Raw genomic sequence first — 43,230 nt, 5'->3', positions numbered from 1 at the left:
TTGTTTTTTCTGGCTGTTTTCAGTTGTGAACGCGATAAGCCTGATCCGGAATGTCGGGATGCTTCTTGCTGCAATCCTTATTTGTTCGACTATGTCGAGTATGTAGTCGACGAACCCGTCGCATTAACGGGACCTCCTTATGACGTGTTCTATTTCGTCCGGTTTACTCGAAAATTCCCCAGTAAGACCCGCGAGGGATATCGGGTTAATATCGCTCGCATCTGCGAGAAATCCATACACAAACTCGCGGGTTTTCCGCATACCTATGATGGAGGCAAAGAGGAACCCAAATCTTTTCCATACAGGGTTTCCGGAAAACTGTTGGATTGGAACAGGGAGAAATATCTCGACATGGCTATCCTAGCTCTTTACATAGACAAAATCGAAAAAATCAACTAAAACACATACTTAGTATGAAAACACTTTTTAAAACCGCCCTCTTCGTATTATTCGCAGTATTAGTTAACTCTGCCTTAGCTCAGCCTCAATACGAAGCCTATTACCGGAGTCACCGGGATGCCAAATTTGATTCCCTTTTTAGCAGAATGACAGACCATGGTTGGCTGTTTTTGAAAGATGATCCGGCTTTACACGTATCACCAGATACCTTCATTGTGCGCTATGCGACGAACCTGGGCCTGTCAGCAGGCTACAAGCTGAAAGCGATTAAGGAAGAAACGGATACGCCGGAAGGAACGATGGTAGTAATGCGTCATCAGCTTTTTCAACTGCATTATAAGAACATACCGGTAGAGGGCAATGAGTTCAGTCTACATTCCACTGAAAATACATTGAAAACTGCTCACGGAAGAATCGTGGCTGGGCTGGATATGGACGTGGCCGGAGGAATCGATGTAGCCGTCGCCCTGCAAACCGCGCTGGACGAGCAAAGACTTACGCAGGATAATTTTGACGGCGATGCCCTTCCTACCGGCTCATTGATTCTAGCCCGAAAGGACGAGCATTTCCTCAAAGAAAGTTATCGGCTAGCGTGGGTGTTCGACCTAAAATCAGAGAGAATCCAGGAGCCTTATCGAATATATGTGGATGTACGAACTGGCAGCATTCTGAAAAAGGTTCCTTTATTCATGAACTGTTTCTTTGCATCGCACGATCAAACACAGCAAACTCAATATCCCAAAGCAGGATTAACTCCCTACAAACCGTGGATGGTATCCACCATGCTACCTAACTATAATCGTTACCTAAATGGCCAACCCCATATCACTTTTGAAACCGAACAGACGGGTGCTCAATATCGCTTAAGTGCGTATAACAACACATTGAATACGCGGATTGCTACATTTACTGTGCTGGTCAATGGCCAGGCAACATTTCCGTGGTCGTGGTACCCGGACGTGTTCAACCCCACAAACAATTGGAGTAATGCCGATCGGAATGCTACGACCGCACATTGGCTTGCGCAGAAAATGCACGACATGTGCTGGCTTCTATTTTTGCGCAATGGGTATGACGGTAATGGCAAACATCCTAGAGTTGTAGTGATTGAAGGTAATGTACCAAATGCAGGATGGATAGGGGATCAGGTCCAATTTGGACATTTTTCAAATGGAAGCAGTATGGTCACCATGGATGTTTTCGGGCACGAATACACCCATGGCGTGACCGCAACATCGGCCAAGTTGGTTTATCAGGGAGAATCCGGTGCATTAAATGAATCGATTTCGGACATCATGGGTACCACCTTGGAGTATCATCTGCTAGGCGTAAATGCCAATTACAGCCACGGTGAGGATGGCCAGACGACAAGAGATATGTCTAATCCTGGTTTATATGGCGATCCCGATACCTATCTGGGGCCCAATTGGGTCCCCACAAACGACCCTGTCGACAACGGCGGCGTCCACCACAACAGCGGCGTCATGAACAAATGGTACTGGTACATGCGCACGGGCGGTCCCACAGGTACGCCGCTGGATTACGCGAAACCGGCGAAGGTGGTTTACCGGGCGTTGAAGTTCTATTTGCAATCCAACTCCACGTATTATGACGCAGCGGAGGCAACCATACAAGGAGCGATCGATGCGTACGGCGCCTGCTCCGATATCGCCCGCCAGGCCGCCTACGCGTGGACGCAGGTAGGGATTTCACAAGTTACGCCTTGTACCGACTGCAACTTTACGATCACTACCAGCGCCTCACCGGCTGCGCCTGCGTGCGGGGCTCCGGTAACGCTTGCCGCCAGCTGTTCGGGCTCAGGGTGCTCACACATCAACAGCTTTCAATGGACTGGCAATGGGCTGGTGCAGAGCGGAAAGTCGGTTACCATCAATGCGCCTGTCGCACCGGGGTCGTACACCTACAATGTGAGTACAATCAAAACCGGCTGCCTGTTGAATGTCGTCCCGCTCAATCTCACCACACAAAACCCCTGCAACTTCAATGTGTCGGCATCAAACAGCAATGGTAACCCCGCTCCCGGTCAGGGTTTGCAATTACTTTACAGCTGCACGGGCGGCGATTGTGGCGGCGTTTCCTACGCGTGGAGTGGGAATGGGGTCAATGGCAGTACCTCCCCGCTTAGTATCAATGCGCCCGGTGCGATCGGCAGCTACACCTACACCGTTACCGCAACAAGAAACGGATGTGGTTCCAAAACTGCCACAACCAGCATCAATGTCAGTAGCGGAGGTGCCCTGAATGCCTGCATCGAGTCAGAAAATGCCAATGGCAATGGCCCCATCAGTAGTGATCCCAACGCTTCTAACGGACAGACACGCGGCGCAGAAAACAACAACAATCATTACGTCGACTATACGGTCACCGGGGTTCCTTCCAGTGGGGTTTACATCGTCAAACTCCGTTACTATTCATCGAGTGCACCGGTGGTGAGTGTGAGTGTCAATGGGGGCGGCGGGCAAACGGTCAATCTGGCCCATTCCGGCTCCTGGAACATCGTCTGGACCGAGCAGTCCTTCAATGTCAACCTCAATGCGGGCACCAACACCATTAAAATCCAGGGCATCGGAGGCGGAAGTTGCCGGCAGGACAGGATTTGTGTAACCGGAGGAGGTGGATGCAATCCGCCGAACCCGCCTTCCGTAAATGCCACCCCTTCGACGATTGATGCTGGCGGATCAAGCACCCTTTCGGCAAGCAATTGCAATGGAACAATTACGTGGTCCAACGGCCTGGGCAACAGCGGCTCCGTGAATGTAGCACCGGGGGCCACCACCACCTATTACGCTACCTGCACCGTCGGCGGTTGCACGAGCAGTCAGGCGGCGGTGACGGTGGCTGTCAACGGTTCGCCCAATTTCAGTCAATGCAAAGAATCTGAATTATCGGCAGGCACAGGTGCAATCACCAGCGATCCGAACGCCTCTAACGGCCAAACGCGGGGTGAAGAGAACAACGGCAACCATTACGTCGACTACGTCATTACCGGAGTACCGGCTGCCGGAACCTACTATATGAAACTCCGCTATTATTCCTCGGTCGCGCCCACCGTGACCGTACAGGTGAACGGAGGAAACATACAAACCGTCAACCTGCCTCATTCAGGTTCATGGAATATCGTGTGGGCGGAACAGACGATCAACGTCAATCTGGCGGCGGGCAACAATACTATCCGCATTCAGGGAGCCGGCGGTGGAAGTTGCCGGCAAGACCGTATCTGCGTGAACAGCAATGCCAATGCCAGGGTCAGTATCGGGGAACAGGAGGCAGCTCCCGCCACTGGTCTTTTCGTATCGCCCAATCCAAACTCCGGGCAATTCGAGGTTTCTTTTTATCTGAAAAGAGGAGAAAAAACCGAGCTCTCGGTGGTGGATATGCGGGGTAATGTACATTTCCGGCAGATGCTTTCCGGCGAAGGTATTCATCGTCAAAAGGTTTCGATGTCAAATATCCCTTCCGGTACTTACCTGGTACAGTTAAAAGGAGAAACCGGCAGCACGTCAACGAGGACGGTCATCCTAAAATAACGAGGCTATCTGATTTGAACGGCTGGCGCGAGTGCCCCAGCCGTTCAAACCTGCTATCCAATCCCGATAAGTCGAAACGAAGTTATTATCTGTAATCATCCATTCTAAATCGATAAACTATGAAAACGCCACTGATAATTACCATGACCCTTTACATATCCTGCTTGTCCGGTAACCTGGCCGCGCAGTATACTTCCCCAATTGAATACGGCCTATCGGCCGATTTTGGCCGTTCTTACTACGACCGAATGTATTATGAAGATTACCGAAAATTTAAAGACGATGGTCAAGGTTACATATCCCACTTTCAGTCCAACTATGTGTGGGGTGCAGGTTTTTGGATTGAAAGGCATTTTAATCGAAGTTTTTCCGGACTCACGCAACTGACTTATCACCAAACCGACATTTTGCCTGATCTTTTCAGTCAATGGTACGATTCAGGTTTTTGGTACGCGCGGGAAACTCACCATCATGCGCAGGCAGAAGTCGGTATGCGATGGTACATAAATCCCCAGTCGAAACTTCTCTTTTTTGTAGAAGTGAAAGCAGGGGCCAATATGTTTGTGGCGGCTATCGACCGGCCGTATCATGAAAAGAAGCAAGTAAATCGGGACGCATTCGGCTATGATCGCATTTTGCCGGTTGCTTCGGCAGCGGCTGGCGTCAAGTGGCGCCGGTTTGCACTAATGGCCGACTATGGTCACGACCTGCTGCGAGCCCGCCGCGACGAACCCGAAAAACTAGGTTTCATGGTAAAAAAAACGGGGATTCTGTCACAACGCATTACGGCGAAGGCTACATTTACCATTTTCAAGTAGTCTTAAATTCATTTTCAAATGCCTTTCGTCAATTTCAAAACCAATAAAGTAGTCAAAATCTGGGATGGTATTTATGGCACGCTGGGCCATTCGGAGCAGCAGACGTTCGGGCATTTCACCATCGATGCCGGAACGGTGCTTCCCGAGCATAGCCATTTCCATGAGCAATGGTGCCATGTGCTCGAAGGAGAGCTGGAATTTACCGTTGATGGTGAAACGATGCTGCTCACGCCGGGCATGACCGCCCACATTCCGCCGCACGCGCCGCATTCCGCAGTCGCGCACACGCTATGCAGGGTAATCGATTGCTTTACGCCCGCGCGCCAGGATTTTATCGAGCTGGAAAAGATGTCATAAATTAAAGCCTTACGCCCGTTGTGCCTCCTTTTTCCATGGAGATATCGATGGGCGTATTGGTTTTCCAGGCGCCGCGGGTAAAATCAGGAACGTCGATGGAGTTGGAACGGTGCGCTACCGACCATTCACTGAGCGGGCCGATAGAACTCCACAATGCGGCATCGTACACATCCTGGTCGAGGGGCAGGCCGTTACGGAGGCAGTCGATCGTACGCCAATCCATCAGGAAATCCATGCCGCCGTGACCGCCGACTTGCTTCGCCACCTCTCCTATTTTCTTCACGATGGGCGGTGTGTGGGCGGTTTCAAGCGCCTTATATTCTTCCGGGGAGAGCCATTCGTGGCCTTTGGCAATGCGGGCTGGCTCCGGGTATTTCAGTGCCGCACCTTTGGTACCGCTCACAAGCTGAATGCGGGAGTAAGGGCGCGGCGACGCAACGTCAAACTGTACCATAATGGTTTTTCCCTTTTTCGTGCGGATCGTCGACGTGTTCATCATCCCGTTGAAAGGCTTTCCCACAAATGGCTTGAAGTCCGGATCATGGGCAGCCAGACGCCTGGCGGTATCGGCCATGACAAAATCGTTGTTCGACATCGACACCAGGTAATCCATTGCATCGCCGCGGTTGATATTCATCACCTGGCAAATCGGCCCGAGACCGTGCGTCGGATACAGGTTACCCGTCCGTTGCGAAAGCTCTTTCAGCTCCCACATCTGGTAAAACCGCTCTTTGTCAAACACATATTCCTGCAAATTGTGGATATAGGCACCTTCCGCATGGGTGATTTCGCCGAAGAAGCCGTGCCGTGCCAGGTTTAATGTCAGCAGCTCCGAAAAGTCGTAGCAACAGTTTTCGGTCATCATGCAATGCTTCCGCGTCTTCTCCGAGGTTTCGACAAGCTCCCAGCATTCATCGACTGTTTTCGCTGCCGGTACTTCCACGCAAACGTGCTTCCCGTGTTCCATCGAGCACACCGCCATCGGTGTATGCGATGCCCACGGCGTTACGATGTAGATCAGGTCGAGGTCGTCGCGTTCACACAGCTTTTTCCAGGCGTCGGGACTGCTATGGTACCCTTGTGGCTTGTGCCCGTTGCCCGCCACCAGTTGAATGGCCTCCCGGACTTTCCCTTCCCGCAAATCGCAAACCGCCCTGATTTCAACGCCCGAGATCTTGTTCATGCGTTCTACGGCCGCCATTCCACGGTTACCGAGCCCGATAAAGCCAATGCGCACCGTTTCCAGCTTCGGGGCCGCATAGTTGCACATGTTGAATGACTGCGAACCGGTTGCTTGCTTCGGTGGCCTTGCCGCCGCTGCGGAAGGCAATGCCGCCGAAGCGATCCCCAGGCCGGTCATTTTGATAAAATCCCTGCGGTGCTGATCCATCGGAGGAGTGGGTTATTCATTTAAAACAGATTCACTCAAAAACTGCGGCGTGTAGCCATTTTCTCCGGCCCATTGCACTGCGGTGCGGATCTTGTCGCGGAAATCGGGCTGGTAGTTGAAATAGAACGGATAAAAATATTGCTCGTGCACCAGCAAATCGAGATACGGCGGTTTGTGACCATTCTTTTCGTGCGAGTCGAGGTGCGGTTTAATAGCTTCGAGTTTTTGGGTATCGATCACGATGCTGGCTCGTACAAAAGTGATGTCTTGCTCCGTGTCCCGCCACACAAAGCGCTTTTTGATATGCCTCCGCTGCGGTACCGTCAGATAATAGGAAGCCGGGTACTGGTCATCATCCACGTTGAAATAGCCTACCTGCGTCCAGTAACCCGCATCGCGCATCGCACGCGAGCCTGCGGCGGTAGCCTCACCCCAGTGGATGGTGGTAACCGAATGCATGACTTCCGTACCGGCAAATCGCCGGATTTCGCTCATAATGAGATCACAATCATGCTTCACCTCCTCATAACCGGCTTTCACATACGGCATGTCCGGAAACTCCTGCAATGCATGGAAGCTCAGCCGAAGCCAGTCCGCATTGGCTTTCCATTCGTTTTTGTATTGATCTGTAAAATCAGAGAGGTTGAAACCGTCGGTCTGATAAAACAGGTTCAGGTGGATTTTAGTACCGTATTCGGCATTGACCTGTTTCAAAAATCCGAGGTAAGGATTATCGAAAAGCGATGCATAACGGTCCCTGTTTTGCTGAATATCCCGTAAAAACCAGATATTATCATCGATCGACAGCCTGTAATGCCCGGCAAAATTTGGAAGTAGAAATACACGGATAGCCGTTTTCCCGCCACTAATCCGGTCTGCGGCTTCCAGCGTGTTTTCATATCCTTCCAAAACCACCTGCGCCTCAAAGTGTCCGTCAACCCGCCTGGTCTGTACGCCATTCACAGCTATTTCAGCATCTTCCGGCGCAGCGATTTTGACCGTAATTTCGAGTTTACCCTTCACAAAAACGCCGTCGAAGGCATGTAGCACGTCTCCTTCAACGGGAGCGAGAAAGGTCAGTGGGGGGGTGGAGGGATTCATAGTGATTAGTTTTTTGACCATGGACCATCGACTGACGGCCATGTCTTCGCGTTAAATATCCATGGTCGGCCGTCGGCGGTCAAACTCATTAATACGTCGCCCTACCCCCCGAAAGATCGAATGTAAACCCGGTCGTAAAGCTGTTTTCGGGGGACACGATGAATGCAGCCATGTTGGCCGCTTCTTCGAGCGTACCGCAGCGTTTCATGGGAATCTTGTCCGTCATGTATTTCACCTGCACTTCGGGCATCACATCCACGAGCGGCGTCCGGATCACCGCCGGCGCCAATGCATTCACGGTAATGCCGGTCTCGGCATATTCTTTCCCCTGCACTTTGGCCATACCGATCACAGCCGCTTTCGAGGCCGAATAGGCCAGCATGCCTGCATTTCCTTCTTTTCCGGCAATAGATGCAATGTGCAAAATCCGCCCGTAGTTGCTTTGGAGCATATAAGGCAGCACCGCTTTGGCTGTGTAAAAACTCGCCATGAAATTGATATTGAACACCTTTTGCAGGTTGGCCGTATCCACTTCGTGGCTTTTGATATTGGTAGCACCGGTAATTCCCGCGCAATTGATCAGAATATCAATTTTACCAAAACGTTCCGCCACGCGGGCCACCGCCTGCGCAACGCGCTGCTCGTCCGTGACGTCCACGCCGATGAGCTCTTCACGCTCCGGATTACCGACGAATTCCTCGTTCAGTGCCTGCTCGTTCAAATCCAGTAACCCTATTCTGGCACCCTCATTCAGCAGTTTATGGGCGATCACAAGCCCCAAACCGGAAGCGGCACCGGTAATGACGGCAACCTGATTCTCGAAAGTGTTCATCTTACCAGCGCGTTTTTGAATGGATTTAGACTTGCCGGTTTTAAAAATACTTTTTTCTTCGTTCTTAATCACGCTTTCAAGAAGGTTGTTTCCAGTGACTTGATTTCCCACGTTTCGTCATTAATAACATCCAAAACCCTCTGATTCAACTCCTTAATATAAGCAACAGATGAAGGATCAGGAATATACGCGGCTTTGCGAGCGATGCTGTTTTTAAGGATACCCCGGGCCATCAGCAGCTCCTTTTCGGCGTAATGGAAGAGTTCCATGTTTTGCAGCGAAAAGAATATCTGCGGCATTACCTTTTCGAACAGATCGAAGGCCTTTTGATGCGCCCCCTGATTGCGGAGGGTAAATACTTTCTGCAAAATATCCGACACCGCCAGCCCCGGCATGACACCGCGAATTCCCAGCGGGATGAGTTCCAGCATATACAAGCCGCCCCATCCTTCAAAAAGTCCGATTTTTCCGGCTGTTTCCTTGATAATGCTTTCAAACTTGGGTGCGCAAAGCGGCTCTTCGAGTTTGAGGTATTTGAAATTCGGATGACGTTCCATCAGGTCACGGATGAAGCTGACGCTGATCGACGGGCCGCCCGGGTTAAAATCCTGGATCAATACCGGCGTGTCGGGGATGGATTGTAAAAATCCGGACAGATAGGCTCTGAGAGAGTCCTCCGGCAGGCTGAAAATCCGCGGCACCGCCAGCGACACCACATCCGCACCGGCTGCTACATTCGCCTGCGCAAGCCTGATAGCCTGTCTCAGCGAGGGGTGATTGGATTGCGCGACGATTTTCACGCGTCCGGCCGCCTGCGACACCGCTACCCGCACGACCTGTAACTTCTCGTCGTCGGTCAGTTTGTAAAATTCGCTGGCATAAGCGGGCAAACATACCGCCTCGATACCGCTCGCAACGGCGAAATCGATCAGGTCGCGGAGAGCGGCTTCGTCAATCTCCTCGTCTTCTGTAAATGGCGTCGGGATAATGGGTACGACGCCGGACAGTTCGTTCTCTGTATTCATACTCTTAGGGTTTTATGGATTGGCATTGACCAGTTCTTCCTGCTTTTTTTCCCGCGCGGCCTTGCTGTCTACAATGGTGAGTATCAACGTCGACGCGAGTACCAGGATGCCGCCGATAATGGCTTGTGTTTTCAATGTTTCGCCCAAAACGAAAGCCGCTATCGGCAGTCCCATGAACGTAATGAGGTAATTGGATAATGCGACCTGAGTGGCATCGAGGTATTTGAGTACCTTGAAAAACAGCAGCATCGACAGGAAGTTGTGAAAAAGCGTCAGCGCGATCATACCGGTCCAGGTCTGGGCCGTGTAATGCGGTATCACGGAAAACATTTCGGGTTCGTAATACCACACCAGCGGCGCGAGCAGGATCACCATCACCAGGTAGGTGTAAAAAACCATTTCCATTTCGCTGTATTGCTCGGCGACTTTCTTGCAGCCGACGTTGTAATAGCCGTTGCCGAGTATCGCCAGGAATATCAGCAGGTTACCGACCGCATATTGCGAGCTCATGTCCATGTTCCGGATATCGTCGGTGGAACAGAGCAGCACGCCCACAATCGCAATCCCGAAGCTGATCCAGCGGATGCGGTTCATTTTTTCTTTCAAAATAAAAAAAGCAAAAACCGCCGTTACGACCGGCAATGCGAGGATCAGGATGGCCGCATTGCTTGCAAGGGAATACTGCGTGCCCCAGGTCATGAGCACCTGCGACGGGAATGCGCCAATGGCCGCCAGTTGTACAAAAATGAGTACGTCTTTGAGCTTCTTATTTCCCTTTTTAAAGTCCCGCCAGGCATAGGGGGCCAGGAAAACCGTAGCGAGCAGCATGGGCAACCACACGGTAAAATAGGGCCCAACCTGATCCTGCGTGAGCTTAATGCACGTGAAATGGAACGACCAAATCAGGTTGCAGAAGAAGAGTATGGACCACGAAAAAAATGCCTTCTTCATGAATGCGCGGTTAGGGTTTTTCCGGTTTGATATTTTTGTAGTGCCTGCTGGTCGAGCGTAATGCCCAACCCCTCGCCCTGAGGTACTTTCGCGGCCCCGTTTTCAAATACAATCGGGTCGTTCAGCAAGTCATCCACCCGCACCAGCTCCCCGAAAATGTCCGAGGGGATGGTACAGTTAATGCTCGCCGCCGCAATATGCAGGCCCATGGTTTCGGAAACGCCCAGATCGACCTCCGATCCACGCCAGCAGTGTTTTCCTTCCAGGTGCGCGATCTCGGCCAGCAGTACACAGTTATATGCCGAGCCATTGAAATTGTAGCCGTCCGCCGCATCCGCACGAACGAACGTGATCATATCGCGGATGTCCTGCGTATACGGGAGCGAAATGTGCCGGTACAGCGGAATACCCAGGTGTTTTTTCAGGTATTTGAAACCTTCCACGTCCGCATGAAGGATCGGGTCTTCGAGCCCCAGCATGATGTCCATTTCCACGCCTTCCATCAGTTTCATCGTCGTTTCGACATCGTTCCAACGCTGGTTAGGGTCCAGCAGGACCTTAATGCCGTCGCCGCATCGCTTTTTAATCTCTTCCGTCCAAAGCCGCACCGGGTCTTCGTCGGAACATTTGAATTTGAAAACCTGATGCCCCTTGTGCATCGCTTCGAAAGCTTTTTGCGCCGCATCTTCCGGTGTTCTCCGGCCGGTCCAGCCCATGCAATCGACCGTTTCGCGATAGCTTCCGCCGAGTAACTGGTACACCGGCACATGTAGCAGCTTCCCCACCAGGTCGAGTACGCAGCTTTCGAAAGCTTCATAAATACGCTGGTCGGTAACGGGTAACCGCCGCCAGTTCAGTTTTAGCACATCCTTACCCACGAACTCCTGCAAAGTTTCGCGGATCAGCTCGCCCGACGCACTGCGGTAGGTCTCGCCTATGCCCGTGTGCCCGCTCGCGAGGGTCATTTCGATGATCCATTTGGGCTGGTTCGCGAACTCTGTCCAGCTTTCGCCGGTCAGGAATTTTTGCGCAAATGCAATGTCCTTATCCAGTACTGTTTCAGAATTGAGGCTTCCGGGTTTGGCCGGCACGATCACTTCCGTGGCACGGACCGATACAATTGTTGTCATTTCTGCGGGTATTTTTCAGCCAGCTTCCGGATGTCGTAGCTGAAATCGATAAATGCTTTTTCCCAGGCTTCTGCGCTCTCGCGGGTATAGGGGTAAAACCCCTGCGCATTGCTCACGCCTTTTGCCCCCGATGCTACGAGTTGTTCCATCATTTCGGGCGGCGTCTGCCGGTTGTCGAGATCGGGGAACAAATCCTTCATGACCGTCAGGTAGGCCGGAATGCCCGTTAAATCCATAAAGCGGAACGGGCCCGCGAATGTGATCCAGTACCCCAGGTCGTTGCGCAATGAGCGGTCGACATCCTCCACTGTGGCATAGCCGTTCTCCACCAGATTGAATGCCTCCCGCAACATGGCATACATAATGCGGTTGGTGATAAACCCGCGAATATCCTTCCTCAGTAACGAGGGCTCCTTGCCCCAGCTTTCGGCCAATTTCACGATGCGCTCCGCACATTGAAGGTCCGAGTCTTTCCCGCAAATCACCTCCATAAACCGGGTAATATGAGCTGGCTCGGCCCAATGTATGCCCAGGAGCCTTTCTGGGTGCCACAAACCGGACTGCAAAACCGACACGGGTATCGCCGACGTGTTGCTGCCGATAATGGCCGTATTGGAAAGAACAGTTTCCAATGCATTATAAACAGCCTTCTTGGCTTCCACATCCTCGGTAATCGACTCGATCACCACCTCATGATCCGCCAGTTCCGCAATATTGGTCGTAATGCTTATGCGGCCGGCCACCGTTTGGGGGGATTCTTTCAGCATGCCTTCGTAGTGAAGTTCCGTCAGGTAGGCCAAAATGCGTTTGCGGGCCGGCTCGGCTTCACTTTCGTCTTTGACCAGCGACGTCACCTCGTGCCCTGCCGCAAGAATGCAGGTAGCGATGCTGCTCCCCATCAGGCCAAGGCCAACGGTACCGATGCGTTCTTTTAAACTCATTGTTTTAATGCAAAAAACTGGGTGCTTAAACTAGCCGATCAGCGCAATGGCGTCGATCTCAATCTTGATCCCGTCCGACAATACCGATTGCACGGTGGTACGGGCAGGTAGAATACCTGTAAAAAACGAGGCATAAGCCACATTGTATCGGTCAAAATCATGGATATCCGCCAAATGCACCGTGCATTTCATAATATCGTCGACTGTTCCTCCCGCGGCTTCCACGACCTTCTTCACGTGTTCGAGCGTGAGCAATGTCTCCTCCTCGATCGTACCGTGCTTCACCTCGCCCGTTGCCAAATCCAATGGCCCCTGCCCGCTCACGAACAATAAGCCGTTCTTCAAAACACCGGCTGAATACGCGCCGGTGCTGACACTTTTATCGGGGTGCTTGATTTCCTGTTTGGGCATATAAAAGGGCTTTAGGCCGTAGGCTTTAGGCTTTAAGCTTAAAGCAATTGGTTATAAAAAATTAAACAACTCCATTTTTGATCTCGGAAAAGCTTATAGCTTAAAGCCTACGGCCTAAAGCCCACTCCGCAAATGCTTCCAGAAATACTACCAACGCTTCCGTGGCCTTACTGATTAAATGCGCCCCTTTTTCAGCGGTAGCTTTTTGCGGCTCACCGCTGCTGCCGTTGCTGGAAATGAAGGCGGTTTGTTTAAAAAGCGTTACGCCGCGGCTGGGCTCATCGTCCTCCCAGGGGATGTAGCCGTTGCTAACAGGTCGTTTGGCGCGTTCAGCTTTTTCCATCCAGACCTTTTCAGGAAAAAGATGTAGCATCATACTCGTCTCGTACTCGCACGCATGGCTGAGCGCGGGGCTTTCCATAGGCGCTTCGCCGGCAAAAGGCTCTCCTCCGAGTTCCCAATAGGTCACTAATGCGATGTTGGCCGCGTTGGCCTGCTCGAAATTGCTGCTGAGCACCGCAAGCGCCTGCTTTACCGGCGTGATATTACCACCGTGGCCATTCAGCAGGACGATCCGCCGGAAACCGTTTTGCAGCAACGACTCTACCATATCTACAATGACCTGTGTGTATAATGCCGGCTTAATGCTGATCGTCCCTCCGAACGACAAGTGATGATGGCTTGAACCGAATGGCAACGTCGGACACAAAAGCACTCGCCCGGGCAGAAGCGCTTCCGCGGCACCCGCGAGGTGCGTCACTATATCCGTATCCGTCGACACCGCCATATGCGGCCCGTGTTGTTCCGTCGCACCGAGCGGGAGTACCACTACGGCGTCTTCGACGGATGTCCGGATCGATGGATAGTTCAAATGGGCGAATAACATAGCAGCGGCTTAGACAGGCGGTTGATCAAATGTATTGATTAATTTTTTGTTTACAAAATTTATATAAAATAGTTTACAAAATAACTTCTCCATTCTTTTCACACCAATTATTCCCGTAAAATTCACAAAACCACTTTCGGTCAGCGAATAGCCAAATTGGTATCCGAAAACCTAGAAGTCGGGCTTAAATAGCACCTCGAACGACTGGTCCGCCACGTGGTCGGGCTTGTTCTCGACACGGTAACTAATCACCTTCAGAGATAGCTTCTGCCACAAACCATACTCGACATCGAACCTGCCGAGCATGGTATTGAGCCGATAAGGCAGGTATTCCGACCGCCACGCTTCCGAATAGGCGGTTTTCAGTTCACCCGCCTCATCCATCACATCCACCAGCAGGCCATGACACGGATACACCAGGTCATAAGCCACAAAATCATTCTTTTTCCGCTCCAACATCGACTCATTCCAGCGGTCGCAAATGGTTTTCGCCCATAAAAAACGCGTAGCCGAATAGGTCATCAACCTCGCTGTCACGATCATGGATTGGATAAATGCGGTATCTTTTGGACTGCATCTGGCCAGCGCCGTAATCAGCTCCGCCTGCGCCGCCTCGCTCAATTGGCGTGCTTTGCGGAAATCTGACGCATGCTCGCGAGTATTTTTGAGGTAGTAGGCCAAAAACGGGTTCGACCAGCTTTCGACGATCGTTCCACGGGGCATACCATTGGTGTTTCGACCCAGGCATTTATCAAGTGCCTTGTTCGAATCCGCGAGACGATCGAACGCCATTTGCATTTCCCCGGCCACCTGCGGATACATCACATGACTGTACATTTCTGTAAAGCGTGCTTTGTCAGGCACGTAACCTTGCCACGCCCCGATGCAGCCATAAGCCATGAAAAGCCAGGATGCACGCACAAATGGCTCCACCGGATCTGTCCATACCGAATGAATAAATCCCAAGGCATGGTGCTTAACTCCGGCCTGAAGGCATAAGTCGATATTGTTGTAGGTATAATCGGCATCAGGATAAATATGCCCCCAACCGGACACGGCAGGCTGTATAAAAAAAGGTTTTTGCTCCTTCAAAATCGGATTCAAATACCGGTTAATCTCGACAGTATCAGGTTTATATTCCCACAAAACCGGGATTACCTCTGCCGGGATCTTCTTAATAATATCCGGATAATAGTTGTTCATATCCGTCCACGCAAGCACAGTTTTACCATACTTTTTAAGCTCCGCCTGAACGAATGTCAACTGCTGCACCCAAAGATCCTCGGAGTTAATGCGCGCATCCTTGTCATCGGCAATGCGCTTGGTTTCCCAGGTTTCGTCAAATCCGACGTGGATAAATGGCCCCGGAAAAAGCCCGGCGTATTGGCTGATCCAGTCTTTCAGCAAGGCATTCGTCTCGGGCTTGCGCGGATCGAGCTCGTGCCCGTACTGCCCGATTGCGAGACCGGCATACTGCTCATTCCGCAGCAATTCATGCAAATGACCGTACAAATTCAGGAACGGAACCACATCCATGTGCCTCTGCCTGCCATATGCAATAATCTCCCGCACCTGCGCCTGCGTGTAACCCGAGCGGTACGCGATGTTTGGAAAGCCCTTCAGCTCGATACTAACCTCATTGTAAAAATAGTACTGATTCGTTTTCCAACGCGCCAGGAAGTCGATCTGGCGTTTGATTTCGGCGACAGTTGGCAGGCCACCGTGCGCAAAATCCATCATCACCCCGCGGTACGTCAGGGCCGGCTTGTCTTCGATAACGACACCCGGAATAAATGCATTTTTCCCCTGCCCTGTTATCAGTTGCCGCAATGTTTGCACGGCATAGTACAACCCCGCGGTAGTCTCGGCCTCCACGCGCACGCCTCTGCCGGACACCGTGAGTTTGTAATGCTCGCGATTACTTTTACCATCTTTTTCAGAGACTTCAGGCAATGCACCTCCTTCCTTTCGAACGACCCATTGAAATGTCGCCGAAGCGAAAGAAGGTGCACTTTTAATACCCTGTCCAAGATGCTCTCCTGCTATAATTTTCAATTCCTGTAACGCGAACCGCACCTCGTCGCTGGCCGACGGTGGCACCGATACAGTCAGCAACGAGATCGGAAATTTCTCTTCGGAATAGCGCGCCGTTTGCGGTTGCGGAAATAATACCGGCCCATTTTGTGCAAAAACAGGCATTACAAACAAGCAAGCAACAAGCAGGCGGAGAAGCATCGTTTGAGTTAAGAGTTTAAGAGTTTATGAGTTTAAAGTCATGAGCACTTTTACCTCATGAACTTTGAACTCATAAACTCCATTTTAGTTTTTATCCCACCAAAGCGGCGTAGCGGCATTATCAGGCCCGCCGAGCATTTTAACGGCCTTTTCGACCTCAGCTGCATTGGTTTGTTTTTCCGTATCCAGGAAAGGCATCCGGCGGATGAATTTCCCTTCCGGCAGGTCGGCATTTTCGCTATGAACGATCGGATAGAGCTTCGGAAGGCCTGTTCTTCTCACTTCGGCCCAGCCTTCCATGCCGTCCGGGAACAATGCGAGCCATTTCTGCTGAGCCACCTGCTTGCGCTGCATACTTTCGGAAGCACTCCATTTCACCGGATAGTCGTTTACCGCGGGAGAGTTCATACCGTCCTTTGGCGCAATAGGAACCGCCGTATTGGCAATGTATTTAGCGATAGCCGCCTGATCGGTCACGCCCCATTGCGCCATCGACATCTGAATACCTTTTTTATAAAAATCTTCTGCGGTACCGCCCATATTCCAGCCGTTGAGCGCACCCTCCGCGCGGAGGAAATATGCCTCTGCGGCATGCAGGATATTCTGAGGCACATTGTACGTGGTTTTCCAATCGCTTCCCACCCAGGTCGCCCAGCGTGTACCCATATTGGAATTAAAGAGCCGCGAATTGATATCTATGATCTTTTCCGAAGTGAATAATCCATTGCGCACACCCTCGTAGGTACCCGTAGAAACCGACGGCTGGAAGTAAATCGGCAGGCGCGGATCTTCATAACCCTTCAAAATCGATTCCATGGAAGCACTCATGCGTACGTCGTCCCAGCCCGCCGTTACGGCCAATCCGTTGTATTCAGCATAGGTTGTGGTCGATTTCGGCATGTAGGCATCGTCGGCAATCTCCGTAATAACTCCGGCTGCAACGGCCGCCTCGGCCTGCTGCTTGGCCATTTCCGGGTTCACTTTCGATATCCGTAACGCGAGGCGCAGGCGGAGCGTGTTGGCAAACTTCATCCAGGCAGCAGCAGGGGCCGCATTCTTGTTGTAAACGAGGTCGTAAGTACCAAAAGGCTTATCACCGGAATGCGACTTAAGAACAGTAGAGGCGGCGTCTAGCCGCTTGAAAAAATCGTAATAAATGGAATCCTGCGGCGTGTAGGAAATGTAGCGCTTGCCGGAAGCCGCGTCGGAATAGGGAATCGGACCGAAGTAATCGGTGATCCGGTGAAACATCCACACCCACCAGATGTTCGCCAATGCATTCTCGGCACTTTGCGTTTCGGTACCCGCCATAATGGTTTTCAGTTGCGGGGCCGCAGCAGTGTAAACAGGGTTCCAGCATGCTGGCATCCAGTCCTGGCGGATCACGTAACGGTCGGTCGGGAACGAATGCGCGGCCTGCGACAGAAACTGGGAGTACACCGAGGCAATCGTACCTTCCCCCACTTCGAAATTGTCGGGGCTCAAGGTAGGGGTCATCAATGCGTAGGCAAACATGAACGGATATTCTTTGCTGCCTACGCTGCTTATTTTGGTCGCGTCGGTGTTCAGCGAATCGAAATTGTCGGTACAACTTGTCAGGACGGCCGCCACGATGGCCACCGGCAGCATTTTCGTGAGTACCCGACTTATATTTTTTATCCTAGTCAACATAATGAGCTGTTTTTAGAATGATAGTTTGAGGTTCAAGCCGATATTCCGGGTCGAGGGCAAATTGAAATATTCGATACCCTGGTAGTTACTGTTACCGAGGCTCATTTCAGGATCGAAATCCATTTTCCGCTTGCCTATGCCCGGAATGTCCAGAATCGCATTGCCACGGTAAATGAAGAAAAGGTTGCGAGCAACAACCGAGAGCCTTGCCGCACTCAGGAAACCGGGCAGGTTTTTGAAATCATACCCGAGCGAAACCTCCCGTACGCGTACGTTCGTAGCATGGTAGGTAAAAAATTCCCCCCACGAATAATCGCCCTGCGCTACGGTTTGCCAGAACGTCTCTGCATTAATCGGCACGGTATTCGGAGCACCTTCGGCAGTCACGCCCTCCACCACCCACGAGCCCGCATCGCGGTACTTTTCAGTATCGACGCCGGTGCCATTGTAGGCCATTTGCGCAGCGGTACCCGACGTGATCACCCCACCGAATTTACCGTCCACAAGCACACTCAGCGCCCAGTTTTTATAATTAAAGTTATTACTGAAACCGGCCGAGAATTTCGGGTTATAGTTGCCAAGCTTTTCATCGCTTTCCGTTTTCATCGGGACGCCTTTGTCTGTGACCACATACTTGCCATTTAGCGTCTTCCATTTATAACCATACAAATCCCCGAATGAACCGCCTTCCACGATGAGAGGATTCGCAGTCCGTAGGCTCGTTGTCGCGCCAAGATATAGTCGCTTAACCCCATCGTACAACTCCAGCACTTTGCTGTTATTCATTGCATAGTTGAGGCCCATATTCCATGTAAAATCCTTTGCAACAACCGGTTTCACACTCAATATCACTTCAAATCCCTTGTTCTGTATATTTCCGGCATTCACATTCAGTGTAGAATAGCCAGAGGAAGCAGGTGAAGCCACCCCGAAGAACTGATTTTTAGAGTTCGTTTTATAATAAGTCAGGTCAATGCCTAGTCGGTTATTGTAGAACCGCCATTCAGTACCTATTTCTATCGATTGTGTCAGTTCCGGCTTCAAATTAGGTATTGCTTTGATGTTGCTGCTAGAAATGTAGCCCCCAAAACCGCCACGGATATAGGTATACGTCTGAGCTAAAAGATAAGGGGCAGCATCATTACCCACCTTCGTGAAAGATCCCCGCACCTTGCCCAGGTTTATCCATTGCGGCAGTTTGACCATCTCCGATATAACTGCCGACAAGCCGACAGAAGGATAGAAGTACGAATACGGCGACGGTAGCGTGCTCGACCAATCGTTCCGGGCGGTGAGGTCGAGGAAAAGATAGTCCCGGTATCCAAACTGGACCGTTCCGTACAATGATTGCAGTTGCCGTTTCGCTGTTGCGGTTTCGGTTTTGAGCGTTGTGGCATAACTCAGGTCGTATTTGTTGGCGAAACCAAGTCCGTCGGCCGCATTGATCCGGTGCCGCATGCTTCGGTTCAATATTGAACCACCCAGGTTATACGTCACCTTGAGATCCGGCGCGATGTTATTCGTTCCGGTCAGCAAAAGGTCGGCATTGCGCTCAGCAATGTAATCGTTGCCTTCCGAATAGTACCCACCCGGCTGGCGGGCGTAGTTGACGGTATTGTTGGCGTATTTCTGCGTAATGAAATCATTGTAGCTATCCGAGCTCACCCTGCCCTGGATGTTCAGCCAGTCGGTTAGTTTGTATCTCAAAACAAACAACCCTGTAACGCGGCTGCGGTTTTCATCGCGATGCGTATTGTTGATTGTCCAGTAAGGGTTCATATACACCGCGTCGGGACTCGTCCAGTAGGTAGGTGTTTCCACCCCGGTAACATCCACCTTTTTGTAAGATTTAAGTGTTTCAGGATCAACGCTGCGCGGCATCCGGTACACGTTCGCGACTACCATACCGTCGCCCCCCACACCTGGCTTGTTGAAAATATTCTGTAACATATAAGTCACCTTCGCATCCGCGGAAAGCCGGCTGGTAATATCGTAGCTAAGCCGCGCATTGAAGGTATTACGGGACAGGCGGTTATGCGGTACAATACCATTAATGTAGTTGTTGGCATAGGAAAAATACGACTGCACTTTCTCCGAGCCCCCGCTTACGCCCACGGAATTATTGGTAGAAATCGCGGTCTTGAAAAAGTCTTTGATATTGTCGGGATAGGCTTGCAGCGAAACAGTATTGCCTGCCCAATCCTTCACACTCTGGCCAGCAATGCGCTCGCCCCAGCTACCGTTGGTCAGGGTCGAGTACTTACCGCCTGAACCCTGGCTGTAAGTGTTCTGCAACGACGGCGTCACCAATGCTTTATCAAACGTAACACCTGAATTTACATTCACATTGATCTTGCCGCTTTTCCCCTTTTTAGTGGTGATCATGATCACCCCGTTCGCAGCGCGGCTGCCGTAGAGCGCCGCTCCCGCCGCACCTTTCAACACGTTAATCGACTCGATATCATCGGGGTTAATGCTCGACGCGCCATCGCTCCCGCTGTGCCCGCCGGCGTCGTAACGCACCTGACCCGCCGGTGTGGAATTGTCGATCGCCACACCATCCACAACAATGAGTGCGTTGTTCGAGCCCTGAATCGACCGGTTACCACGCAGCACGATCCTGGTAGCGCCGCCGGGGCCGTTCGCGGACGGCGTAATGGTAAGCCCCGCAATTTTTCCGGAAAGGGTATTCGTAAAATTCGCGTCACGGATTTCATTCACCTGATCGCCCCCTATTTTCTGGGTGGCATAGGTAAGCGTTTTAGCTGCCCGCTCGATCCCTAACGCCGTCACCACCACCTCTTGCAGGCCCATGGCGTCATCCAGTAGCGTAATATCTCCCAGGGCGCTCCGGTTGCCGATTGCAACCTCCTGCGTTTTCATCCCGATGTAGGAAATAACAATCGCCACCGCGCTCTCAGGCGCAGCAATGTCAAAATTCCCGTCCTTGTCGGCAATAGCGCCCAGTGTAGAATGCTTCACGACAATAGACGCCCCGGGCACAGGTGCCCCTTTCTGATCGATAACTTTCCCTGTAATCTTTTTATTCTGTTGTGCATAGGTCTGACTGAAATGCGCTGCCGAACAGAGCATACATATCATCAGCGAAAGGATTCGCAAACGGTTACGTAAACGAAACCGCAGCAAGGGAATCTCCGAAGGGAGGGATTCCGGGAATTTTAGAGATTTTTTCATAAACAAAGATTTCGGAACAGTAATGGGTTTAATAGGGCAACAGAAACCACCCATCCCGGACGGGGTGAGCACACAAGTAGCATTCGAATAATGTTAACAAATATATTATTTTTTTGTCAACAAAAAAATTTAGAAAAAATTATTGTTCCGCGTTTTCAGCAAATGATCTATCGCGAATACAGCGACCAGCCGAATGCCAGTGAACAACCATCCTGTTCAACAGAAAATCCTATGGCACAAAAAAGCCGGCTTCCAGTGAAAGAAGCCGGCTTGGGGAAAACAAAATAATTTACAGAACGGCTAAGCCAGGTCGATCGACGCTACTTCGCCACGTATCAAATGTTTCAGGAGTGCCTCCTCTGCGCGTTTGACATCACGGTCTTTGATACCCGCTACGATTTCACGATGTTCCTGATCGGTGAGCTCGTAGTCGTCCATATGCGTCTGTGTCTTGCCGAGCTTCTGATGAAACAAGGGAATATTGCTCGCCTGATACAACTCAACAAGCCTTTCATTACCAGCACATTCAATCAAAGTTTCATGAAATTTCACATCCGCCTCGCATGCCCCGCCAAAATACCCGCGCTCGACCATCGATGAAAAATCATCGCAAATACGGTCCAGCTCGGCCACCTGCTCAACCGTGACTTTCTGAATGAGCAACCGCAATGCGCCTATTTCCAGTATTTCGCGGAGCTCGCGGATCCTGTGGCTGTCCTCGAGGGTGAGCGTCTTCACAAAAAAACCTCCTTTTTCGCCTTGCACGATCAGTTGCTCGCCCAGCAACCTGGTTAATGCCTCCCGGATAGCCATTCTATTGACATCCAACTTCTTAGACCATTCATCCTCTTTCAGCCGCGTTCCAGAAGTAAGCTGGTTGGACAGTATCTTTTTCCGCAATTCCGTATATGCCCTGTTCGAGAGTGAGTCTTCCTTCATTTTAATGTAAACAAGAATTCAAAATTTAGTAAACCAAAACATTTATATAAAGGTAAGCAATATTCATAACTTCTGTATGTGCATACAATCTATCTACTTCTATGCCGATTTTAGAAACTATTTCTGTTTTAAGCCTTTTTTATCGTATTTTACTCTTTCAGAACTCAGCCTCAGGTTACAACTACACCCGACCTTGCTTATTCGTATCCACTCGCTATTGCTGTTAGCTTTGACGCTTTCCATTCTTTTGTCGGGGTGTTTGAGTGAAAAACAGCCAGACAAGTCGGCCAAAGTGTACATCGACCGCAAAGACGGCAAGTACACCGTTATAAGGAATGGAAAGCCCTACAACATCCGGGGCGCCGGAGGGGAATCCCATTTCCGCGAACTCCGCGACGCAGGCGGAAATACGTTGCGGACCTGGGATACGACCCATCTTGCACAAATTCTCGACAGCGCACAAACCCACGGGCTTGCGGTTATCGTAGGACTTCCGCTTCCCAACAGCGGCGATATCTCTTTTTACAATAATCCTGAAATTACCAAAACCCGGCATCGGTCATTGCAATCGCTTATCAAACGGTTCAGGAACCATCCTGCGGTACTGATGTGGTGTCTGGGCAATGAACTCGACTTCCCTTACAAATGGACGTACGGGAATTTTTACGATTCGTTCAACGAGCTCACGGACATGATCCATCGTGAAGATCCCGACCACCCGGTCACAACCACGATCTTGAATTTCAACCCGAAATACATCTTTAACATCAGGCTTCGCTGCAACATTGATGTGATCTCTTTTAACATTTTCGGGACCTTACCCTTGCTGCGTAAAGACCTCGAAGGGCTTACCTGGTTCTGGAAAGGACCCTACATGTTGCTCGAATGGGGTATCAACGGACCGTGGGAAGGCACCGAGCAGACGGCCTGGGGCGCCTACATAGAGGATACCAGCAAAAAGAAAGCCGACATTTACCAGCAACGTTACCGGCAGCACATGCCGCTGGAAGATCCGCGGTTCCTGGGCGCCTGCGTGTTCTTTTGGGGAAACAAGCAGGAAACTACCCACACCTGGTTCAGCTTGTTCGACGAGGCTGGTCACGCGTCCGAGGCCGTAGGCACCATGCAGGGCATCTGGACTGGCAAATCCACGCCGGCTATTTATCCTGAAATAAAATACATGCTGCTGAACAAGCAGGGGGCACGTGACAATGTACTGCTAAACCCCTCGACCACCGCTTCCGCCGAAGTGCTGCTCTTCAAGGGGCACGACCGTGTCCGCTCAATCCGGTGGCAAGTATTCAAAGAAGACTGGTACCGTAAAAACCATATCAACAGTACCCAGAAACTGGCGCCTGTCGCGACGACAGAAAGCACTGGTCAAAACCTCCGGCTCTCGTTTTCAGTCCCACGGGAGGAGGGTCCTTACCGGCTATTCGCAACGATTTACGACCAGGCTGGAAAGTTCGCTTCATGTAACACCCCTTTTTATGTTGTAAGCCCTCCATGAAGCAAGCACTATATGTAAAACCGCCTACCCGCAAGCAGTTGATCATGCTGCGGCTGATGATTTTCTTCGGATTGGCCTCGATGGGATTCTTCCTCTCCAGTGTCCTGTCCGAGTCGGTCAGAGGCTACGCGCCGTTGTATTGGATGCTCGTGGTCACGTTTGTTTTCACGTGCCTGAAAGTACTGCATGAATGGTACCATTACCTGTTCATTACCGTGCCTCCGACCCCGCCGTTGACGCACCGGTACACGGTCGATATTTTTACCACTTTCTGCGCCGGCGAGCCGTACGAAATGATTATCGAGACGCTGACGGCGATCCAGGCCATTACATACCCGCACGAAACCTACCTATGCGATGAAGCAGACGATCCTTACCTGCGTGACGTGTGTGCGCAGTTGGGCGTGCACCACGTGACGCGCACGGACAAGCGGAATGCAAAGGCGGGAAACATCAATAATGCACTACGCATTTCAAAGGGAGAACTCTGTGTGGTCCTCGATCCAGACCACGTCCCTTTTCCCGACTTCCTCGACCCGATCGTCTCCCATTTCGACAATCCTGAAATCGGTTATGTACAAATTGTGCAGGCCTATAAAAACCATGACGAAGGATTGATTGCCAAAGGCGCCGCCCAGCAGACTTACCAGTTTTATGGTCCGATGATGATGACTATGAACCACTATGGGACCGTGCTCGCCATAGGTGCAAACTGTACATTCCGTCGCACGGCGCTGGATTCCATAGGCGGACATGCAGCCGGGCTCGCCGAAGATATGCACACCTCCATGCAGCTGCACGCGAAGGGTTGGAAATCGGTGTACGTGCCTGCTGTACTGGCGCGGGGATTGGTTCCTTCGACGCTTTCGGCCTACTACAAGCAGCAGCTTAAATGGTCGCGCGGGGTATTCGATTTGTTCGTGCACGTGTATCCAAAATTGTTCTCCAAATTCACGTGGAGCCAGCGCATTCATTACGGCACGATCCCGCTTCACTATTTGTCGGGTTTCATTTTCCTGATCAATTTCCTGATCCCCGTTCTGGCACTGGTACTGGATGTGAGCCCGATGCATTTCGACCTTACCGATTTTATCTTGGTGAGCCTGCCAATGGTTTCCTGCGTGATCCTGATACGACATTTTGTACAATGGTGGGTTATGGAAGACGAAGAGCGGGGGTTTCATGTGGTAGGCGGCTTATTGATGATAGGAACCTGGTGGATATTCATCCTGGGCGTGCTGTACACGATTTCAGGGAAGAAAATCCCTTACGTACCCACACCCAAAGACGGCAATGAGGCTAATAACTGGCCGCTGAACATTCCTAACCTGGCAGTATTGGGCGTCTCGCTGCTGGCGATCGTATACGGCCTTTACCAGGACCTGAACCCGTATAATCTCATCATGGCAGGGTTCGCGGGGTTGAATTGCTTCTTCATGTGCTTTACGATCGCCGCAAGCCGCCAACAGCAGATCCGCGGGCTTTCGGGCTCGTCAGCCGCGTTGGACGCCGTTTTCAAGGCCATCAAGGAGCTGAAAGGGAACTTCTGGATTTTGCGGCGACGCATTTACAGCGGCGTCAGAACTTCCGCATTCCTGATCACAGTGCTGCTTATCAGCATTATCATCTATTTCCGGCGCTTCAACCCCAAACTGGAATACAACCTGGCCGTGGCCAAAGAAAACCAGGTATATGCGCTCAGTCTGACGAAGCAAAAAGTTCCACGCCACCCGGACGTACCTGCCCTCTTCCGTGCCATGGGCGTGCGCGAGCCGGATACGATTGGCATACCGGCGCTAAATCCGGTTGCTTTTTTCCAGGGAACGCGGGGAGTAAATTATACGAAAGGACATAACTGGTCGCGGAGGTATCCTGCATTTACGAAGCATGAGCTTCTGGCGGACCTCAGGCAAATGCGCAAAGCGGGTATCAATGCGATCCGGCATTTTGGCCCCGGCATTTATGATTACAATATCCTGATGGCAACCGGTCGCACCGGAATCCGGGTCCACTACACTTTCTGGGTACCCGAAACGCTCGATTTCGTGGCCGACCAAAGCGGTGCGGACGATTTTACGGATGAAATATTAACAACCGTAAGCCGGCTCCGAAGCCAAAAGCATATCGTTTCGTGGAACATCGGCAACGCAGCCATCCAGCGTCACCGACGGTCCGAGCGCACCGGGGAGCAAAAGCAATATTTGTATTGGTTAAAAAAGGTGAGTGAAGCGATTAAAAAGATCGACAACTCGCGCCCGGTAACGGTAGATCTCGAACTAAATGCCGAAACACAGCAGCTGGCCTACCTGATTAAACAGGTTTCTCCACAGATTGACGCATTCGGACTTGTTTTGACGGACGGCAGGAAACAGCCGGAAGAATCCGCTTTCCGGAAACTTGCAGTCCCGTTCTATTTCAGCTACATCGGCGCGGATGCTTTCGCCCATGCCCGGGAACGTCGCCCCGGAACCTTTATTTCCAACTGGCAGGACGAGAAGATATTTGAACAGGTAAGTTTTGATGGCCTGCACGATTATGCCGGCCGGCCAAAGCATTCCTTCCAGGTCCTTGAATCAATTTGGGGTGGCCAAAACACACCTCAGCCAGCCCCGCATTTTAAGATACTGAAACCCGCATTGGGCACTTTCGAAGGTTCCGCGCTGGATTACCACGCGATTGTTCTGCAAAATGGTCAATGGAAAGTTGTGAAAGAACCCACAAGCGGCACGCGGTTGGAATGGAAACTTGTCAGGACGGACGGCTTCAATAATCCGGTCGAAATGACGGACGTCGGCAATGGCCCCCGGTTGACTTTAACTATCCCGAAGCATCCGTCGCTTTACCGGCTGTATTTGTACGTGGTTCAGAATGGGACCGTGCAGGAAATCATCGAATCCCAGCTGAATACACCGCTGGAACCCGCACAAGAATCCCGTGGTCGTTAGCGACTTGCTTCCAGTGCTTCGACAAAACGATTAAATGTAGAGAGACTGATTCCCCAATCCGGCGCCGGAATATCACCCCAAACCTCCGGATTATCGGCGAGATTAAAGTAACATACGCCGGTAACTTCCTTATGCGCAGCCAACACCTCCGCTGCTTTTTCCAGCCATTCCGACTGGTAATCTTCCGCCCCTTTCACCCCGAATTCCGTAATAAAAATCGGCTTGGAGGCAAGACGCACACGCCACACCTTTCGGTTGAAAATGGTTTCAAAAGATTCCTGCTTCGTGTGATCGGTAATATTCTTGTCCGGCAGGCCATATATGGCAATGCTGACAACATCGACCACGTCGCTCCCGGGATACCACTCCATCGAACCTCTGTCTCCCGCTGGACCCCACACTTTTTTCACATTTTTGATACCCTTCCCTAAATCCATGAAATGCCGGAACGCCCTGATATACAAAGCCGGATCCTGGCTTTGCCAGGAATACCGATGAATGGGAATTTCCATTTCATGGGCAAACCGGACGTAAACCGGGAGGCTAGTCTTTGAAATAGTACTAAACAGCGATTTAAACTCTTCATCATAAACTCCCAGAGCTGTATTGCGCAACACCGACGAGTCTTTTCTAACCTTGCCGTCACGCCAGGGCTCCACGGTAACGATTGCCTCATGCCCGCGCCGCACTACCGCTTCAAAGTCCTTCGCAAAACCGCCGGTCTGGATGTTGCCCAGATCTACAAACAGGTGTTCCACCTGCACGGCTTTCGAACTGGTGAGGGCCTGTCGGGGATCGTATACGCCTAAAAGCGGTATGGCATTCGCTGCCCGTTCTATACGTTCGTTTGTCCCATATTGCTGAAAAAGAAATGCTGAATCCGGCCTCATGCTTTTGACAGCTTCTCTCAAATCCGTTTGCAGTGCATTCACAAGGCTATCGCCACCCGAAGCAAATACCCAAACCGGCTTATTCATGAACCGCGTCCGGATCAACTTTCTTCGGAGTGCCGTCCTGCGATCCGGGTCCGGCGGATATGCGGTAGCCGAAAGCTCACTCCGGCCATTGACTGAAATTCCAACGGCATCCACAACATCCTCCCCCGACCAATACTCCTCTGTCCCCGGATAACCGGCCGGCGACCACATCATTTGCAACTTAGGCTTTGCATTCCGGCAAATTTCAGCCACATGTCTGAACGCCTCGATGTAATCGGCCGGTGATTGATATTGCCATGAGTAGATTTGGACCGGCACTTCCATATCGGGATCCCAGCGGAGATAAATCTGTTTTCCTTCCGGTAACAAACTACATAGCAAGCGCAGCGCATCGTCGAACTCCCCGTCGGTCACCATACGTACCGCGTCCTCCTGCCCGGCCACGACAGTCAGTAACAAATCTTTGTCTGCTTTAAGATTTTTCAGCACGGCGGCAAGCGCTGTATCGGCCGTATTCGGGTATAGCTGAATTGAAATATGTTGAAGATCCGGTGTGGCAACGCCCAATGAATCGAGCCGATTGACATAACCCACCGGCTGCTCAGCGAAAGCAGCATTTAATACGTCTGTGGAATAACTATCGGATTTCGAAAACAGGGAAAATCGTATCCAATAAAACACGAGTACCCCGATCAATACCAGTCCCGCGGCTGGTAAGAGAACGCCTTTGGCCTTCATAAAGCTCTGAAAAGAATGCTGCGGGCTTAAATTAACAAATTCACCGGACCGTTATGCAAAAGACAGCAGGTAAGTATACAAAAAAGAACCGGGCGATGATCAGCCTCCGAAGAGTCCGACCATGCCCGGCTGACAGTGTGTGTTAATTTTAGTCCCTTACTTGGTGCTCCTGAACCGCTTCTAAACCAGCTCGCTTTCGTATTGCAAGCCAATGTGTGTTGGCGGATAACTCAGAATCCGGTTGAATTCGGTAATGGCCTGGTTGATCTGACGTTGGGTGATCCCGCTGTATTCCATCAAAAGATTTTTGGCCTGTTGCGCGCTGGACCGCTTCATTTTCCAGTATTGCGGGTGATTAACCCCGATAGGTGTGCGAAAGTATTTTTCTTTGGGTTCGCGGATTAAAATCTCGCAATCGGTATCGCGTTGCGGATTATCGTGGAGGAAGTAACTTTTTACAATGACTTTAACCTCCCTGCCGCTTTTTAGTTGAAAAATTTTCTCGTGAATCATGACTGGTCTTTTAAGTATTAAGGATCGATGAATATTGCTGAACTGCTGACAAAGTTTCCGGCTTCCTTAAAACTTTCATACCATCAGCGCCTGTAAAACTTTACACAAACTTCGCCGCTGCTCTGGAAATTTCAGCAAATTGATTAGTAAACGGTCGATTCAATGATCCTTCGGTAACAACCTGATTCAGAGATAAGTAAATTTACGTATTGCACTTTACGAATTACGCTAATCGATAATGTGACCCACAAACTGTGCCGTATTGTCCAAGATATTCCCGCCCCGTCTGAACCCAAGCGCGCATGTCTCACCAGCGTAAAACACACCAGCCTGATAGGTATTACCGTCGGCGTCGGTCGGAAGGGCGACATATTCCTGATAAATGCGTGATTGATCGTCGTACTCGCCCACCGCAGTTTCCAGTACCGCACCACTTTCGTCGTGGATGATCACATTCGCGCCCTCACGCCCCAGTAATACTTTGCTTACCGATTTTTTATGCGGCAATACCTGGTGCTCCGTTTGTAGAAGCAATGGATGATATGGGTAAAGGTCCCACAGGATTTTCAGAATGTATTTGGATTGGAACAACAATGTGTAGGCAGGGTTCAGGATCATCGCTTTCCTGTTTTTAACAATCTCCGTCAGCATTGCGGCGAGTTCCGGCTCATCACCACCGATATGTTCCCAAGGCACCAGTTTAAACCAGAAATCAAACCGCACGAAATGCCCGTGTTCCGGTTCCTGGTAGAATATGCCCTCGCCATTGGAAAATTCCACATCGTCGATATAGGCGAATTCGACGTCGAAACCCGCCTCTTTCGCGGCTTCCATCAACACCGCCACGTTGGTATCATCCTCGGGATAGCCGCGCATTGTCGAAAACAACATCGAAGGCGTTAGATCACTGTTTTCCTCCTTCAAATAGACAAACTGCCCTACCAGTGTTTCAAATAACGTATTAAATTGTCTCGATTCATCCATTCCATTCATCCGCAAATGCGCCCATTGCACGACGGCCGTTTCAGGAATGCAGGTCGCTGTATCCGCGTTGAATTCAATCAGCTTGACCGGTTCGTCGTTAAATCCTCCCGCAAGGTCGAAACGACCGTACAAATGGATTTGCCGGTCGTCGCTCCATGATAACTTGATCAACTCGACCAGGTTTTCCGGAATACCCATTTCTGCAAAAAGGTTCTGATCGATGGCGTGCTGCCCCGCTTCGATCAACATATCATATAATGTACCCGCAGCTTCATAATAGCTTTCTGCCTGCTGCTCGGTGACGGTCACCATATCGTTCACGACATACGGAGCCGTGTCGGTACCAAGCGCCCAATCCCATCCCGCTTTCTGCAATGCCGCTTGTGGCGGATTGGGCAATGATTTCAATTTTACCATTGTTGGAGTTTAAAGTTTACGAGTTAAGGTTTTATGAGTTCGTGAGTCAAGGCAGGCCTACCTGCTTTAAACTCATGAACTTTGAACTCCTTAGCCCCCGCTTCTGCCCGACGACGACCGCCCAAAGAAACCTTTACGGCCTCCCGAAGGTCTTGTCGTCACCGTACGTACCGAACGGGAACTTTCCACGCCCAGCGTAGCGCTGCGGGAGCTTGCCCAGGCGCCCGGGTTAGCATAAAACGACCTACTCCGTTCCGCATCCATTCTGTCGCGGTAGTTGTTCATATAGGAGTACGAAGAATTGCGGCCCAGTAAATAGCCCATTCCTCCATATAGCAGCATGCTCGAAAGCCCGCCGTGGTAGCCCATGTGCGGGTTCGAGCGGATTTCCTGGTCGATCAACGCCTTGGCGGCCATCGGGTTGAGGGTGTCTTTATGCCCATCCAGGTATGAAACGATCGCCACGGAACTATTAGCCGGGACGTTTTCCTCGCTGATGATCTTGAACTCGCCCGGACTTACTTCTTTGATGTAGGATCTGATCCCTTTCCCGTAGGTCGTTTCTTCATAACTGTATTCCGACTCGTCGTCATTCGAAGAACAGGAAACGAACGCGGTTCCCGACAGCAATGCCAGCGCCAATGCGCCACCCATGCCGATGTCTTTTACCTTCCTGATAAAAGAGCCCTTTCGTAACTGTGTCATAATCTTGATTTTCTATTGAGGATTTTTCAAAAGTAATGCATGAAAACCGTGGCAGATCCATGATTCGTGTCAGTGGTTTTTTCAGTGGATATCCTAACCTGTGGACTTACAGGCGGTAAAAAAATGAAGCATAGCCGGAAGCTAACCCGACTATGCTTCATGCACATTACCTTATCGTAGTATCAGGCCTTTTTTGCGATTTTCTCGATGGCGCCTACCAGTTTGTCCAGATCGCTGGTTTTTGTGTACACATGCGGCGTCACGCGCACGCAATGAATGTTTTCCCAATTGATACCCACGGTATGTATCTGATAATCCTTCATCAGTTTGCCGTCGAGCTCCTCGGGTTTCATGCCTTCGATGCTGACACCGGCGATCGCGCAGGAGAATTCCGGTTTCAATGAAGTATGGATCTTCACACCGGGGATTTGGGCAGCCTTTTCGGCCCAGTACTTTTTCAAATAATGAATCCGGTCCTGCTTGCGCTTGCTACCAATGCCTTCCTGAAAATTGATCGCCTCTCCTATCGCCTGCTCGATCGGGAAGCTACGCGTACCGAGCGTTTCAAACTTGCGGATATTGCCGCTTTTCGGCTCGCTGTTGCAAAGCAGCGGCCATATTTTCTCGATTTTATCCTTTTTGATCCACATCATTCCGCTTCCCACCGGTGCGCTCAGGAACTTGTGCAGGCTGGTACCGAAGTAGTCGCATTCAAGGTCAGGAACCTTGTAATCCAGCAACCCGAACGTGTGCGCACCGTCGCACACCACCTCAATTCCTTTGGCATGGGCCATCTGGGAAATTTCCTTGACCGGCATGATCTGCCCGACCCAGTTGATGATATGCGTCACATGGATGATTTTAGTCCTCGGGGTAATCGCATCGGCGTATGCTTTGACGATTTGCTCCTTGTTTTCAATCGGAAAATCAAAAGAAAGCTGCTTGTATACGATGCCATCCCGCATCTGGCGCTGTTTCCAGGCTTGCACCATGTTCGGATAATCCTGCAAAGTACCAATCACCTCATCGCCCTTTTCCAGCGGCAGGCCAAATATGATGGTATTCAATGCCTCAGTCGCATTGCGGTTGATCGCAATTTCCTCGGCATCAGTGCCAGCCAGCTTGGCCAGACGCTGACGGAGCGGCTCGCGGCCCTTATCCATAATGCGCCACATGTAATACGATGGGCCTTGCGCGGCAGCTTTGTTGTATTTGTCCAAAGCTTCCTGCACGACAATCGGCGAGGGTGACACCCCGCCATTGTTAAGGATAATGATTTCGCTTTTGCTGGCGGTGTAAGCATCCTGGATTACCGACCAGTATTCTTCATTGCTTTCGCTGGCGGGGTTCCAAAGTTGTTCTGCTTCGACGAATTGCTCTGCGTGGAGCTGGTTGAAAAGGCTGTTGATCCCGAAAGCACCCATACCGAGGGCAGCACTCTTCCGGAAAAAAGAACGGCGGTTGTTCATACAATTTTGTTTAAGGAATAGTAATGGAGTGAAGTACAATATATTGAATATCTACTTCAATCCCAATCACTCAGCCCCTAAACCATCTTTCACAGTCGCCTCTTTCAGCCATTCGTAGGTATTGGCGGGCATAGGCAACCCATCGGCATCGAGTTGCAGGAACATCAAATGCAAATGCGTGGGAGAGCGCTTCTGGTAGGCATTGTACCCGGTTCGCCCCATTTCTGAGATTTTGTCGCCGGCATTCACCCATTGGCCGGGCTGTACCTCTACGATATTATTATGGGCGTAATAGAAAAGGCCGTCGAGACAGGGATCGTAAATCCAGATCCAGTTGCCGCCGCGGTATTCACTATCGTATTTCCAGCTTGTTTCGGTGGCCACCACCAGGCCGGACGTGAATGCAAGCACGTCGATCGGCTGCCAGGTGCGGTCGTCGAGCACGTCCTGGTCTTTATCCCGCACAAAAAGATCATGGGCCGGATGGCTACCGGTCACATTCATGTCAAAAAGATCGAAACCGTTGGGCCGGTAACCGCGGCCTTTAGAACCAACCGACTCCCTGGCCGAGTAGCCTTTGATCGGGTAAACGAAGTAGGACGAGTCGATGGACCGGCAGGTGTCCCTTCTGAATTCAGCGCGCAGATTGCGCATAACGGCCCCAAATGCCGCACGGGCCGAATCGGGCGTGATCACATTATCGCGGATATCCATCTGGATCTGATGGAAAGTCCGGCAGTATTCTGCAATTTTATCGGAAGATTCACTCTGGTTCGTCAAACCGGCCACACAAATCACCAATACAAATCCGGCAATTCTTTTAATTGTCATCAACAATATGTTAATCAACCCCTTTTCTTTCACTTAAACCCTGTTTTTTGAGGAACGATAGCGAGAAGGCTCACTAATAAAAAAGCGCTGCAAAGGTATCCGTTCTATGTTAAAAAAATGCACAGAAGTTCTTTATTGGTCAAACACTAAAATCAGATTACAATGCAAAAACGTCGCTTTGGACGAACTGGCTGGGAAATCAGCGAAGTAGGTTATGGAATGTGGGGATTGGCGGGCTGGACAGGCTCCGACCGCAAGGAAACAGACGACTCCCTGGACCTGGCCGTCGAATCGGGTGTCAATTTCTTCGATACTGCCTGGGGCTATGGCGAGGGCCTGAGCGAGCGCATCCTCGGCGAGCTGATCAAGCGCAACCCCGACAAAAAGCTTTACGCCGCCACCAAAATACCGCCCAAAAACCGTCAATGGCCGTCGCGCCCCGAATTTGCGCTAAAAGACGTATTTCCAGCCGATTACATAGTCGAATACACTGAAAAAAGCCTTCAAAACCTCGGCACCGAGCAGATCGACCTGCTGCAATTCCATGTTTGGGAAGATGCCTGGGCCGAGGAAGACGAATGGAAGGAAGCGATCCAGAAATTAACCAAGGAAGGGAAAGTAGGTGCCTGGGGCATCAGTATCAACCGATGGGAACCGGACAACGCTTTGAAGACGCTCGAAACCGGTCTGATCGACGCCGTGCAGGTGATTTACAATATTTTCGACCAGGCCCCGGAAGATAACCTCTTCCCGCTTTGCCGGAAGCTCGACATCGGCGTAATCGCCCGTGTGCCTTTCGACGAAGGTACGCTCACCGGCACGCTGACCAAGGAAACGACATTCCCTGCCGACGACTGGCGTTCGACCTATTTCGTACCGGAAAACCTGAACGCCAGCGTGGATCACGCGGAGGCATTGCGCGCCGATATCCCGGCGGGTATGACGATGGCCGAGCTGGCATTGCGTTTTATCCTCAACAATCCTGACGTGCATACGACGATCCCGGGCATGCGCAGGCTCGCGAACGTGCGTGCGAATGTGGCCGTGAGCGATGGGGCAAAACTCGATGCGGCGGTGGCCGAAAAAATGAAAGCCCACCGCTGGGACCGCCGACCTACCAAATGGTCGCAATAGTTATTTAAACAAAATGCCTTCCCCATAACAGGAAGGCATTTTGCGTTTTAATACCCGGAATTCTTACCGATACAATTTCGCGTCCACCGAAAACCGCCCCGGACCTGTCAGGAATAATGTGATATAAGGAAAGAGGAACAGCAGGGCATGTTCCTTCATATCGAACGGGTCTTTGGCGTGGACGATCGTCGCCACTACCACCATCGTAATGATCAGCGGAATAAGCGCCGCCCGGGTCCCAAGGCCGAGGATAATGAGGATCGAACAACCGAACTCGGCGCAGATAGTCAATACATAGGACAACTCTTCGCCTATCCCGATCGGATCGGCAAATGAATGGTCGCCGCCGAGGAATGTGGTGAGCTTTGCGTAACCGTGCGTGAGCATGAGGCATGAGATCCCTACGCGCAGGAGCAGTACTCCCCAATCTGCCGAAGCAGGTAATTTGATCGGTTTCAGAAATCTTTTGAGCATAGTGAGTTAAACTGGTTTACAATTAATTTGGCATGGTTACAACGAATGTCATACCGCTGATAGTTTCCCCTCAATTCAACATAACCGAATTTTTAATTTTCATATATCAAGTTTTATTTTTAGGTTTGTCTAAATTTATATTCAGATAAAAGTAAATTAATAATTCGGCCGTACTATGAAGCTACGCATACTCTTGCTGTTCAGTTGTTTGCCACTAGGCGCCTGGGCCCAATTTTCGTTCTCCGGAAAGGTCTCATTGGAAGGCCAGGCCGATGCGGCATTCGGGGCGTCGGTTTATATACAGGAATTAAAAACCGGTACCACGGCCGACACGGCGGGTCATTTCCGACTTATAGGCATTCCGAAAGGAACTTATACGGTACGCGTGAGCTATGTATCGTTGCCGACCATTACAGAAAAGAATGTACGGATCGACAGGGATGTTACCAGGGATTTTGTCATGAAATCGGGCGCGAATGCCTTGGAAGAAGTGGTTGTGACGGGAACCATGAAAGAAGTTTCGAAGCTAGACAGCCCGGTGCCCGTCGATATTATCACTTCCAAATTCATTTATAAAAACCCTGTCCCCAGCATTTTTGAAGGGCTCAGCTATGTGAACGGCGTACGGCCCCAGCTGAATTGCAACGTCTGCAACACCGGTGATATTCATATTAACGGCCTCGAAGGGCCGTACACGATGGTCCTCATCGACGGTATGCCGATGGTGAGCGGGCTTTCCACAGTGTACGGGCTTTCGGGCATTCCCAATAGCCTGATCGAGCGCGTAGAGATTGTGAAGGGGCCTGCGTCTACACTATACGGTTCCGAGGCCGTAGGTGGATTGATTAATATTATTACTAAAAATCCTTCCAAAGCGCCGGTATTCTCCGCCGACGCATTTGGTACCACCTGGCGCGACTATAATGTGGACTTAGGGGTGAAGTTTTCTCCGGGTGCCAAAAGCAATTCTTTACTAGGTATTAATTATTTCAATTACCAGAACCCGATCGATAACAACAAGGACGGCTTCACCGACCTTACTCTTCAGAACCGCATTTCGATCTTCAACAAGTGGTCCTTCGACCTGAAAAACAACAGGCAGGCCAATGTGGCCGCGCGCTACTATTACGAAGACCGCTGGGGCGGGCAAACGCAATGGAACCGGTCGTACCGCGGTGGCGACGAGGTTTACGGGGAAAGTATTTATACCAAACGCTTCGAACTTTTAGGAAACTACCAGCTGCCGTTCAGCGAAAAAGTTACGTTGCAATATTCTTTCAGCTCACATAATCAGAACTCGGCATACGGCCATGTACCCTTCAATGCCGATCAGAAAATTGCATTCGCGCAGTTTTTGTGGGATAAGGAGATCGGCAAGCACAGCCTGCTGATGGGAACGCCCTTCCGCTACACTTTTTACAACGACAATACGCCCGCTACCCGCTACTCCGATGGACAGGACCGTGCCGATCAAATTTATCTGCCCGGTATATTCATTCAGGACGAGTTCAAAAACGGCCCGCATTCCGTTCTTTTAGGCGCGCGGTACGACTATAACAGCCGTCACGGAAGCATTTTCACGCCGAGAGCGGCTTACAAATACAAGTTCAATCAAACGGATGTGGTGCGGCTCAATATCGGCCGTGGTTTCCGGATCGTGAACCTGTTTACCGAAGACCACGCCGCATTGACCGGCTCACGTGAAGTCATTTTGAAAGAGGCATTAAAACCCGAACAAAGCTGGAATGCCAATATCAACTGGGTCAAAAAGATCGTGACAGGGAATTCATTCATCGGAATCGACGCTTCGGTATTCTATACTTATTTCACCAACCGCATCCTGCCCGACTACGACACCAATCCCAACGAAATCATTTACGATAACCTCGATGGCTACGCGGTTTCGAAGGGTATCAGTCTGAATATGGATTTCAATTTCCCCTTCCCATTGAAAATCATCGCCGGCGGTACTTATATGGATAACTTCCAGAAAGAAAACGGCGTACGTTTCAGGCCGGTACTGACCGAGAAGTTCACCGGAACCTGGTCCGTTTCCTACGAAATCCAGCGGGCAGGACTTTCATTCGACTATACAGGAAACATTTATGGCCCTATGCGCCTGCCTCTCCTGAGCGAGGAGGATCCGCGTGCGGCGAACTCACCGGTATGGTCTTTGCAGAATATCCAGGTAACCAAAAAATTTGACAATGGACTGGAAATCTACGGGGGAGTTAAAAACCTGCTCAACTTCACTCCGCCCGCCAATTCGATCGCCCGCGCCAATGATCCGTTCGACAAAAACGTAAAATTTGACGGGCAAGGACAGGTAATTGCAACACCCGATAACCCATACCGGCTGACGTTCGATCCGTCATACGTTTATGCGCCAAATCAGGGCATCAGGGCATTTTTGGGCATGAGATATACACTCAGATAGGTCGAAAGCGCGATATCAAAAAATGTCGCCTGAAATGTTATTATATAACTTTTCAAAGATCATAAACATTTAGCGTATTGATATTCATTGATTTGAATAATTTTTGATTGTATCTTTGTGCCATCAACCAATTAACACTACCAATTATGGCATTAGCAAAACAGTTTGTAAAAAGTAAGTCTGTTTTCAAAGTGACGTTTACAGTTCCTGCGGAGGCGGCTTCTGACGCGAAGAAAATTGCCCTCGTAGGTGAGTTCAATGGCTGGAATCCCGAAGAAGCGATCGCATTGAAAAAACAAAAAGACGGTTCATTCAAAACCAGCCTCGAACTGGGAGCCGGAGAATATCAGTTCCGCTACATCCTCGACGGAGAAAAATGGGAAAACGACTGGGCAGCCGACAAATATGTTCCTGCCGGCGTAGACGCTACCGAGAATTCGGTGGTGGTACTTTAAGGGCAGTAAGCTATAAGCCTTAGGCTGTAAGCTAATGAAAAACCGGGGCTGTATAGTCCCGGTTTTTTAATAAATATCGCAAAATCTATGCTTAAAGCATATAGCTTATAGCCTATTGCTTAATAGCCTAAAGCTTAAAGCCTTACATCGCAAAGCTATCACTCTCCACATACGCCTTGATCAGCGCTTCCTCGCCTTCTTTTCCTTGCTTTGAATTGCCATGTTCCATACCCATAATGAACGACTTACCTTCTTTCTTGCTACGGTCGTAAATGTATTTGAATATGTTTTTGTAGTTGATTTCACCGGTTGTCGGCTCTTTACGCCCCGGCTCGTCGCCGATCTGGAAGTAGTCGATCTCGCTCCATGTGCGGTCGATATTGTAAATCAGGCGGCCTTCATTTTTCTGCATGTGGTAAATGTCGTACAGAATCTTGCACGACTTGCTGTTTACACCACGGCAGATTTCATACGTCTGATCCGAAGTTCTCAGGAATAGGTTCGGGGAATCGCTCAACGGTTCGAGCACCATTACCAACCCGTGCGGTTCGAGGATTTCGGCACCACGGCGCAATGCGTCGATTACGTTCCCGGTTTGCACGCCGATCGGCAGGTTTCTTTCAAAATCACCCGGAACGACGGTCATCCATTTCGCATTCACGCGCTTCGCTACTTCCACCGCCTTTTTACAGCCATTGAGGAAGATGTCGATATATTCTTGCTTCCCAGCGGCGAGCGTATTAGCACCATTACCGCCTTTATCTACCACAAACACGCCCATTTCCATTCCTAAGCGGCTCATTTCTTTGGCAATGGCCTCCTGCTGCTCCACCGGACGGCCCATCATGCCGTTATCTTCCAATGCCATAAAACCCTGGTCTGCCATAAATTTAAGCTGGTCGATCAGGTCCTTTCCGGCACTGTTCTGGAACATCCCGAAGTGGGAAGCATATTTGAGCTTAAACTTGTTTTTGGCCATAGGAGCGGCGCCCAATGCATCTCCTGCTGCGATTGCGGCACCAGCCAAACCAAGAGTAGATTTTACAAAATTTCTGCGGAGCATAAATGTTTCGATGTTTTTGTTACAGATTGTAAAGATGTACAGTCCGGAAATATACCCCAAAATCGCCGCTCAATCTTCGTTCTACTGGTTTTTTCTCCGTTTCCGCCGTTCCTTCTTCCCACTTTTCGGCTCGTCTGCCGGAGCAGCTACCACTTCTTCCACAGGAGGTTTGGGTAAATAAGGGGCCAGCTGCGCCTTGATCTCCTCCCGGAACGCATTCTTGACTCCTTCCAATGCCGCTTCCTTCACCTCGCCGTCGATCTGGTTGCCCGTCAGCAGCTTCACCACAGCCTCCTCACCCGGCCAGCTCGCGCCCAGGTAACGTGCGGCATTCTTCCGCACGTTGATAGGCTCGCTCGCATTCAGCAATGTCGATCGCAGGAGATACACAGATTCCGCGCTACCGACGGTCTGAATCGACGCCAGTAGTGCCGACTTCTTCTCTTCATTCATACCCGCAAGCTTTTGCGTGACATACGAAATCCCCGCCTGTTCGAGCAGCAATGCGCCTGCATCACGCCCGATCACCTCATCGGATTTACTCAGAGCCAATTTCAGCAACCGGCCATTTTCCGATTCCAGCTCGTAGCGCGTCATCAGGTCAATGTAATGCTCGGTACCGTAAGTCTCGTCGAGAAGCTTGTTCAGCGCGGTTAGTCCCTGTTGGGAGTTGGTTACAAATGATTTATCCAAATGCAGCAATGCCAGCTTACTCACCTCGATCCTATCTGAGGAGGGCACATTCAGTACATTTAGCAACGCCTGCGTTTTCTCGTAACCCGCGTGAAAAAAGTCGAACGAACGGAAATAGCGCAACCTGCTTTTGAAACTCACCGACGTGTCGGCCGCAAGTTCACTCAAATACGGAATGGCCTTGCGTGTACGTGCAAGCCAGATTATATCCTTTCCGGCGTCGGTCAGCCATGGCTTGGGCCCCTGCCTTTCGAGCCAGGCGGGAAACAGACGTTCCCATTGATCGTAGGCACCAATGCTCAATGCCTCCACAGTCCAGCGGTCATTGCCTTTGTATTGTTTAGCCAGCTGCAACCACACGTCCAATGCCTCGTAGGTATGGTTATGGTTGATGGCCAATGCGCATTCGCGACGCACCTGCGGGTCGCGGTCGGAGGTGAGACGCTTGATATACTCTGTCGGATCGCTGTTCCGCTGGCGTACGGCGCGCAAAGCGGTAATACGCAAATTCGGGTTCAGCTCACGGAAAGCAATATCGAGGTTGCGATAATTAAAACCTTCTATCCGGTTCAGCACCCACAATGCACGGGCACGAAGTTTCGGATTACCGTTATACAATCTGAAAAGCTCTTCGAGAAACGGCTCCGCCGCCCAGCCGTGCTTCACACAGGCATTCCAGGCCAGGTAACGTTGCGACAAATTGGGGCTTTGCAATGCCTTTACCGCCTGCTCGGGTATCGACAAGTCGTACACAGGTATTTTGTAAGGTGTACCTGTCGGTGCAACACGGTAAATGCGACCACGGCTACGGTCTTTCATCTTGTTAGAACCCATCACCGGGTCATACCAATCAGAAATGATCAGCGAGCCATCCGGCGCCACGCAGACATCCGTCGGCCGGAACCATTTGTCCCGCTTACCTTCGAGCACGGGCAGAATACCGGTCGATTTATAGCCTGCTCCCTCATTCTGCACCGGAAATGCGCTCACATACCCCTGACCGGCATCGGCCAGCAAAATCTGGTCCCAATAGCGTCGCGGCAGCAAATCGCCTTCATAGATTGTCATACCCATCGGAAAACCCGAACCGGTTTCCAGCAAATCGGGTACCACTCCCGGGTCATTCTGGTGCCAGTGCCGGCGTGGGATTTCGTCTTCCAGGTTGGTACGGTTAAGGCGCCAGCTGGCACCGGTCATCTCATCGATATAACCGAAATTACCATTCTCCATCACATACGACACACGGTCGCCCCCATTCCCCGGCTCTTCCTGGTCCGACTGCCACATGGTACCATAGCTATCCACGGCTACTTCCCAGCCATTGCGGAAGTTTTCGGCCATAATCTCGACCTTCGTAAAATCCTGTTCGCAGCGAAAAACCACGCCTTGTTTGTATTGCCGAAAATCTATCTCCCTTTCATATTTATCGAGCAAGGGGCGATCCTGGCCGTCCACCAGTTGCCTTCCCGCATTACCGAAATTGAAATAAAACTTGCCATCCGGCCCGAATACGAATGCATGTACACCGGCGTCATTCTGCGAACCGCCGATGCCTTTGAAAAGAATCTCCTTCGTATCGGCTTTATCGTCGCCGTTGGTATCCGTAAAAAGCCACACGTACGGGCTTTGCGAAACAATCGCCTTGTTGCCCATTACCCAGATCCCCAGCGGCGCATTGAGTTCGGGGCCCTGGTAAAAGACCTTGGTGATATCTGCCTTTCCGTCGCCGTCCTTGTCCTCCATGATCACAATCCGGTCGCCCTGTCCTAGTTCCGATTTACCGTTTACAGCAGGCCGGTAATTGTACGCCTCGCATGCCCACACGCGCCCGCGGTGGTCGACGTCGATATTGATGGGATTAATCACATTGGGTTCCGAAGCAAAGAGTGTCGCTTCGAGCCCGTCGGCCGCTTGCAAGCCCGCCACCGCATTACGCGAGAAGCGCCGCTCTGTCTCCGACAGTGCCGCATAGGCGCTATCCGGATTAACAACCACTAGTGAATCAGCAACTTGACTAAAACCTTGAAATGAAAGGGAGGTAAAAAGAACCGCAGCACACCACGCAGATCTCACGATAGGGAATTGTTTCAAAACGAATTTTTGATGATGCAGATAATTTCAAAAAACGTTATAAAAATACCTCCTATTTCGGGAAATAAGAAATGCAGTTTCGGAAAAATGTAACCTTTCGGCTATTTGGAGTAGATTGATTTAAAGCTGGAAGGTGAGTAAATTACGTTACGATTTACATGCACTATCAGTGTTTATGAAAGAAAAAATCAGGCATATTATTGCCGGAAAGCTCGTTCGAAAAGGTGTAATTAAACTTATGATGCGGAATTTGATAGAAAATGATCAGCTTACAGAAGCAATTCAGAATCATTATCTGGATCAGCTCCGCGCCCTCGACGAAGAAATTGAAATCCTGGAAAAAGCGTTAAATAACTTGAAGTAACCTGTTGAGAAGTAATGGAAAAAGAACAAGTCATAAAAGCTCTATACGATGCAAATACAGAAGCATCTGCGCAGCTAGCCCACGATAAATGGCTTGAATTTTATCAGGCAGCATCGGAAACAGTTAAGAAATATCTGTTAGAGGAATATCACAAATTCGGCGAACACATTATCAGCCAAAACCGACAATCAAATGTTGAAATGGAGAAAGTTCTGGCAGAATATAAAAACTGGAAACTGGAAACCAATCAACACTGATAAGCGAAAAGAGGAGCCTCCCGGCTCCTCTTTTCGCTTATTATTTCCTCTTCAAATTACTCAAATAATCTACCAAACTCACCAACTCTTCGGTACTCATCGCATCCTGCAAGCCCGATGGCATCATCGAATCTTTCAACTGCTTAATCGATTTCACTTGCGACATTTTGTATTCCTGCGTCGAGCCGCCCGGGAATTTGAGGATCAGGTCGGTCTCCGTTTTGCTGGACACAATGCCGGACACGACAGTACCGTCTTTTAACGTCACTTCAAAACCCTCATAACCAAAACCAATACCCGCACTAGGATCGAGGATGGCGGCATATTGTGCTTCTTTCGGCAGCTTGCTTCCGATTTCAGAAAGTTTCGGCCCGAAATCCATGCCTTCGCCATTCACCTGATGGCATACCGAGCAATAGGACGTGAATACCTGCTTGCCCTTGGCAATATCACCTTTCATTCCGACAAGTTGCTTTACTTCCGGGTGTTTGCTTGTAGCAACCACCTCGCCGTCCAGGTATTTGGCAGCTTCCAATTTTACGGATTTCCGCCAAGCGCCATTCAGGCCTTGGACGGCAGCGGTTTTAGCATCGCCGGTCAATTTACCTTCTTTCAGCAACACCAGCACCTGATCTTCCCCGCTCATGGTACCGCCAAGCGATTTAGCCGCGGTGATCCGGAGCGCTTCGGTGTATGCATTGTCAGTTGCGACTGTTTTGAGGATATCGAGGGCATCTTTGCTTCCGACAGATCTCAACGCCGTCAAAACAGCGGCGCTCTTCGCTTCGTCCGGTCCTTTTACCACTTTCCACAGCATCGGTGCACCGCCCTGCTTAATCAGCTGCGATGCCGCCATCGACCCGTTACGGCTATTCGATTGCTCCTGCGTCATAGCCAATAGCCGCGGATTTTCGGACGAAAGTTCATACTTGGCAACGAGTTCGAGGTAGGCTGGCGTACCGTAGGTCGCGTCGAGCATTTTTTTCAATGCGGCCATTGCCTCCGGTGTCTGCTTCACAAATGCGGGATCGAGGTGACGCATCACGAGTTCATTCACCTTTTCCTGATCTTTACCTGTCCCGTTCGTGAGTTTCAGCAATGCTACCGATTTTTCGCGATCCGCCGAATTAAAATCGAATGCGCGGAAATAGCGCAACCTGCTTTTCAAATCGACGGTCGGATCTCCGGCCAACGAAGCCAGCAGCTGAACAGACTCTTTTCCCCGCGAACGCCATACAATATCCTTTCCAGCCTGCGTGGCAACCGGGTTAGCACCTGCTTTGCCCAGCCAGGCTTTGAAAAACGAATCCCATTGTGCATCGGCGCCGATACCCAGGGCCTCGAGATACCAGCGGTCTTTTCCATCATATTGCTGTGCGAGCG

At 50.7% G+C, this 43,230-nt stretch carries 34 protein-coding genes (1 of these 34 only partly in view); 11 read left to right on the top strand and 23 right to left on the bottom strand.

Annotation, left to right across the window (positions count from 1 at the left end; genetic code table 11):
• From J7619_RS29350 to J7619_RS29335, 4 genes are all read left to right on the top strand, one after another.
• The coding region (locus J7619_RS29350; RefSeq protein WP_291207722.1) for a hypothetical protein at positions 1-399 on the top strand (399 nt) is incomplete at its 5' end.
• 146 nt (positions 400-545) lie between these two features.
• The gene (locus J7619_RS29345) at positions 546-3,947 is read left to right on the top strand and encodes a M4 family metallopeptidase (protein WP_291207721.1); all 3,402 of its coding nucleotides are present in this window, start codon (positions 546-548) and stop codon (positions 3,945-3,947) included.
• A gap of 119 nt (positions 3,948-4,066) precedes the next feature.
• Entirely contained in the window at positions 4,067-4,765 is a 699-nt protein-coding gene (locus J7619_RS29340; protein ID WP_291207719.1) for a hypothetical protein, read from the top strand.
• An 18-nt stretch (positions 4,766-4,783) separates the two neighbouring features.
• A complete protein-coding gene (locus J7619_RS29335) occupies positions 4,784-5,122 on the top strand; it encodes a cupin domain-containing protein (RefSeq protein ID WP_291207717.1) in 339 nt (112 codons plus the stop codon).
• A 1-nt stretch (position 5,123) separates the two neighbouring features.
• On the opposite strand, the gene J7619_RS29330 is transcribed toward J7619_RS29335, so the two are convergent.
• The 13 genes from J7619_RS29330 to J7619_RS29270 all read right to left on the bottom strand — a co-directional run bounded on the left by J7619_RS29330 (position 5,124) and on the right by J7619_RS29270 (position 21,829).
• A complete protein-coding gene (locus J7619_RS29330) occupies positions 5,124-6,512 on the bottom strand; it encodes a Gfo/Idh/MocA family protein (protein ID WP_291207715.1) in 1,389 nt (462 codons plus the stop codon).
• Between the two features lie 12 nt (positions 6,513-6,524).
• A complete protein-coding gene (locus J7619_RS29325; protein ID WP_291207713.1) occupies positions 6,525-7,613 on the bottom strand; it encodes a hypothetical protein in 1,089 nt (362 codons plus the stop codon).
• A gap of 88 nt (positions 7,614-7,701) precedes the next feature.
• A complete protein-coding gene (locus tag J7619_RS29320) occupies positions 7,702-8,445 on the bottom strand; it encodes an SDR family NAD(P)-dependent oxidoreductase (RefSeq protein ID WP_291207735.1) in 744 nt (247 codons plus the stop codon).
• Between the two features lie 68 nt (positions 8,446-8,513).
• Positions 8,514-9,470 carry a dihydrodipicolinate synthase family protein gene (locus J7619_RS29315; RefSeq protein WP_291207711.1) on the bottom strand — a complete coding sequence of 319 codons (957 nt, stop codon included), beginning with the start codon at positions 9,468-9,470 and terminating at the stop codon, positions 8,514-8,516.
• A gap of 12 nt (positions 9,471-9,482) precedes the next feature.
• Positions 9,483-10,421 carry a DMT family transporter gene (locus J7619_RS29310; protein WP_291207709.1) on the bottom strand — a complete coding sequence of 313 codons (939 nt, stop codon included), beginning with the start codon at positions 10,419-10,421 and terminating at the stop codon, positions 9,483-9,485.
• A complete protein-coding gene (locus J7619_RS29305) occupies positions 10,418-11,551 on the bottom strand; it encodes a mandelate racemase/muconate lactonizing enzyme family protein (RefSeq protein ID WP_291207707.1) in 1,134 nt (377 codons plus the stop codon). Before J7619_RS29305 ends, J7619_RS29310 begins: the two co-directional genes overlap by 4 nt.
• Positions 11,548-12,492, bottom strand: a complete 945-nt coding sequence (locus J7619_RS29300; RefSeq protein WP_291207705.1) for a 3-hydroxyacyl-CoA dehydrogenase family protein — start codon at positions 12,490-12,492, stop codon at positions 11,548-11,550. Before J7619_RS29300 ends, J7619_RS29305 begins: the two co-directional genes overlap by 4 nt.
• A gap of 30 nt (positions 12,493-12,522) precedes the next feature.
• A complete protein-coding gene (locus J7619_RS29295; protein WP_291207702.1) occupies positions 12,523-12,903 on the bottom strand; it encodes a RidA family protein in 381 nt (126 codons plus the stop codon).
• A 100-nt stretch (positions 12,904-13,003) separates the two neighbouring features.
• Positions 13,004-13,789: a creatininase family protein gene (locus J7619_RS29290; RefSeq protein WP_291207699.1), complete on the bottom strand. Its 786-nt coding sequence runs from the start codon at positions 13,787-13,789 to the stop codon at positions 13,004-13,006.
• 171 nt (positions 13,790-13,960) lie between these two features.
• On the bottom strand, positions 13,961-16,024 hold the full coding sequence (locus J7619_RS29285) for a glycoside hydrolase family 20 zincin-like fold domain-containing protein (protein WP_291207696.1): 2,064 nt from the start codon (positions 16,022-16,024) through the stop codon (positions 13,961-13,963).
• 84 nt (positions 16,025-16,108) lie between these two features.
• Positions 16,109-17,695, bottom strand: coding sequence for a SusD/RagB family nutrient-binding outer membrane lipoprotein (locus J7619_RS29280; RefSeq protein WP_291207693.1), 1,587 nt, complete (start codon positions 17,693-17,695; stop codon positions 16,109-16,111).
• A gap of 12 nt (positions 17,696-17,707) precedes the next feature.
• Positions 17,708-20,890 (bottom strand): SusC/RagA family TonB-linked outer membrane protein, encoded by a 3,183-nt coding sequence (locus tag J7619_RS29275; protein ID WP_291207690.1) that lies wholly within the window; start codon positions 20,888-20,890, stop codon positions 17,708-17,710.
• Positions 20,891-21,190: 300 nt separating this feature from the next.
• The gene (locus J7619_RS29270) at positions 21,191-21,829 is read right to left on the bottom strand and encodes a GntR family transcriptional regulator (RefSeq protein WP_291207687.1); all 639 of its coding nucleotides are present in this window, start codon (positions 21,827-21,829) and stop codon (positions 21,191-21,193) included.
• 193 nt (positions 21,830-22,022) lie between these two features.
• Between J7619_RS29270 and J7619_RS29265 the strand changes: the two genes are divergently transcribed.
• Entirely contained in the window at positions 22,023-23,339 is a 1,317-nt protein-coding gene (locus J7619_RS29265) for a glycoside hydrolase family 2 TIM barrel-domain containing protein (RefSeq protein WP_291207684.1), read from the top strand.
• Entirely contained in the window at positions 23,336-26,284 is a 2,949-nt protein-coding gene (locus J7619_RS29260) for a glycosyltransferase family 2 protein (RefSeq protein ID WP_291207681.1), read from the top strand. Before J7619_RS29265 ends, J7619_RS29260 begins: the two co-directional genes overlap by 4 nt.
• Here J7619_RS29260 and J7619_RS29255 read toward each other — a convergent pair.
• The 6 genes from J7619_RS29255 to J7619_RS29230 all read right to left on the bottom strand — a co-directional run bounded on the left by J7619_RS29255 (position 26,281) and on the right by J7619_RS29230 (position 32,879).
• On the bottom strand, positions 26,281-27,960 hold the full coding sequence (locus J7619_RS29255; protein WP_291207678.1) for a glycoside hydrolase family 26 protein: 1,680 nt from the start codon (positions 27,958-27,960) through the stop codon (positions 26,281-26,283). The genes J7619_RS29260 and J7619_RS29255 overlap by 4 nt on opposite strands.
• Positions 27,961-28,140: 180 nt before the next feature.
• Positions 28,141-28,473 (bottom strand): hypothetical protein, encoded by a 333-nt coding sequence (locus tag J7619_RS29250; protein WP_291207675.1) that lies wholly within the window; start codon positions 28,471-28,473, stop codon positions 28,141-28,143.
• Between the two features lie 228 nt (positions 28,474-28,701).
• Positions 28,702-29,874 carry a glutathionylspermidine synthase family protein gene (locus J7619_RS29245; RefSeq protein ID WP_291207672.1) on the bottom strand — a complete coding sequence of 391 codons (1,173 nt, stop codon included), beginning with the start codon at positions 29,872-29,874 and terminating at the stop codon, positions 28,702-28,704.
• Between the two features lie 90 nt (positions 29,875-29,964).
• On the bottom strand, positions 29,965-30,579 hold the full coding sequence (locus J7619_RS29240; RefSeq protein WP_291207670.1) for a hypothetical protein: 615 nt from the start codon (positions 30,577-30,579) through the stop codon (positions 29,965-29,967).
• Positions 30,580-30,761: 182 nt separating this feature from the next.
• Complete coding sequence (locus J7619_RS29235) at positions 30,762-32,048, bottom strand: aminotransferase class V-fold PLP-dependent enzyme (protein WP_291207668.1); 1,287 nt, start codon at positions 32,046-32,048, stop codon at positions 30,762-30,764.
• A 66-nt stretch (positions 32,049-32,114) separates the two neighbouring features.
• Positions 32,115-32,879: a M23 family metallopeptidase gene (locus J7619_RS29230; protein WP_291207666.1), complete on the bottom strand. Its 765-nt coding sequence runs from the start codon at positions 32,877-32,879 to the stop codon at positions 32,115-32,117.
• Positions 32,880-33,041: 162 nt separating this feature from the next.
• Between J7619_RS29230 and J7619_RS29225 the strand changes: the two genes are divergently transcribed.
• Positions 33,042-34,013: an aldo/keto reductase gene (locus J7619_RS29225; protein WP_291207664.1), complete on the top strand. Its 972-nt coding sequence runs from the start codon at positions 33,042-33,044 to the stop codon at positions 34,011-34,013.
• Positions 34,014-34,076: 63 nt separating this feature from the next.
• Here J7619_RS29225 and J7619_RS29220 read toward each other — a convergent pair whose 3' ends face one another.
• Positions 34,077-34,487: a DoxX family protein gene (locus tag J7619_RS29220; RefSeq protein ID WP_291207662.1), complete on the bottom strand. Its 411-nt coding sequence runs from the start codon at positions 34,485-34,487 to the stop codon at positions 34,077-34,079.
• A 175-nt stretch (positions 34,488-34,662) separates the two neighbouring features.
• Here J7619_RS29220 and J7619_RS29215 point away from each other — a divergent pair, with 175 nt between their 5' ends.
• Together J7619_RS29215 and J7619_RS29210 are read left to right on the top strand one after the other, a co-directional pair.
• Positions 34,663-36,924, top strand: coding sequence for a TonB-dependent receptor (locus tag J7619_RS29215; protein WP_291207660.1), 2,262 nt, complete (start codon positions 34,663-34,665; stop codon positions 36,922-36,924).
• Positions 36,925-37,070: 146 nt separating this feature from the next.
• Positions 37,071-37,379: an isoamylase early set domain-containing protein gene (locus J7619_RS29210; RefSeq protein WP_106596881.1), complete on the top strand. Its 309-nt coding sequence runs from the start codon at positions 37,071-37,073 to the stop codon at positions 37,377-37,379.
• Between the two features lie 142 nt (positions 37,380-37,521).
• On the opposite strand, the gene J7619_RS29205 is transcribed toward J7619_RS29210, so the two are convergent.
• Both J7619_RS29205 and J7619_RS29200 read right to left on the bottom strand, forming a co-directional pair.
• Positions 37,522-38,442 (bottom strand): hydroxypyruvate isomerase family protein, encoded by a 921-nt coding sequence (locus J7619_RS29205; protein ID WP_291207657.1) that lies wholly within the window; start codon positions 38,440-38,442, stop codon positions 37,522-37,524.
• An 81-nt stretch (positions 38,443-38,523) separates the two neighbouring features.
• Positions 38,524-41,226 (bottom strand): PVC-type heme-binding CxxCH protein, encoded by a 2,703-nt coding sequence (locus J7619_RS29200; protein WP_291207656.1) that lies wholly within the window; start codon positions 41,224-41,226, stop codon positions 38,524-38,526.
• A gap of 175 nt (positions 41,227-41,401) precedes the next feature.
• Here J7619_RS29200 and J7619_RS29195 point away from each other — a divergent pair, with 175 nt between their 5' ends.
• Together J7619_RS29195 and J7619_RS29190 are read left to right on the top strand one after the other, a co-directional pair.
• Positions 41,402-41,590: a hypothetical protein gene (locus tag J7619_RS29195; protein WP_291207654.1), complete on the top strand. Its 189-nt coding sequence runs from the start codon at positions 41,402-41,404 to the stop codon at positions 41,588-41,590.
• A gap of 14 nt (positions 41,591-41,604) precedes the next feature.
• Positions 41,605-41,847, top strand: coding sequence for a hypothetical protein (locus J7619_RS29190; RefSeq protein WP_291207652.1), 243 nt, complete (start codon positions 41,605-41,607; stop codon positions 41,845-41,847).
• Between the two features lie 40 nt (positions 41,848-41,887).
• Here J7619_RS29190 and J7619_RS29185 read toward each other — a convergent pair whose 3' ends face one another.
• Positions 41,888-43,230, bottom strand: partial view of a PVC-type heme-binding CxxCH protein gene (locus J7619_RS29185; protein WP_291207650.1) — the final stretch only. Its footprint extends 1,741 nt past the window's final position; the window shows 1,343 of its 3,084 coding nt (coding positions 1,742-3,084); the start codon falls outside the window, past its right edge; its stop codon occupies positions 41,888-41,890.

It is taken from the genome of Dyadobacter sp. (assembly GCF_017744695.1).
Lineage (GTDB): Bacteria > Bacteroidota > Bacteroidia > Cytophagales > Spirosomataceae > Dyadobacter.
Note: the sequence above shows the minus strand (reverse complement) of the source record. Positions and strands in the feature narration are given on the sequence as shown.

Coding starts and splice junctions, on each gene's coding strand:
- J7619_RS29210 (WP_106596881.1), top strand. CDS start 37,071: ATGGCATTAGCAAAACAGTTTGTAAAAAGTAAGTCTGTTTTCAAAGTG.
- J7619_RS29275 (WP_291207690.1), bottom strand. CDS start 20,890: ATGAAAAAATCTCTAAAATTCCCGGAATCCCTCCCTTCGGAGATTCCC.
- J7619_RS29230 (WP_291207666.1), bottom strand. CDS start 32,879: ATGACAATTAAAAGAATTGCCGGATTTGTATTGGTGATTTGTGTGGCC.
- J7619_RS29270 (WP_291207687.1), bottom strand. CDS start 21,829: ATGAAGGAAGACTCACTCTCGAACAGGGCATATACGGAATTGCGGAAA.
- J7619_RS29245 (WP_291207672.1), bottom strand. CDS start 29,874: ATGGTAAAATTGAAATCATTGCCCAATCCGCCACAAGCGGCATTGCAG.
- J7619_RS29280 (WP_291207693.1), bottom strand. CDS start 17,695: ATGTTGACTAGGATAAAAAATATAAGTCGGGTACTCACGAAAATGCTG.
- J7619_RS29195 (WP_291207654.1), top strand. CDS start 41,402: ATGAAAGAAAAAATCAGGCATATTATTGCCGGAAAGCTCGTTCGAAAA.
- J7619_RS29290 (WP_291207699.1), bottom strand. CDS start 13,789: ATGTTATTCGCCCATTTGAACTATCCATCGATCCGGACATCCGTCGAA.
- J7619_RS29340 (WP_291207719.1), top strand. CDS start 4,067: ATGAAAACGCCACTGATAATTACCATGACCCTTTACATATCCTGCTTG.
- J7619_RS29215 (WP_291207660.1), top strand. CDS start 34,663: ATGAAGCTACGCATACTCTTGCTGTTCAGTTGTTTGCCACTAGGCGCC.
- J7619_RS29260 (WP_291207681.1), top strand. CDS start 23,336: ATGAAGCAAGCACTATATGTAAAACCGCCTACCCGCAAGCAGTTGATC.
- J7619_RS29310 (WP_291207709.1), bottom strand. CDS start 10,421: ATGAAGAAGGCATTTTTTTCGTGGTCCATACTCTTCTTCTGCAACCTG.
- J7619_RS29305 (WP_291207707.1), bottom strand. CDS start 11,551: ATGACAACAATTGTATCGGTCCGTGCCACGGAAGTGATCGTGCCGGCC.
- J7619_RS29255 (WP_291207678.1), bottom strand. CDS start 27,960: ATGAAGGCCAAAGGCGTTCTCTTACCAGCCGCGGGACTGGTATTGATC.
- J7619_RS29300 (WP_291207705.1), bottom strand. CDS start 12,492: ATGAGTTTAAAAGAACGCATCGGTACCGTTGGCCTTGGCCTGATGGGG.
- J7619_RS29225 (WP_291207664.1), top strand. CDS start 33,042: ATGCAAAAACGTCGCTTTGGACGAACTGGCTGGGAAATCAGCGAAGTA.
- J7619_RS29325 (WP_291207713.1), bottom strand. CDS start 7,613: ATGAATCCCTCCACCCCCCCACTGACCTTTCTCGCTCCCGTTGAAGGA.
- J7619_RS29315 (WP_291207711.1), bottom strand. CDS start 9,470: ATGAATACAGAGAACGAACTGTCCGGCGTCGTACCCATTATCCCGACG.
- J7619_RS29235 (WP_291207668.1), bottom strand. CDS start 32,048: ATGAACAACCGCCGTTCTTTTTTCCGGAAGAGTGCTGCCCTCGGTATG.
- J7619_RS29250 (WP_291207675.1), bottom strand. CDS start 28,473: ATGATTCACGAGAAAATTTTTCAACTAAAAAGCGGCAGGGAGGTTAAA.
- J7619_RS29320 (WP_291207735.1), bottom strand. CDS start 8,445: ATGAACACTTTCGAGAATCAGGTTGCCGTCATTACCGGTGCCGCTTCC.
- J7619_RS29190 (WP_291207652.1), top strand. CDS start 41,605: ATGGAAAAAGAACAAGTCATAAAAGCTCTATACGATGCAAATACAGAA.
- J7619_RS29335 (WP_291207717.1), top strand. CDS start 4,784: ATGCCTTTCGTCAATTTCAAAACCAATAAAGTAGTCAAAATCTGGGAT.
- J7619_RS29240 (WP_291207670.1), bottom strand. CDS start 30,579: ATGACACAGTTACGAAAGGGCTCTTTTATCAGGAAGGTAAAAGACATC.
- J7619_RS29220 (WP_291207662.1), bottom strand. CDS start 34,487: ATGCTCAAAAGATTTCTGAAACCGATCAAATTACCTGCTTCGGCAGAT.
- J7619_RS29345 (WP_291207721.1), top strand. CDS start 546: ATGACAGACCATGGTTGGCTGTTTTTGAAAGATGATCCGGCTTTACAC.
- J7619_RS29295 (WP_291207702.1), bottom strand. CDS start 12,903: ATGCCCAAACAGGAAATCAAGCACCCCGATAAAAGTGTCAGCACCGGC.
- J7619_RS29205 (WP_291207657.1), bottom strand. CDS start 38,442: ATGCTCCGCAGAAATTTTGTAAAATCTACTCTTGGTTTGGCTGGTGCC.
- J7619_RS29285 (WP_291207696.1), bottom strand. CDS start 16,024: ATGCTTCTCCGCCTGCTTGTTGCTTGCTTGTTTGTAATGCCTGTTTTT.
- J7619_RS29330 (WP_291207715.1), bottom strand. CDS start 6,512: ATGGATCAGCACCGCAGGGATTTTATCAAAATGACCGGCCTGGGGATC.